46 protein-coding genes and 1 tRNA gene (1 of these 47 only partly in view) are annotated in these 57,671 nt (G+C 43.2%); 19 read left to right on the top strand and 28 right to left on the bottom strand.

From position 1 onward, the window contains the following. The first annotated feature begins 237 nt into the window (after nucleotides 1-237). Nucleotides 238-1,800, top strand: coding sequence for a CYTH and CHAD domain-containing protein (locus tag JMW90_RS03810; RefSeq protein ID WP_201561770.1), 1,563 nt, complete (start codon nucleotides 238-240; stop codon nucleotides 1,798-1,800). Between the two features lie 143 nt (nucleotides 1,801-1,943). Here JMW90_RS03810 and JMW90_RS03815 read toward each other — a convergent pair whose 3' ends face one another. Continuing rightward, the gene (locus JMW90_RS03815; RefSeq protein ID WP_201561771.1) at nucleotides 1,944-2,459 is read right to left on the bottom strand and encodes a L,D-transpeptidase; all 516 of its coding nucleotides are present in this window, start codon (nucleotides 2,457-2,459) and stop codon (nucleotides 1,944-1,946) included. 134 nt (nucleotides 2,460-2,593) lie between these two features. Between JMW90_RS03815 and JMW90_RS03820 the strand changes: the two genes are divergently transcribed. Further along, complete coding sequence (locus JMW90_RS03820; RefSeq protein WP_201561772.1) at nucleotides 2,594-3,853, top strand: hypothetical protein; 1,260 nt, start codon at nucleotides 2,594-2,596, stop codon at nucleotides 3,851-3,853. A gap of 295 nt (nucleotides 3,854-4,148) precedes the next feature. On the opposite strand, the gene JMW90_RS03825 is transcribed toward JMW90_RS03820, so the two are convergent. Continuing rightward, complete coding sequence (locus JMW90_RS03825) at nucleotides 4,149-5,387, bottom strand: argininosuccinate synthase (RefSeq protein WP_201561773.1); 1,239 nt, start codon at nucleotides 5,385-5,387, stop codon at nucleotides 4,149-4,151. Nucleotides 5,388-5,752: 365 nt separating this feature from the next. Here JMW90_RS03825 and pyrC point away from each other — a divergent pair, with 365 nt between their 5' ends. The 3 genes from pyrC to JMW90_RS03840 all read left to right on the top strand — a co-directional run bounded on the left by pyrC (nucleotide 5,753) and on the right by JMW90_RS03840 (nucleotide 8,262). After that, nucleotides 5,753-6,829, top strand: a complete 1,077-nt coding sequence (pyrC, locus tag JMW90_RS03830; RefSeq protein ID WP_201561774.1) for a dihydroorotase — start codon at nucleotides 5,753-5,755, stop codon at nucleotides 6,827-6,829. Nucleotides 6,830-6,993: 164 nt separating this feature from the next. After that, nucleotides 6,994-7,728, top strand: a complete 735-nt coding sequence (rnt, locus tag JMW90_RS03835) for a ribonuclease T (RefSeq protein ID WP_201561775.1) — start codon at nucleotides 6,994-6,996, stop codon at nucleotides 7,726-7,728. A gap of 458 nt (nucleotides 7,729-8,186) precedes the next feature. Further along, nucleotides 8,187-8,262, top strand: a tRNA-Glu gene (locus tag JMW90_RS03840). A 246-nt stretch (nucleotides 8,263-8,508) separates the two neighbouring features. Here the strand turns inward: JMW90_RS03840 and JMW90_RS03845 are convergent. From JMW90_RS03845 to JMW90_RS03895, 11 genes are all read right to left on the bottom strand, one after another. Continuing rightward, a complete protein-coding gene (locus tag JMW90_RS03845; RefSeq protein ID WP_227691849.1) occupies nucleotides 8,509-9,147 on the bottom strand; it encodes a BLUF domain-containing protein in 639 nt (212 codons plus the stop codon). Between the two features lie 331 nt (nucleotides 9,148-9,478). Beyond that, nucleotides 9,479-10,309: an IspD/TarI family cytidylyltransferase gene (locus tag JMW90_RS03850; RefSeq protein WP_201561777.1), complete on the bottom strand. Its 831-nt coding sequence runs from the start codon at nucleotides 10,307-10,309 to the stop codon at nucleotides 9,479-9,481. Nucleotides 10,310-10,420: 111 nt separating this feature from the next. Beyond that, entirely contained in the window at nucleotides 10,421-10,729 is a 309-nt protein-coding gene (locus tag JMW90_RS03855) for an FtsB family cell division protein (RefSeq protein ID WP_201561778.1), read from the bottom strand. Nucleotides 10,730-10,820: 91 nt separating this feature from the next. Then, nucleotides 10,821-12,137, bottom strand: a complete 1,317-nt coding sequence (gene eno, locus JMW90_RS03860; RefSeq protein WP_201561779.1) for a phosphopyruvate hydratase — start codon at nucleotides 12,135-12,137, stop codon at nucleotides 10,821-10,823. Between the two features lie 373 nt (nucleotides 12,138-12,510). Next, nucleotides 12,511-14,871 (bottom strand): heavy metal translocating P-type ATPase, encoded by a 2,361-nt coding sequence (locus JMW90_RS03865; RefSeq protein WP_201561780.1) that lies wholly within the window; start codon nucleotides 14,869-14,871, stop codon nucleotides 12,511-12,513. A 341-nt stretch (nucleotides 14,872-15,212) separates the two neighbouring features. Continuing rightward, a complete protein-coding gene (locus tag JMW90_RS03870) occupies nucleotides 15,213-15,437 on the bottom strand; it encodes a heavy-metal-associated domain-containing protein (RefSeq protein WP_011280902.1) in 225 nt (74 codons plus the stop codon). A 135-nt stretch (nucleotides 15,438-15,572) separates the two neighbouring features. Beyond that, on the bottom strand, nucleotides 15,573-15,827 hold the full coding sequence (locus tag JMW90_RS03875) for a cation transporter (protein WP_201561781.1): 255 nt from the start codon (nucleotides 15,825-15,827) through the stop codon (nucleotides 15,573-15,575). Between the two features lie 27 nt (nucleotides 15,828-15,854). Continuing rightward, nucleotides 15,855-16,730: a 3-deoxy-8-phosphooctulonate synthase gene (gene kdsA / locus JMW90_RS03880; protein WP_201561782.1), complete on the bottom strand. Its 876-nt coding sequence runs from the start codon at nucleotides 16,728-16,730 to the stop codon at nucleotides 15,855-15,857. Between the two features lie 147 nt (nucleotides 16,731-16,877). Further along, the gene (locus tag JMW90_RS03885) at nucleotides 16,878-18,512 is read right to left on the bottom strand and encodes a CTP synthase (protein ID WP_201561783.1); all 1,635 of its coding nucleotides are present in this window, start codon (nucleotides 18,510-18,512) and stop codon (nucleotides 16,878-16,880) included. Nucleotides 18,513-18,718: 206 nt separating this feature from the next. Continuing rightward, on the bottom strand, nucleotides 18,719-19,762 hold the full coding sequence (locus JMW90_RS03890) for a porin (protein ID WP_201561784.1): 1,044 nt from the start codon (nucleotides 19,760-19,762) through the stop codon (nucleotides 18,719-18,721). A gap of 556 nt (nucleotides 19,763-20,318) precedes the next feature. Further along, the gene (locus tag JMW90_RS03895) at nucleotides 20,319-22,523 is read right to left on the bottom strand and encodes a malate synthase G (RefSeq protein WP_201561785.1); all 2,205 of its coding nucleotides are present in this window, start codon (nucleotides 22,521-22,523) and stop codon (nucleotides 20,319-20,321) included. A 789-nt stretch (nucleotides 22,524-23,312) separates the two neighbouring features. Here JMW90_RS03895 and JMW90_RS03900 point away from each other — a divergent pair. Beyond that, on the top strand, nucleotides 23,313-23,933 hold the full coding sequence (locus JMW90_RS03900) for a MiaE family protein (RefSeq protein ID WP_227691854.1): 621 nt from the start codon (nucleotides 23,313-23,315) through the stop codon (nucleotides 23,931-23,933). A 117-nt stretch (nucleotides 23,934-24,050) separates the two neighbouring features. Here the strand turns inward: JMW90_RS03900 and JMW90_RS03905 are convergent, their stop codons facing one another. The 5 genes from JMW90_RS03905 to mtgA all read right to left on the bottom strand — a co-directional run bounded on the left by JMW90_RS03905 (nucleotide 24,051) and on the right by mtgA (nucleotide 29,009). Then, a complete protein-coding gene (locus JMW90_RS03905; RefSeq protein WP_201561787.1) occupies nucleotides 24,051-24,557 on the bottom strand; it encodes a hypothetical protein in 507 nt (168 codons plus the stop codon). 147 nt (nucleotides 24,558-24,704) lie between these two features. Beyond that, nucleotides 24,705-24,986 (bottom strand): hypothetical protein, encoded by a 282-nt coding sequence (locus JMW90_RS03910; RefSeq protein WP_201561788.1) that lies wholly within the window; start codon nucleotides 24,984-24,986, stop codon nucleotides 24,705-24,707. Nucleotides 24,987-25,219: 233 nt separating this feature from the next. Then, nucleotides 25,220-25,390, bottom strand: coding sequence for a hypothetical protein (locus JMW90_RS03915; RefSeq protein WP_201561789.1), 171 nt, complete (start codon nucleotides 25,388-25,390; stop codon nucleotides 25,220-25,222). Nucleotides 25,391-25,696: 306 nt separating this feature from the next. Further along, nucleotides 25,697-27,973, bottom strand: coding sequence for a polyphosphate kinase 1 (ppk1, locus tag JMW90_RS03920; RefSeq protein WP_379607623.1), 2,277 nt, complete (start codon nucleotides 27,971-27,973; stop codon nucleotides 25,697-25,699). A gap of 349 nt (nucleotides 27,974-28,322) precedes the next feature. Next, entirely contained in the window at nucleotides 28,323-29,009 is a 687-nt protein-coding gene (gene mtgA / locus JMW90_RS03925; protein ID WP_201561790.1) for a monofunctional biosynthetic peptidoglycan transglycosylase, read from the bottom strand. A gap of 235 nt (nucleotides 29,010-29,244) precedes the next feature. On the opposite strand from mtgA, the gene JMW90_RS03930 reads away from it, so the two are divergent. The 4 genes from JMW90_RS03930 to JMW90_RS03945 all read left to right on the top strand — a co-directional run bounded on the left by JMW90_RS03930 (nucleotide 29,245) and on the right by JMW90_RS03945 (nucleotide 33,175). Beyond that, complete coding sequence (locus JMW90_RS03930) at nucleotides 29,245-29,550, top strand: glutaredoxin family protein (RefSeq protein WP_201561791.1); 306 nt, start codon at nucleotides 29,245-29,247, stop codon at nucleotides 29,548-29,550. Between the two features lie 222 nt (nucleotides 29,551-29,772). Further along, nucleotides 29,773-30,981, top strand: a complete 1,209-nt coding sequence (locus JMW90_RS03935) for an alpha-hydroxy acid oxidase (protein ID WP_201561792.1) — start codon at nucleotides 29,773-29,775, stop codon at nucleotides 30,979-30,981. A gap of 98 nt (nucleotides 30,982-31,079) precedes the next feature. Then, the gene (locus JMW90_RS03940; protein ID WP_201561793.1) at nucleotides 31,080-32,117 is read left to right on the top strand and encodes a rhomboid family intramembrane serine protease; all 1,038 of its coding nucleotides are present in this window, start codon (nucleotides 31,080-31,082) and stop codon (nucleotides 32,115-32,117) included. Between the two features lie 245 nt (nucleotides 32,118-32,362). Further along, a complete protein-coding gene (locus tag JMW90_RS03945; RefSeq protein ID WP_201561794.1) occupies nucleotides 32,363-33,175 on the top strand; it encodes a MipA/OmpV family protein in 813 nt (270 codons plus the stop codon). Between the two features lie 84 nt (nucleotides 33,176-33,259). Here the strand turns inward: JMW90_RS03945 and fumC are convergent, their stop codons facing one another. Then, a complete protein-coding gene (gene fumC / locus JMW90_RS03950) occupies nucleotides 33,260-34,663 on the bottom strand; it encodes a class II fumarate hydratase (protein ID WP_201561795.1) in 1,404 nt (467 codons plus the stop codon). A gap of 143 nt (nucleotides 34,664-34,806) precedes the next feature. Between fumC and JMW90_RS03955 the strand changes: the two genes are divergently transcribed. Together JMW90_RS03955 and JMW90_RS03960 are read left to right on the top strand one after the other, a co-directional pair. Then, nucleotides 34,807-35,526: a 5-formyltetrahydrofolate cyclo-ligase gene (locus tag JMW90_RS03955; protein WP_201561796.1), complete on the top strand. Its 720-nt coding sequence runs from the start codon at nucleotides 34,807-34,809 to the stop codon at nucleotides 35,524-35,526. Beyond that, complete coding sequence (locus tag JMW90_RS03960; RefSeq protein ID WP_201561797.1) at nucleotides 35,526-35,759, top strand: hypothetical protein; 234 nt, start codon at nucleotides 35,526-35,528, stop codon at nucleotides 35,757-35,759. The genes JMW90_RS03955 and JMW90_RS03960 overlap by 1 nt, the downstream gene beginning before the upstream one ends. Nucleotides 35,760-35,998: 239 nt before the next feature. Here JMW90_RS03960 and JMW90_RS03965 read toward each other — a convergent pair whose 3' ends face one another. Further along, nucleotides 35,999-37,360, bottom strand: a complete 1,362-nt coding sequence (locus tag JMW90_RS03965) for a Na+/H+ antiporter family protein (RefSeq protein ID WP_201561798.1) — start codon at nucleotides 37,358-37,360, stop codon at nucleotides 35,999-36,001. A 318-nt stretch (nucleotides 37,361-37,678) separates the two neighbouring features. On the opposite strand from JMW90_RS03965, the gene lon reads away from it, so the two are divergent. From lon to JMW90_RS03980, 3 genes are all read left to right on the top strand, one after another. Further along, complete coding sequence (lon, locus tag JMW90_RS03970) at nucleotides 37,679-40,291, top strand: endopeptidase La (RefSeq protein WP_227691851.1); 2,613 nt, start codon at nucleotides 37,679-37,681, stop codon at nucleotides 40,289-40,291. A 152-nt stretch (nucleotides 40,292-40,443) separates the two neighbouring features. After that, entirely contained in the window at nucleotides 40,444-41,556 is a 1,113-nt protein-coding gene (locus JMW90_RS03975; RefSeq protein WP_201561799.1) for an META domain-containing protein, read from the top strand. Nucleotides 41,557-41,727: 171 nt separating this feature from the next. Next, nucleotides 41,728-42,291, top strand: a complete 564-nt coding sequence (locus JMW90_RS03980) for a superoxide dismutase family protein (protein WP_201561800.1) — start codon at nucleotides 41,728-41,730, stop codon at nucleotides 42,289-42,291. Between the two features lie 118 nt (nucleotides 42,292-42,409). Here the strand turns inward: JMW90_RS03980 and topA are convergent, their stop codons facing one another. Together topA and JMW90_RS03990 are read right to left on the bottom strand one after the other, a co-directional pair. Continuing rightward, nucleotides 42,410-45,100 (bottom strand): type I DNA topoisomerase, encoded by a 2,691-nt coding sequence (gene topA, locus JMW90_RS03985; RefSeq protein ID WP_227691852.1) that lies wholly within the window; start codon nucleotides 45,098-45,100, stop codon nucleotides 42,410-42,412. 279 nt (nucleotides 45,101-45,379) lie between these two features. Beyond that, nucleotides 45,380-45,976, bottom strand: a complete 597-nt coding sequence (locus tag JMW90_RS03990; protein ID WP_201561801.1) for a hypothetical protein — start codon at nucleotides 45,974-45,976, stop codon at nucleotides 45,380-45,382. Between the two features lie 446 nt (nucleotides 45,977-46,422). Between JMW90_RS03990 and JMW90_RS03995 the strand changes: the two genes are divergently transcribed. Further along, nucleotides 46,423-46,968, top strand: coding sequence for a DUF2799 domain-containing protein (locus tag JMW90_RS03995; RefSeq protein WP_227691853.1), 546 nt, complete (start codon nucleotides 46,423-46,425; stop codon nucleotides 46,966-46,968). A 330-nt stretch (nucleotides 46,969-47,298) separates the two neighbouring features. Here JMW90_RS03995 and JMW90_RS04000 read toward each other — a convergent pair whose 3' ends face one another. From JMW90_RS04000 to JMW90_RS04020, 5 genes are all read right to left on the bottom strand, one after another. Further along, on the bottom strand, nucleotides 47,299-47,700 hold the full coding sequence (locus JMW90_RS04000) for an ExbD/TolR family protein (protein WP_201561802.1): 402 nt from the start codon (nucleotides 47,698-47,700) through the stop codon (nucleotides 47,299-47,301). A 101-nt stretch (nucleotides 47,701-47,801) separates the two neighbouring features. Then, the gene (locus tag JMW90_RS04005) at nucleotides 47,802-48,491 is read right to left on the bottom strand and encodes a MotA/TolQ/ExbB proton channel family protein (RefSeq protein WP_201561803.1); all 690 of its coding nucleotides are present in this window, start codon (nucleotides 48,489-48,491) and stop codon (nucleotides 47,802-47,804) included. Nucleotides 48,492-48,599: 108 nt separating this feature from the next. Next, complete coding sequence (locus JMW90_RS04010) at nucleotides 48,600-49,619, bottom strand: energy transducer TonB (RefSeq protein WP_201561804.1); 1,020 nt, start codon at nucleotides 49,617-49,619, stop codon at nucleotides 48,600-48,602. Nucleotides 49,620-49,918: 299 nt separating this feature from the next. After that, complete coding sequence (locus JMW90_RS04015; protein ID WP_201561805.1) at nucleotides 49,919-51,211, bottom strand: PepSY-associated TM helix domain-containing protein; 1,293 nt, start codon at nucleotides 51,209-51,211, stop codon at nucleotides 49,919-49,921. Between the two features lie 158 nt (nucleotides 51,212-51,369). Continuing rightward, nucleotides 51,370-53,481 (bottom strand): TonB-dependent receptor domain-containing protein, encoded by a 2,112-nt coding sequence (locus tag JMW90_RS04020; protein ID WP_201561806.1) that lies wholly within the window; start codon nucleotides 53,479-53,481, stop codon nucleotides 51,370-51,372. Between the two features lie 650 nt (nucleotides 53,482-54,131). On the opposite strand from JMW90_RS04020, the gene JMW90_RS04025 reads away from it, so the two are divergent. Continuing rightward, nucleotides 54,132-55,538, top strand: a complete 1,407-nt coding sequence (locus JMW90_RS04025) for a uracil-xanthine permease family protein (protein WP_201561807.1) — start codon at nucleotides 54,132-54,134, stop codon at nucleotides 55,536-55,538. Nucleotides 55,539-55,828: 290 nt separating this feature from the next. Here JMW90_RS04025 and JMW90_RS04030 read toward each other — a convergent pair whose 3' ends face one another. Continuing rightward, on the bottom strand, nucleotides 55,829-56,494 hold the full coding sequence (locus JMW90_RS04030; protein WP_201561808.1) for a TetR/AcrR family transcriptional regulator: 666 nt from the start codon (nucleotides 56,492-56,494) through the stop codon (nucleotides 55,829-55,831). A 337-nt stretch (nucleotides 56,495-56,831) separates the two neighbouring features. On the opposite strand from JMW90_RS04030, the gene uraD reads away from it, so the two are divergent. Together uraD and uraH are read left to right on the top strand one after the other, a co-directional pair. Next, nucleotides 56,832-57,353 carry a 2-oxo-4-hydroxy-4-carboxy-5-ureidoimidazoline decarboxylase gene (uraD, locus tag JMW90_RS04035; RefSeq protein ID WP_201561809.1) on the top strand — a complete coding sequence of 174 codons (522 nt, stop codon included), beginning with the start codon at nucleotides 56,832-56,834 and terminating at the stop codon, nucleotides 57,351-57,353. Nucleotides 57,354-57,391: 38 nt separating this feature from the next. After that, nucleotides 57,392-57,671, top strand: the 5' portion of a protein-coding gene (gene uraH, locus JMW90_RS04040; RefSeq protein WP_201561810.1) for a hydroxyisourate hydrolase. Its footprint extends 89 nt past the window's final position; only the first 280 of its 369 coding nucleotides appear in the window; it begins with the start codon at nucleotides 57,392-57,394; the stop codon falls past the right edge of the window.

The following is a 57,671-nucleotide window of genomic DNA, read 5'->3' on the forward strand; positions in this document are numbered from 1 at the left end:
CGTCCTACATCATGTAGGGCGGTTTTTTTATGCGCTATAAACCTTAGTCGCTGTAAATAACAATATCTACCCAAATTACAGAGCTATTTAATCACTGTTTTAATTAACCGAAGTTCATTTTCTCAGTACTTATTTGGCTCGATTTAGTTAACCAAAACGAAAGTTTTACTTGTTATTCACTGATAGCTTTCATACGATGGTAATAATATAAATTTGTTAAAACAATCAGGAGCCATCATGTACGAGATAGAGCTGAAGTTTTTAGTACCTGAATCGCGATTAAAAGGACTTATGCGCCAAGCGAAAGTCAAATCATCACAGGTAACGCAAATGGCGGCGCACTATTATGATACAACTGATCAGCAGCTTGCACAGGCTGGTATTGGCTTACGTATTCGTCAAGAAGGTGATGCTTGGGTGCAGACTATCAAAGCGGGGGGAGATGGTATAGCAGCGCGTTTAGAGCACAATTGGATATTAGATAATGAACAAGTAATAGCCATGCTCGACCATAACGAGCTCATGCCTGATTTAAGCATTTATAAAGATACGGTTATTGCGCCAGCATTGGCAGATTTTAAGCTCAAAAAACTGGCGAAAAACCTGACTCGACTTTATGTCACCGATGTACAGCGCACCACACGATTACTCACAGAAGATGGCAGTAATGAGGATGTGAGTGATAATAGTATTGAGATAGCATATGATTATGGTGAAATCATTCATGGTACCGATGACACTCAAAGAGATGTCATTCAAGAGATTGAGTTTGAGCTCATATCTGGTGAGTTAGATTTTTTATTTTCGACCACCAAAACTTGGTGTCAGCGTTATAAATTGTGCCTCTCTACCGTGACCAAAGCCGAGCGTGGCGGCTTGCTTATCAAAGGACAAAGTCATAGCCCAGCCACTGCTGCTGACTTGAGCGCGCTTGATATCGATAAAAAAATCAGTATGCCTGCTTTTTCACGCGCTGTCGTACATAACTGTCTATTGCAAATACTGCCGAACAGTAGCGCTGTCATCGCAGGCAGTGCAGACAATGATCACCTTTTACAGCTATCTATCGGTATAAAGCGCTTGCACACTGTACTACAAGCATTTGATGGCTTCTCTGATGAAATCAATCCGGATTGGTCAGCCATACTGCAAAAAACTGCTACTTTACTCGCTGAATATCGTAAACTTGCTTATCTTAATACTCATATTGAACCAATGTTACAAAGGTACGGCGCACCCATCGTTAATTGGACAGCGGATATTGACGCTATAAAAATCACACCAATGGCTGTCATCAGTGCCAACGACTTTCAAATCATGTTGCTTGAGCTGATTGCTTTTACCATGAGTGACACAAGCCTTGAAAATCAAGCAGATAAGCCGGCTACCAATAATTTGGAAAAGGTACTTACTAAATACCATGACACATTACTGAGGGCTGAGCAATATTTAGAGGAGATGTATGGCGAGTCAGACCATAAGCTCGAGAACGAATCCATCATAAAAGCGCAGCACAAGCTGCACGGGCATCTACAAGATTTGCGTTATATTAGTGAATTAGTAGCGCCTTTATATGGCAAAAAGAGAAGCAGGCGCTGGCTAAAACGTGTTATAAAAGCACAAAAAGCACTAGGACAGCAGTCAGATATGACTGACTATCAGCAATACTATCAAAACAAAGCCCTCTCTGACTCTACTGCTTTATATGGTGCAGGATGGTTAAATGCCGCTTTAGTGACTAGAGAAAAAGCCACAGAGAAACATTTGAATAAGTTTTATGCTTGCTCAGTATTTTGGTAATTGAGTATTTTGGTAATTGAGTATAGTGTCATTTTATGGTTATCAATATTAGAGAAAAAGACAGCTCACTGAATAAGGGTTGTCTTTTTTATAGCGTGGATTCAACTTAGAACCATACATTGCTATGGCTACTCAAGAACACTTTATTGAGCAATAATATTTACGGGTGTCCCTTCTTCAACCTGTTCAAACAACTCAATAATATCTTGATTGCGCATACGTACGCAGCCATGAGAGAATGGCAAACCTATGGCTTCGCTGTCTGGCGTGCCATGTATATAGATATAACGCCGATAAGTATCGCAGCCTCCTTGGCTATTGCTGCCTTTATTCACGCCCTCTTCAAGACCACTAAGCCATAGAATACGGCTCAATATCCAATCACGTTCAGGATGTGATGCACCAAGCTCAGCATCATAGATTTCACCCGTCGCCACACGCCCAATAAATACCGCATGACTTGGCGCATTGCCGCCGATTTTTTCTGCAATGATATGCTGACCAAGTGGTGTACAGCCACTATCTTGCTGACTGCCGATCCCATTTTTAGCGGTTGATACAGGATATTGAGCAATAACTTTTTGTAGCTTATAAATCGTCAAAGTTTGCTGAGCAATGCTAATCACTATCTGGCTCATAAGATTTTCATTATCTGTCATAGTGGTTTTCCGGCGGTTATATCGATGATTGCTGTTAGCAGTATAAAAATGGGTGAAACTTTCTATTATTAAGGGATTGTATCAAGACATTTGGCACCGTAGTATAGAGGCATACTTTTTGATGCTAGCAGATTATGACGACTATTTCACCGACACGGGTGTCGATGTATGATTTTCTATATCAAGATACCAAGCCACTGGTGTCATTATTAGCAGATGCTGCAATGCTGTCATTGCCGCAAGCGCGTCTGGCAATGGATGGTAGCTTGCAAGCGATTATCAGCGCCCTTCTTGCTTATCAGCAGCGTCATCAAGGACAAGCACTGAGCAAAAAGCTATTCGGACGTAGCGCGGTCAAAGAGCTGCGCCAGTACAATTCCATGAACTTCGCTACCCTTAATGCAACGCTATATCATCGTCATGATGCCGCCGATGCGATATTCCATGATAATACACGCGTGAGCAAAGCCAGTGAGTATATTGCGGCACAGATTGACGCGACAGCGCCACAAGTGCAAATTTTACTTACTACCCTATGCGTCATTGTGCTACGTGAGCTTGCTATCTTGGTTGAGTATAGCCAACTTGATCATGATGAGCTAAATAAATGGTTCGCCTTACAGCCACAGTTTTTGTCCAAAGCGCGTTTTATAGAATTTGACACAAAGTTAGCCTTCAACGAATCAGTAGACGGTAGCGATGAAACGCAAACCACCTTATCAGCAGAAGATAGCATAGAAAAAGAGTCAATAAGCAGCACTGAGACTCATCTGTTAAGTACTGAGCAATTAACAGATACCCCGCCCGCCTTTGATTCTTACTGGTATGAATTCGCAGCATTTAAACCTGAACAAATTGATCCAGTACAAGATGTGCAGCTGGCAACAGGTAACTACTTAAAAGCCATTGGACGCTCAGCTGAAAATACCCAAAAAGGCAAGCACAATGACTTATTGATGTTTGCACCGATGACAGCTATTGGCTTACCACACCAAAGCTGGCTACTACAACTGGCTAAAATATCAGAGATATATTTGCAGCGCAATCGACTACGCATTACCTCTGAACCTATCAATGCACCAAAGCCGCCTTTGGTCAGTTTGGGACTGATCGGTAGTCATAGTGGCAATCATGACAATACCCCAACTACCCTTAGCGAAAAGCCCATTGAATACGAAGCATCAGTACCCCTGTGGAAGAATCCCGTCATTCTACTTATTATTCTCGTGATTGGTGTGCTTGGGATATTAGCAACCATCAAATATCAAACGCAAAAGTCTAAAGGTGCCATACTTGTTACAGAGGACGTGTTAGAAGAGCGACAGCAGCAAGATGTGGCTATCGTCATGGTAGATGAGGATACCGCTGCTGATAAAAAATCAAAAGCTGAATAACAAAGCCGCACCTTAAAACATCGTCTGTTCTACATAATCGTCTGTTCTACATAAAAGAAATACAATATTATAACGCGTTACTGGGATTCATTTTTTTGCTTGCTGTGCCTACGTAGACAGAGGCTACGAACAATGAATCCCAGTAACGCTGTATTCTTTTAAAAGTGGCTCAACGATAGTATCGCAGAAATCTATCAGCAATAAAAAAACAGAGGCGCCACTTATATAGCGCCTCTGTTTTATCAGTCGTTTAACAAAACGATTATTTTAAAAAATAATCTTTAGTCAAAAATACTTATTTTGATAAATCGCGACCACGGCTGGCTTCAATGGCCAAACGTAGACCATTTAGACGAATGAAACCTTCTGCGTCTTTTTGATCATAGGCACCGGCATCATCTTCAAAAGTAGCAATTTTTTCATCAAATAATGAATCATCTGACTTACGACCAACGACGCTTACCGCACCTTTGTATAATTTTAAGCGTACTGTACCATTAACATACTCTTGTGACTTATCAATCAACGCCTGTAACATCATACGTTCAGGGCTGAACCAATAGCCGTTGTAGATAGTCTTAGCATAACGTGGCATCAGCTCATCTTTTAGATGCGCCGCTTCACGGTCAAGTGTCAATGACTCAATACCGCGATGCGCTTTTAGCATAATGGTGCCCGCTGGCGTCTCGTAACAACCGCGCGACTTCATACCGACGTAACGGTTTTCAACGATATCTAAACGTCCGATACCATGCTTACCGCCCATCTCATTAAGCTTAATCATGACTTCATACGGTTTAAGCGCTTCACCATCGATAGCAACGATGTCGCCCTTCTCATACTCTAGTTCTAGATACTGGGCTTCATCAGGTGCTGCTTCTGGGCTCACTGACCAGCGCCACATATCATCTTCTGCTTCAGCATACGGATCTTCTAAGATGCCGCCTTCATACGAGATATGTAGCAAATTGGCGTCCATTGAGTACGGAGATTTTTTCTTATTACCGGCGTAATCGATGGCAATATTATGCTCTTTGGCATATTCCATCAAGCTTTCACGGCTAGATAAATCCCACTCACGCCAAGGCGCGATGGTGACAACATCAGGAGATAATGCGACGGCACCAAGCTCAAAGCGTACTTGGTCATTACCTTTACCAGTTGCGCCATGGCTGATCGCATCAGCGTTATGTTCTTTAGCGATTTCGACCAAACGCTTGGCGATTAATGGACGGGCAATAGAAGTACCAAGCAAATACTCGCCTTCATAGATGGCATTGGCACGGAACATTGGGAACACGTAATCGCGAGCAAACTCTTCACGCAAGTCTTCGATATGGATGTGTTTGATACCCATGGCTTCAGCTTTGGCACGCGCAGGCTCAACTTCTTCACCTTGACCGATGTCAGCGGTGAAAGTGATCACTTCGGCATCATAGGTTTCTTGTAGCCATCGAGCGATGATTGAGGTATCAAGACCCCCTGAATATGCCAATACGATTTTATTAATAGTTTTTGGATCAAGCTGAGCCATGAAACACTCCTAGTATGAGGAATTTAATGATAGGTAAATCAACTATATCATAAGGAAGATAGATTGCTCGCTCAGTGTACATCATATTTACCATTGGCAAAAGCGGCACTGCCATCAGCTATGAGGTTTTTACTGTAGTGGCATCATAAATTTGGCCGCCACTAAAGCAATAATTTTCTTGCCAATAATACAGTGAACATGGCATCTTATTTCTACAGATGGATAAACTGTCTACCATTTATGTAAAGATATTATGTAGAGATATCCAGCCACATATTTAGTCAGGTAAGCAAACCTGTTATGATAGCAGCACAGCAAGACTCCTTTTTACTCCCAGATATGACGATATAGAGCGCGACGATACTATGACTGATTCAATTAGAGAATTGACCATCCTACAACCCGATGATTGGCACATTCATTTGCGTGACGATAAGGCACTAGCGACCACGGTTCCTCATGCAGCAGGGAGCTTTAATCGAGTTATCTGTATGCCGAATCTGGTACCTCCCGTCAAAAACGTTGAAGATGCGCAAGCATATCGCGCGCGTATCATGCAGCATTTAGAAGCCAGCAATGTGAGCGCTGAACGTAAAGCGGCATTCGACCCGCGTATGACCTTGTATCTCACCGACCATACTACCGCACAAGATATTGAGCTGGCAGCAAAGTCAGGTATCGTGCAAGCGGTCAAGCTTTATCCTGCTGGTGCTACCACCAACTCTGCGGATGGTGTCACCAATATCAATGCCTGTGTCGATGTATTTGAGGCGCTTGAAAAATATAATCTACCCCTACTGCTACATGGCGAAGTCACTCACGACCACGTCGATATTTTTGATCGTGAAAAGCGCTTTTTAGATGAAGTGATGGTACAAATCATCGCAAAGTTCCCAACCATGAAAATTGTGATGGAGCACATCACCACCAGTGATGCCGCTGACTTTGTCTTATCACAAGGCAATCAAATTGCCGCGACTATTACGCCGCAGCATTTGATGTTTAACCGCAATCACTTGTTGCTTGGTGGTATCAAACCGCACTTTTATTGCTTGCCTATCTTAAAGCGTGAAAGCCATCAAAAAGTCTTGCTTGATGTCGCCACCAGCGGCAATCCAAAATTCTTTTTGGGTACGGACTCCGCGCCCCATGCAACCGATAAAAAAGAAGCGGCTTGTGGCTGTGCTGGCTGCTATAGCGCTGCCACAGCACTGCCGTTGTATGCCACAGCATTTGATAGCGTTGGTAAAATTGATAGATTAGAAGGGTTTACCAGCCGTTTTGGTGCACAATTTTACGGTTTACCCGTTAACGAGAGCACTATTACGATGATCAAGACGCCGATGCAAATCCCAGCATCTTATCCTTACTTTGATGGCAGCTCTCTAACACCGCTCATGGCAGGTGAGAGCTTACCCTGGTCGATTAAAGGGTCACTTTAATCCATCATAATTGACGCCCTATCTATTTCTATAGAGTAGAGCCTGCTTTATTTTATCCTATGATAGCAATGCCATCTTTCCATTGAGAAGAGATATAGGCGTCCTAGGATGTTTGTTTTTTATTCAATATAATAGCCTGACTGATAAAAGCGATTTAACCTGATATGACCATTCAAAACGATGCTGCTCTGCCCAAAGTTGATGTAGCCACCACTCCAGATGCGACCACAGAAACGTTAGCACCAATGAGATTAAAAGAGCGTTTTCGGAAATTCCTACCGGTGGTGGTCGATGTCGAAACGGCAGGATTCAACGCGCAAACCGATGCCTTATTAGAGATTGCCTGTATTCCTGTACTCATGAATGAGCAGGGTATGTTTTATCCGGGTGAGGCATTTAATGCTCATATCGAACCTTTCGAAGGCGCAAATCTTGAGCCAAGCGCCCTTGCCTTTACCGGCATTGACCCGAATAATCCGCTGCGCAAAGCCATTGCTGAAGACGAAAAAACGGCGCTACGTCGTATTTTTAAAGGCTTAAAAGAAGTGCGCCGTACCGAAGACTGCCGTCAATGTGTGTTAATCGGACACAATGCACACTTTGATTTGGCATTTTTAAATGCAGCGGTATTACGCACCAATAATAAAAGCTACAATCCTTTTCATAACTTCTCAGTTTTTGATACGGTGACCTTATCAGCGCTTGCCTTTGGTCAAACGGTGCTGGCACGTGCTTGTAAAGCTGCAGGGCTTGATTTTGATGGTAATGACGCTCATTCCGCATTGTATGACACACAAAAGACTGCTGAGCTGTTTTGTTATATTTTAAACAATTATCCTATGCTTGCTAATGCCATGCATAGCGAGCCTGAAACTACAGCAGCTGCTGATGATAAATAAACCCCTGATTACAGAGTATGTGTTGCTCGCCACTCATAATAGTGCTATTTGTAAGGTCTGCTAACTTTAACCTTGTGATTTATAAATATGATTTAAGCATTTGCCTATGCCGCATGTAAAGAATGGTTAGATCTACAGATGGTTTAAGTTACCTACTGCGCTTTAAAGGTCTGTTATAGGCGATTAAGGCTTACCAAAAGGGACTTTATTATGGAACCACAATTCAAATTATGGGCAACCATCATCGGTTATATTCTGCTTGCATTAACCATCAGTACTTGTACCTCATTGTGGATTCGATACCATTTAAAGCGTAATAGCCTGCATCCACGTCGCGCGCTTAAAAAAAGATATTTAATTTTAAAAAGACGTAAAAAAAGGCTTGACAGTAAGCGTAGACCCCATTAAAATACGCACCACTTCAGCATAAAGGTGAAAGCAGCTGGAGCTTTGTACTAGTCCCCATCGTCTAGAGGCCTAGGACACTGCCCTTTCACGGCGGTAACGGGGGTTCGAATCCCCCTGGGGACGCCACCATTTGGCGTCACTTATTAGCAGATATACGACTAAGTATTAGATAAGACTGATAAGCGCACCATCAAAAAGCCCAATCACAGCATATTGTGATCGGGCTTTTTTTATGTGTATCAGTTTTTACTTGTTAGCATGAATGATATCAAGCATACATCATTCATAGGAACCAATAACCATTAAATATCCGCTTATAAAAACAAAAAAGCCAGTAATTTATGCTGACTTTATGAATACGTTTTTAAATATTTAGAAAATTTTATCTGATAGTATCAACCAAAGCAGTGCTAATACAATTAGCCCACCCAGTATGGTCTGAATTAAGAAAAAGGCCTGGTGCTGCCCCACTACTTTTCCTAATGTCAAACCTAACGTACTGTACTTTATAGGCTGAGTATCAATATCGGCGTTTTCTTGCTGCTCTTCATAGTGCTCTTGCAGAATATCTAAAAACTGCTGCCATTCATTTGGCTCCCAGCTATCAGGTCTAAAAGGCATAAAAGTTTTTAGTCTAGGCTCATTGACCATCCAGCGCTCAAGCGTAATAGAGCGTAATGACCATCCTTCAAAGCGACGTTCATCAATCGCCGAAAAATCAAATATTTTTAAATCCTTGTGACGATCATCTACCAACAAGCGATTTTTGAGATTGGTCAATGCTTGCTCAGTACCTTCGACACATTGAAAAAAGTAACCATTGCCGTAGCAAAGAATACCTGTGATATCATCAATTTTATTCAGCTTATTTGCAACTTCTGCGATATCGTTAAGCGTACTAGAGTTAGATAGACCAGTTGCAGTAATGTGGCTCAAATATATAAGCTGACAGAGATCTGACGTTACTGGATTTGTCGAATCATTGACTGTTGACAATCCGCTTCTCCCCATTATTAAGTAATTATAGCTAAGACAATCATACTCATTTTAGAAAAAACATAGAGATTAGACATTTAAAAACAACAATTCGGTTTTTATAGTATTGATTTTATAAATGTTTATTTTAATTGTATTAAGTTGGTTACATCATAGGTTAGTTTGGTCATTAAAGCAATATATCTTCATCTTAGGTAACAACTTATTAATTTATAACAATATTATAGAAATATTCTTATAGATATTTTAAAGGTATTTTTAGGGATAATATAGAATAAAGAAACAAGGCTCTATCGTAGGAAACAGCTATTTTGGATATAATCCTGAGATATTGGAGTGACTATAGTCATGATTGAGCAGCAAGAATCGCTGCGAGCACGATCGCATCGTCAGGATATGTCAGTTTGATGTTTTGGCGACTGCCTGTGACCAATCGAATCGGCAGTTCTAAATACTCAAAAGCACTCGCTTCATCGGTAATAGCGAGATTATGCTCAGCGACATAGCTCAGAACTTGTTGTAATTGTTCGAGCCGAAAGACTTGCGGAGTTTGAGCCTGCCATATATGGCTGCGATCAATGGTTTTTTGAGCATAAGCATGAAGCGTGTTGTGACCGCTTTTACTATTAGTAAGCTTCGGCTGAGCATTAAGTGGCTTGTGAGGTGATGCAGCCTCATATTCTAGATTACACAGCATATTAGCCGCTAGATAAGACTGTTTTAGTGTATCAGCGACTGGTGTCGCTAAGATAGCGCCATAAGGCTCTCGCATCGCCGCCTGAATAACAGCGTCAATATCATGAGTTGGCACTGCAGGACGCGCGGCATCATGGATAACGACCAAATCTTCCTTATTTGCGCCTGCATTGAGCATTGCCTCAACCCCAGATTGTACCGATTGCCAACGCTCAGCACCGCCGACAGCATAATAGATGGGCTGTGCAAAGCTGAGTGTCTGGGCAGTACTATCATCTGCAGCCACAACCAACAAACACTTATCAATATAAGCACTCTCAGCCAGACGCGCCACACTGTGCTGTAATAAGGTTTGACCTTGCAGTAAGGTGTATTGCTTGGGAATAGACGCGCCAAAGCGACTGCCGCGACCAGCAGCGACAATCATAGCGTGTATCTTAGGAGTGGTATTCATGATGCAGTACTCATGGTCTGATTCCATGAAAATAGGATAAGAGAGATGGGTATTAAGAGGTATAAAAATAAAAAACTATTATTATCCATAATAGTTTATTGCAATGCCCTTAGAATCAATAGCGACTGTGCGTCAAAGTCAATAACGGCTATGAGTGGTTGGTGCCGTTGATACTTGTACAAAAGTCTCATTTGGCTTGATCAAGCCCAAGTCTAAACGAGCATGCTCCTCTACCGCTTCAAGACCAGTCTTTAGATCATTAACATCGGTACGCAGTAAATTATTTGCTGAGACTTGATTGTCATTTAAGCGCTGCTGCTCGTCAATTTGAGTCAAAAGCTTATGGTGCTCAACGCGACCGTTTTCACCCAGCCAATACTGGTATTGCAGTCCTGACAGCACAGCAACAGCTAACGCAAGTAGTATAAATTGGCTAAAGTATTTCATAATATAATAACGCCAAACAACATAGGAAGAATATAAATTTGCTGAGCGATATATTTATATACCGCCCAGCATAAGCCACAACTTTGGCTGACTAACCACGTAGACCGATAAACTCTTCGCGACCACGATAGCTTGCGCGTACTTGCTGCTCAATACGAAGCAATTGGTTATACTTTGCAACGCGATCTGAGCGGCATAATGAACCGGTCTTTATTTGACCCGCAGCAGTACCAACTGCTAAATCAGCAATAGTACTGTCTTCGGTTTCACCTGAACGATGAGAGATAATCGTTGCATAGCCGTTTTTCTTCGCCAGATAAATCGCATCTAGCGTTTCTGACAAGGTACCAATCTGATTGAATTTGATCAAAATCGCATTGGCAATATGCTTATCAATCCCTTCTTGCAAAATAGCAGGATTGGTCACAAATAAATCATCACCGACTAGCTGGACTTTATCACCAATCTGCTCGGTCAAATATTTCCAGCCATCCCAATCTGACTCATCAAGACCATCTTCGATAGAGATAATAGGATATTGACGTGCCAACCCTACTAGATAATCTGAGAACCCTTGGCTATCAAAAGCTTTATTACCTTCGCCTGCCAATATATATTTACCATCTTTGTAAAACTCAGTAGCAGCGCAATCTAAGGCTAGGTGAATGTCTTCACCTGCTTTGTAACCGACTTGCTCAATCGCTTGCATGATCACTGTGATAGCTTCTTCATTGCTACGTAAGTTAGGAGCGAAGCCACCTTCGTCACCCACTGAGGTACTTAAACCTTGCGATTTCAACACCGACTTTAAGCTGTGGAAAATCTCAGTACCTGCGCGTAACGCTTCTGAAAAGCTATTGAAACCAACTGGCTCAATCATAAACTCTTGAATATCGACCGTGTTGTCCGCGTGCTCGCCACCATTTAAGATGTTCATCATTGGCACAGGCATCGTCAGCGAGGTCTGGTTGCGCAAATTGGCAATATACTGATGCAGTGGTAAGTTTTGCGACTGCGCGGCAGCTTTTGCGGCAGCAAGTGAAACGGCAAGTATAGCATTGGCACCAAGGTTGTCTTTGTTGTCCGTACCATCAAGCGCAATCATAGTGTCATCGATGTTCTGCTGCTCGCTAACATTCTTATCCATTAAAGCGCTACGGATTTGACTATTGACATTGGCAACCGCTTTTCTGACGCCTTTACCCATATAGCGATCTTTATCACCATCACGTATCTCAACGGCTTCACGTGAGCCAGTTGATGCGCCACTTGGTACTGCGGCGCGTCCGATAGTGCCATCTGCTAAGATAACATCGGCTTCAATCGTTGGGTTACCGCGCGAGTCTAAAATCTCACGAGCGCGAATGTCTTTAATTGCGGTGACGTTGTTGGTTTCTTCAGCGTACATAATGTCTGTTAATTCCTTTGGTCATGCCAAGTTTATGGGATAAATAACGGCAGCTAGAATACAAAAAAGATAATACAAAATATCATATAACACGTGCGCCCAAAGCCGTTTTGTATATTGATATAACAGCTTGATTTTGAGCACTCATAAGGGCTTACTTAGCACCTTAACAGCGCGCTATAGTGCTTGGCATCATAGCATATATTTTGCCAAACTGCCCTTATCTTACACCAACTTGCGCTCATAAAATCAAACATAAATAGCAAGGTTGGTGATTGTCGATTTGCTCAAGTAAAAGCGATATCGCAAAAACTAGACTCTTATGGTTATCAAAAAAGTGGTTATCAAAAAATTAGTTATCAAGTAACCATCTTTACACTTTCACTGGACGCTTTTTGTCCGTATTAGAGGTAGATACCGTATTATCCAGCTCTACCTTTGTTTTAAATCGGGCTAAACGTAACGCATTCATCAATACCGAAATGGAGCTGAGCGCCATAGCAGCGGCGGCAATCATAGGGTTCAAAAAGCCAAAAGCGGCGAGCGGAATACCAAGGCAATTATAAATAAAAGCAAAAAATAGATTTTGCTTGATATTGCGCACCGTTGCATTGGCAATTTTTTGCGCCGCATCGATATGCATCAGCGACTCACCCATCAAGCGTGCAGAGGCGCTATGTTGGGCGACATCAGTACCTTCGAACATGGCAAAGCTGGCATCGGCGGTTGCCATTGCTGGTGCATCATTGACACCATCGCCTGCCATGGCGACTTTATGACCAGCTGTTTGCAATAAAGCAATTTGGCTTGCCTTGTCACGCGGACTCATCTTGCCGTACGCTTGCTCGATACCCAGCTGCCCTGCTACATGATCGACGACAGATTGTTTGTCACCGCTCATCAAAATCACATTAATACCCGCATCTTGTAATGCCGTAATTGCCTGCGGCGTATCTGCTTTTAAATCATCCGCTAAGGCAAAAGCGCCTAATGCTTCATCGTTAATACTAATGGCAACGGTACTGGCGATTTGCCATACTTTTGGCATCAGCTTAGGCAGGGTTAGATTTGCAAACTCTGCGGTACCAACCTTTATTAGCCCAAGTCCTTCTATCGTTGCTTGTATGCCAGCGCCTTTGACGACGCTAATATCAAACACATTAAATAAGGGTAAACCGCGCACGGTAGCAGCATTGACCAAAGCCGTTGCGAGCGGATGACTGGCATGTGCTTCAACGCTCGCAGCAATCTGCAATACATCATCAATCGCTATTGATTTATCAACCATGACTTCATCGACGATGGTCGGTTTACCCATGGTTAAGGTACCCGTCTTATCAAGCACCACCGTGTCAATATTACCTGCGGCTTCTAGGCTTTGCGCATCTTTAAACCAAACGCCGTGACGCGCGGCAACGCCCATACCTGCCATAATAGCGGCTGGCGTCGCCAAACCAAGCGCACAGGGACAAGCAATGACCAAAACGGATACCGCATGCATCAAAGCAGTATCGAGCATACCGGTCAGCCACCACGTCACAGCAAAGGTCGCCAATGCAATCACCACCACCACAGGCACAAAGATTGCCGTTACTCTATCGGCAAGACGCGCTAAATTGGCTTTTGAGCCTTGGGCGTCGCTCAGTGCTTGTACCATGTCACCCAGCTTAGTATCGCTACCCTTAGCATTGACGCGATATAACAAGCTACCGTTTTCAACCAACGCACCGGCTAATAATCCATCACCTACTTCTTTTTTGAGCGGTACTGACTCTCCCGTTAAATGACTCTCGACACACCAACCGCTACCCTCGATGACGATACCATCGGTTGCGACGCGGCTACCTTGCTTAGCACGCAAAATATCACCCACTTGTACGTCTTTTAGAGCAACACTATGAAAATCACCATTTGGCTGCTGCTGCTCAACTTCGTCTGGTGTGAGCGACAATAGTAAATCGATACTATTGAGGCTGTGCTTTTTGGTGCGCTCTTCAAGATATTTACCCGTACGCACAAAAGCAATGACCATCACGCCTGCTTCAAAATATACCGCAGGACTGCCACTCGCACCATGACCGCCAGTATGCCCACTTTGCAATAAGCTATTTAACGTGCCATCGCCATGGGTCAGCCACAGGTAAGTCGAATATGCCCAAATAGTCACCGTACCGATGACGACTAGCACATCCATATTGGCAAGACCGCCTCTAATAGACGCCCATGCACTCTTATAAAATGGCAATGCAAATCCAAACTGTACAACCGTCGCTAAGATAAACTGCATCCAAACCGGTGGCATCCACGCCATACTCTGCCCGACAAGCATGCCTGCCATACCAACCAAAAATGGCAGCAAACAAATCCACAATCCAATCAAGCGCCATGGATACTGAGTGCTCGTATCCTCATCATTCTGAGCAAATAAACTATCAGCCGCCTGCAAATTGGCGACAAAGCCTGTCTTGTTAACCCATTCCGTCACCTGCTCTGCCGTCGTCTGTGTCGGATCATAATCCACATTGGCAGTCTCGCCAGCAAAGTTCACACTGACCTCATAAACTGATGGCTTTTTATTCAACACCTTTTCAATTCGTGACGCACAAGCTTGACACGTCATGCCCTCTATCGCCAGTTGTAAATGCGCACGCTGCGGCGTCAGTGGCGTATTGGACTGAATATCAGTCTCGACATCGTAAGAGTTATGGGTATTGGCGCGGGTAGAATCATTCATAAATAAAACTCGTCATTGCGTTATAGCGTTTATAAATTTGTATGAGCTATAAAAATCTGTCAGTGAAGGAATAAAATCTAAACCAAACAAGCCGTACATTCTAAAGATTAATATCATATTGTTTTTCAGAACATTTAAATAGTAGCTATCTTAGTGTATCAACCTATATACTAAATGGTCATCATTAACACCCCTTCAGCTATTTTAGCCGAACAACTATCTCAGATTAAAATGACACGTTGCAAATATCAGAGGGCTGATAACACTACTCTGATAGTCATAGTTTTTAGCCATTAAAAAACCAGCCATGATAGCTGGTTCTTTTATTACAACAAATAAAATTAAGCGTTGGCAACAGTGGCATCAAAGCCTGCGTCATCAATGGCAGCAGCAATCGTCTCTACACTGGTTTTGCTATCATCAAAAGTAACGGTTGCTTGATTATCAGCAAGCTCGATACTGATATCGTCTAAACCATCAATATCTGCGGTAGCGTTATGGACACTTGCCACACAACCGCCACAAGTCATGCCGTCAATTTTAATAATACGTGTCTGATTTGCCATGTTAGGCTCCTTATTTTTATCTGTGAATACATTATTTATAAAATTTAATGGTATAAGGCTTTAAGAAAAGGCCCAAGACCAGCATAAGAGCTATTGGCGTTGACCACAAGTCAGTTTGGTTATACTTTTATAAATTTAATCATGATAACGTGGATTTTGCGGCGCATCGATAGGAAATGGCTGAGTGACATAATCAACCATACTAATCGCGGCAGTAAAGGCATGGATACTGGTTTGGGTATCATCATAATGCACCAATGCCGTATGACGTTCGGTATCTAACTCAATCGCCGTGACGCCTGTGATATTCTTCAAAGCGGTCATGACGCTCTCTAAACCTTCGACATCATTGATATTTTCAATGCTTACTTGTGCTATTTCAATCGCCATTGTCTTATCCTCACATTACTTATGATATTAATGAGTATCCAAGGTTTCAAAGCCTTTGACCAAGTCATCAAGCTGCTTAAGCTGGCGTAAAAACGGCTCTAACTGGCTCATGCGTAGCGCACAAGGACCATCACATTTTGCCGTTTCTGGGCTTGGATGCGCTTCCAAAAACAATCCTGCCAATCCAGTTGCCATACCCGCACGGGCAAGCGTTGTGATCTGCTCACGGCGTCCTCCAGCGCTATCACTACGCGCCCCTGGCTGCTGCAAGCTGTGCGTCACATCAAAGAACACCGGTATCTCCATCTGCTTCATGGTATCAAAACCCAGCATATCGACCACCAAGTTATTATAACCAAAGGCACTACCACGCTCACAAAGAATAAGCTTATCATTACCGCCCTCAAGACACTTATTGACGATATGGCGCATCTCATGCGGCGCTAAAAACTGGGCTTTTTTGATATTAATAATCGCATCCGTCTTTGCCATCGCATGTACCAAATCTGTTTGACGCGATAAAAACGCAGGCAGCTGGATAATATCAGCGACTTCGGCAACGGGTGCCGCTTGATGAGGTTCGTGGACATCCGTAATAATCGGTACTTGGAATTTTTCTTTGATTTGCCCAAGCCAATCGATACCTTTCTCTAGCCCTGGACCACGATACGAGGTCAGACTTGAGCGATTGGCTTTATCAAAACTGGCTTTAAACACATAGCCAATCTGCAGGCGCTGACAGATATCGACATACTGCTCGGCGATCTCAAATGCCATCTCTTTGGACTCTAAGACATTCATACCACCAAATAAGACAAATGGCTGATCATTACCGATATTGATGCTTTTATTATTAGGTATATTAAGCTGAATATTCGACTGCGCGGTTAGTAGATTTTCCATTGAGTGGGTATCCTCTTTATTGTTATCTCTTATTGTAACCGATAGACTGATTAAAAAAAGAGCATAAGCGTAATAATAAATCAGCCATAAAAAAAGACCCATCCGAAGATCAGTCTTTTTGTGTCAAAAACAATTATAAATTAACGATTATTTCGCTTCACTGTAATTCTTCGCCGCTTTAACAAAGCTATTGAACAATGGGTGACCGCCGCGTGGCGAGCTGGTAAATTCAGGATGGAACTGTACCGCAACAAACCATGGATGATCGGCAATTTCAACCGACTCAACCAAATGCTGCTTAGCAGAATAGCCTGATACCAACATACCTGCCTGCTCTAGTGGCTCAATATAGCGGTTATTCATCTCATAACGATGGCGATGGCGCTCAGTGATATTAGTAGCACCGTAGATTTGTGCAAGCTTACTGCCAGCGACCAGCTCAGCTTGCTGCGCGCCTAGACGCATGGTACCGCCAAGGTCTGAATCATCACTACGAATCTGCAATTCACCGCGCTCATCTAACCATTCGGTAATTAAGCCAATGATAGGCTCAGCTGTTTTGCGATCAAACTCAGAAGAGTTGGCATTGATATGTAGCACGTTACGCGCGTATTCAATCACTGCCAGCTGCATACCCAAGCAGATGCCTAAATACGGCACGTTGTTCTCGCGAGCATAGGTAATGGCTTTGATTTTACCCATCGTGCCACGCTCACCAAAGCCGCCTGGCACCAAGATGGCATCAGCATTATGTATCTGCGCCAACAAGCTGTCATCTTCTTCTAAACGTTCGGCATCGACATAATCAATTTTAACATCGGCTTTATGTGTGATACCGGCATGTAACAAGGCTTCATTGATTGATTTATAAGCATCTGGTAATTCGACATATTTACCAACCATGGCTACTGTTACCGTCGACTCAGGATTCAGCTGCGCTTCAACGACTTTGTCCCAGTCGCTCAAATCTGCTTCTGGTAAATCAAGACCAAAACGCTCACAGATTAAATCATCAAGATCTTGCTCATGTAAGGTACGCGGAATCTGGTAAATACTTTGCGCATCTTCACACATAATGACCGCACGCTCTTCAACGTTGGTAAACAGTGCAATCTTGCGGCGATTGTCTTGTGAGATATGATGATCAGAGCGGCAAATCAAGATATCAGGCTGCAAACCGATAGAACGCAGCTCTTTGACTGAATGCTGAGTGGGCTTGGTTTTGGTTTCGCCTGCACTAGCGATATAAGGCACCAATGTCAGATGCATCAGCATGGCGCGATTGCGTCCTAGCTCGACTTGCATTTGACGTACTGCTTCCATAAAGGGTAGCGACTCGATATCACCCACTGTCCCGCCAATCTCGATGATAGCAACATCATAACCTTCGCCACTGGCAAGAATTTTACTCTTAATCTCATCAGTGATATGCGGAATCACCTGCACCGTACCACCGAGATATTCACCACGGCGCTCTTTATTTAAGACGTTTTGATAGATGCGACCGCTGGTAAAGTTGTTGCTTTTGCTCATCTTTGAATGGCGTAAAAAACGCTCATAATAGCCCAAGTCCAAATCCGTCTCGGCGCCATCTTCGGTCACGAACACTTCACCATGCTGGAACGGGCTCATCGTGCCTGGATCGACATTGATATACGGATCCATCTTGGTCATGGTCACGTTTACGCCCCGTGCTTCTAAGACGGCAGCAAGGGAAGCTGCGGTAATACCTTTTCCTAGTGAGGACACTACCCCACCGGTCACAAATATAAACTTGGTCATAGTACTCTGTCGGTAATTGGTAAAGAAGGATTTTACTAAAAATACGCCATAAAATATAGCGCAAAAGCACAAACTATTTGAAACTCTTCATTTTTGACACATATCTATTATAAACTACTCACTCATTAAAAAGGCTATAACAAAAAAACTCACCCCGAAGGATGAGTTTTTTTATGCAGATTCTAATGATTAGATTAGAATTAGAATTAGAATTTGTATTCTAGACCAGTACCAACTACGAATACTTCAGCGTCGCCTCTTGGCGCAACTGAAAGATTGGTTGGGTTATATGGTACATTGTCAGCATTGTTCATACCAGCATAGGCATGAGCAATGATGTTCTTTTTATACATATATTTGCCACCAACAACGATTTGATCTGAATCAGCGTCATCCAAACCATCTAGGTTAGAGGTATTGTTGTACTGTGCATAGACAGACGCTGGACGAGCAAAGTTAGTTAGAGGCATCTCACCACTAATGACAAAACCTTTTTCTTTAGAAGAACCATAATCATAATCAGCTACTTGATATAGTGCACCCAATCTTACTGGAGCTGCCATGAATTTAGCTAGATCTACAGTAGCAGTACCACGGATGATATCACCTTCGATGTTTTGGTCTTTGTCATAAGCTAGACCAGCAGTAAAGCCAGTACCTTGGTCAAATAGTGCTGCAACACCGAAACCTGAGTTATCATTACCATTAGCATCATCAGAGCTATACATTGCAGAGATTTCTAGTGGTAGACCATCATATTTTGGTGCAGTCCAAATGATTGAACTTGGGATGCGGTTACTATCCACCATGTTTAACGCTTCGACAACTTCATTATGTTTCGTAGCATTTAATCTATCAAAGTAACCTTGGTTTACATCAACGTTATTGATACGATCTAATGATGATTGGTTTTTACCAACACGGAACTCACCAAATTGCTTATTAACAACACCAAGGAATGTATCGCGGTTTTTAAAGCCATTGCTATCACCATCAATGCTTGTGCCATACTCTAGCTGATAGATAACATCAGTGTTAGCCGTCATGGCTTCAGAGCCTTTAAAACCGATACGTGAAGAATGAGAATTGATTTCTATTGTGTCTTCATCATACATGTTACCAGCAGGACCATCAAATTCAGCATTAACATAGTCAGCCGCTAAGAATGCTTTACCATAAACAGTTGGGGCGGCGTTGGCTGCAGATACAGATAGGGCGGCGATTGCTGTCGCTAAAAGTAGTTTCTTCATGGGGTATCTCCACTTTACAATTTTAGTAATGAGCGAGCTATTATTAGCCGGTGCCCAAAATGGTATCGTCACAAATCCTCAAAGATATAATGTGTAACTGGCTACCGAGATTAGTCAGAAACAAGTATGGCGAAGTTTTATTACCGTAAGATGAAAAAACCATCAGTTACATAACTGGGATTAATAACGTAACTGCTATGTAAAATTTGGTCTTTATCGCTCTGTTGCGTAACATCCGTTACCAAACTCATACTTCAGATACAAGCATAACAACTTTGACATAATTTGCAACATATTTTTGATGCCTTATTTGGGGAAGTCTTTAAAATCCACTCTAGATATAAGGTTTTAGCTTAAAAAAATACGGATAAAAAAATACCCCTATTCGTCCAAAACGAATAAGGGTAAATATTAGAAACGTAAACAATAATAATCGGTAGTAAACTTACGTAAAACTGGACAGCCACAGATTAACTGAATAATTCATCAATCATGCCGTGACTGTCATCACTCCCTATAAAAGCTCAATTATTACCGATGACGGACTGTTTTAGCTTTAGCAAGTCATACTGGCTTTTAGGTCGAGACGTGCTTGATGCAGTAACGGCTCAGTATAGCCACTTGGCTGCTCGCGACCTTTAAAGACCAAATCACAAGCGGCTTTGAAAGCATAAGAGTTGTCAAAATCAGTCGCCATTGGTTGATAATCGGCATCACCAGCGTTTTGCTCATCGACGATTTTAGCCATACGTTTCATAGCGTCCATCACTTGCTGCTCGCTGACCACATTATGGTGTAACCAATTGGCGATATGCTGACTTGAGATACGCAACGTCGCACGATCTTCCATCAAGCCCACGTCATTGATATCAGGTACTTTAGAACAACCCACGCCTTGGTTTACCCAGCGTACGACATAGCCTAGGATACCTTGAGCATTATTATCAATCTCTTGCTGCTTCTCTTCCTCTGTCCAATTGGTGTTTTTTGCCAATGGAATGGTCAAGATATCATCCAAGCTTGCGCGCTCACGTGATTTTAAGCTGTCTTGAATCTCAGCGACATTGACTTGATGATAGTGCATGCTGTGCAAGGTAGCACCTGTTGGAGACGGCACCCATGCAGTGTTGGCACCTGCCTGCGGATGGGCGATTTTGGTGTCCATCATCTCTTGCATCTCATCAGGTTTTGCCCACATGCCTTTACCAATCTGTGCATGACCTTGTAGACCTGTTTCAAGACCAATATCTACGTTCCACTGCTCATAGGCGGGTTGCCACGTTTGCGACTTCATCTCGCCTTTACGCACAAAGGGACCTGCATTCATACTGGTATGCATCTCATCACCTGTACGATCTAAGAAACCGGTGTTGATGAAAATAACACGCTCTTTCGCTTGGCGGATGGCTTCTTTTAAGTTGACCGTCATACGGCGCTCTTCATCCATAATGCCAATTTTTATCGTATAACGCTCTAAGCCTAGTAAGTCTTCTGAGGCGTTAAATAAGTCATTCGCCATTTTGACTTCTTCAGGACCATGCATTTTTGGTTTAACGATATACATCGAGCCTTTACGCGAGTTTGATAGCTCGGTTTTACCATTCAAATCATTTAATGATAATAAAGGCGTAATGAGACCATCCATTAAACCTTCGAAAATCTCTTCTTGACCATTGCCCAAATCTACCAAAATCGATGGATTTTGCATGAGATGACCGACATTACGCAGCAATAAGAGCGAACGACCTGGCAAGGTAAGCCTATCACCCTCTGGCGTGGTGTATTCGCGATCAGGATTTTGTTTACGCGTGCGGGTTTTACCGCCTTTCTCAAAGGTTTCTTGCAAATCGCCATTCATTAAGCCAAACCAATTGCGATACGCTTCAACCTTTTCTTCGGCATCGACAGCAGCGATTGAATCTTCACAATCTTGAATCGCGGTCAGCGCTGACTCTAATAAGACGTCTTTGATATGTGCAGGATCATCTTTACCAATAGGATGATTGCCATCGATTTGAATCTCAGCATGCAAGTTATTGTTCTTTAATAACACAGCACTAGGATTGCCAACTTCGCCCACAAAACCGACAAACTGGGCGGTATTTTTTAGCTGCGTACTGCTATCACCTTGAGCAATTTCAAGCTTGCCATCGATCACTTTAAAACCTGTTACATCACTATATAATCCTGATGCCAAGGCAAAATTTTCATCCAAGAAATTTTTGGCATAAGCGACGACTGCGGCGCCACGTGTTGGATTATAGCCACCTTTTGCTTCTTGACCGTTTTCATCACTGATGACGTTGGTACCATATAAAGCATCATATAAGCTGCCCCAACGCGCATTATTGGCGTTCAACGCATAGCGAGCATTACGTACTGGCACCACCAGCTGCGGTCCTGCAATGAGGGCAATCTCATCATCGACGTTTTCTGTGCTGACGCTGAACGCTTCGCCTTCTGGTAGTAGGTAGCCAATTTCTTGTAAAAATGCTTTATACACTGGATAATCAATATCGCCATTTTTGGCAGGGTGTTGCAGGTGCCATTGGTCAATCTGTCCCTGAATCTTGGCACGGGTTGCAAGCAGCGCTTTATTACGTGGCGTAAACTCTTTAATGACTTTTTCAAAACCTGACCAGTAACCGTCTGAATCAATACCGACTTTCGGCAGCACTTCATTTTCAATAAAATCGAACAGCTGCTGATCGATGGCAAGAATGCCTTTTTGAACGCGCTTGGCATTAGAAGACTGGCTCATACTGTTATCCTTATCTATTTGTTAAATTTGTTGATACTGAGCTGCTAAAACATACCTCATCCATGTACACAGTCATGCAAAAGGGCGCATAAAGCAGGTATATAAAGTAATAAATATTCGACCATAATCGACAAGACAAGTAAATTTACTGCTGCATTACATCGGCTGTCATTGTTTGAGCAGTGTTTAACGTTTTGTTATCAGATATTATCTAGATAGGTCTTACGTAAAGATGGGCTAAAAACCTTAGATTTTGAGACGCGATTGATAGTTGATATACTATTGACTACCTGCTATCAGCTGACAATCAATAGTAAGACAAAATACGCTAAAAGCAAAATATTATCCTACTATCAAACAAGGCAATAAACAAGGAAACCCCATTTAGTAACTAAATGCTTATGCTGTAGATAAATGATAGCATATAAGCCACATGCGCTAGCAGCGATTATCTTGTTATTTGGTCATACCAACTTCGACCTAAGTATAAACTGTAAGTAATCATTACGGTATTAGTTTATGCATAATGGTTATCTGTCATCTCAAAGTAATTGAGAGAATTTAAATACATCAAGCGTAGATATAGCCATTTTTTTCATTATTTTATCCATCCACTCGTTGATAAAGCCCAAGCAAACTATGACCATAAACCACGAAAACCCGTCAATATCTAAAACCAATGCTAATTTGCTGTCTGAGTCGCCCACTACTACAAAAGAAGCATTTGTAATGGGCGCAGACAGTGACAGTGAGCGTAATGAAAACAGTGTTGATATTACCCAACTCAGCATGGCGTCCAAGGTAGACTTATCGCCTATTTATGAATTCTTGGGCGCACGAACCTCACAAGCTTGGGTGAATGCTGCCATTGATAACTTACCGCTGATTATTCAAGACCATGCCAATTGTGAAAAAAAGGCAGCCGGTACCGCGATGAACCTCATATTTCGCTATGAGTTCTCATATGATTTACAGCGTAAATTGGCACAATTGATACGTGAAGAGATGCTGCACTATGAGCAAGTGCTCGGTATTATGAATGAGCGCGAGCAAGCGTGGAAATACCTGAGTGCAGGACGCTATGCCAAAGGGATGCTCAAACACAAGCGCACTTATGAGCCTGCTGCGATGGTAGATGTGTTGATAATAGGCGCGTTTATTGAGGCGCGTTCTTGTGAGCGTTTTGCGGCACTTGCTGAGGTGATCAATGATGAGCGTTTGGCAAAATACTATCGTTATTTATTAAAATCAGAAAGCCGCCATTTTGAGGATTATTTGGCATTAGCGCAATCCTTGTCTGATGACAGTATTGATGAGCGTGTGGCGTTCTTTAAAGAAGTAGAAGCAAAGCTGATATCAACTCCAGATACTGAGCTGCGCTTTCATAGTGGTAATCCTGCTGCTATCTAACTAATTAGATCTATAGTCAGTGAATCAAAAAAGGTGCTGCAAGCGACGTATTCTACGTCATTGCTTGCAGCACCTTTTTTGATTTATTTGAATTTTCTAAGTCTCTTAAAGAGTCTACTAAAAATCTTTTTCATCAGGATTTAATACGCGGGTTTGGGCATTATCAATATTTGCATAACGATTTAAATCATTGATCCCTTCGCTTTTAGCCCCTTGACCAATAGTGGTATGTTCGTTGATACCATCATCAAAAGCATTGCCCTCTTGATCTCGGCGGTCTGGCTGACGGGCAGCATTATCGCCATCATTGACATGCTCAGATCCTACAACACTCTCTTGAAACGTATCAGTCCCTTTATTAGTGGTGGTATGATTTTCAATACTATCATCGGTAGACATCACGTTATGACTATTATGATGAATGTCTTCATGTTTATGGTTACCGTGCTCAACATCATCGCTCGCATATCTGGTACCAATGACTGTCTCTTGAAACGTCTCTGTGCTTTTTTCCGTATTATCATGAGCTGCGATATTGTCGACAGTGCGTTCATGGTTGTTGTCGATATGACCATCATGACTGTTGATAGGCGTTTTGGTTAATGCAGGATCTTTCGTTTCCATTATAATATCCTTATATTTTTAATTTACTTTTCTTGTTATTTTTTCACTATCAGACGTCTGATAATGGCTATCTATACTATCTATACTATCTATACTATCTATAAGATATAAAACTACGTTAGATAAAGCACTCACAATGATCAAAAGCTATTCATTGCCTTTTTGCGACAAATCATACGCATTTAGGTCGCCAATATTTTTGCCACCTGGAGGAAGATTTTCTTCTTTGCGTGGATCAGCATATATCTCATCAGTCTCCTGCGACTTCTGCTGAGGTCCATCAATTTCAGGCTCATGTTTACGACCTTCATAGCTGTCAGGTGGATTATCTGGATGCAGCTTTGCCGGATCATCGATTAAGACAGACTCTTCATTATTTGGGTGCATGTTGTTAGGTTTTATACTGTCTGATTGACTATCATGTGACATAGCGTTTCCCTCGCGTTTATTAATATGATATGAAATTAAGGCGTGTCCTCAATCTGAACGAAAGCGATTAAATGGGCTAAAAATGGCTAAATCTTGCCAAACTGCGTCAAATAGCTGGTCAATATCCTGATATTACCTGCGCTATTTTCCTTATTTGGCTGCAATTTATCTAATTTTTATCACCATTTTCAAAATGAGGACACGCCCTAGTATGCTGTTAAACAAAATTCTAGTTATTTATCTGTACGTAAGTCATCATTGATAAAAGATGTTTTTTCTTCTTCCGTTAAAGACTCTGCTACATCGACTGGCTTGCCGCCTTCCAAATTTTTCTTAATCTGCTGACTGTCTGCTTGATCAGCGGCTTTCTTAATGTCCGAGCTATCGTTATTGGTATCACTCATGATGAAATCCTGTTTTTTTATTGATATGTCTTTATAGTGATATATCTTTATAAAGGTGAATTCTTGTACCTATCAGTCTAATTATAAGAATAAATTTGACACGCTCACCAGTGTCCTGCCGTATCAATATGTGAATAAGTGTGAGCTTACAAGACAGTTTGTAACTCATAAGGGATTTGATAGGCACAAAAAAACCAAGCACAGATCATTCTCTATGCTTGGTATATCTGATTATTAAAGATGTGGATAGCCTTAAATAGTAGATGAAACTAATCAGCTCAATGACACCTATTAAACTATATCTAACTATACCGACTCGCCAACACGATTAATCACCTTTAATAAATACTCTTGAGCAATATGAGGCGCTTCACTTACCGCTAGCTTGGTTTGTTGCCAGTGGCCGTCACCGCTGAGTATCCATGCTTGTTTATTGTCTTGGAGGTAGTTTAACAGTCCATCTTGATAAATCTGCTTAAACAATCTTTTGTCTTCAATCGGAAACGCCACCTCTACACGGTGGAATAAGTTACGATCCATCCAATCGGCGCTGCCACAGTACAGGCGCTCATCACCATCATTATAGAAGTAATAAATGCGAGTATGCTCCAAAAAGCGACCAACAATAGAACGTACGGTGATATTTTCAGACAGACCTTTTACTTGCGGACGCAGACAGCACATAGAGCGCAAAATCAGCTCGATTTTGACCCCTGCTTGTGAGGCATCATATAGTTTATCAATCAAACGACGTTCGGTTAAAGCATTTACTTTGACAATAATATGAGCGCGCTTGCCCGCCTTTGCATGAGCAATTTCATCATCGATAAAGCTCATCAATTTATCGTGCAAGGTAAACGGCGCATGTAACAGCTTTTTGAGGTTGGCGGGTTTGCCCATGCCTGTTAGTTCCTGAAATATCTTATGGACGTCTTCTGAGATATCAGGGTCCGCGCTAAATAAGCCATAGTCGGTATAGACCTTTGCATTTGCTGCGTGATAGTTGCCCGTGCCTAAATGCACATAACGACGAATCTTGTCGTCTTCGCGGCGCACGATGAGCATGAGCTTGGCGTGGGTTTTATAGCCGACAATACCGTAGACAACCACTGCACCCGCTTCTTGTAGATAATTGGCAACGGCAATATTAGAGGCTTCGTCAAAACGTGCCCGTAACTCAATGACTGCTGTCACCTCTTTGCCATTACGAGCTGCTGCTGCTAAGGCTTTGACGATTTCGGAATTGGTACCTGAACGATAGAGCGTTTGCTTAATCGCTAATACTTTTGGATCACTGGCAGCTTGCCACAGCAAATTAATAATCGGCGAAAACGCATGGAATGGATGATGCGCCAATACATCGCCTTTACGCATGGCAGCAAACATACTGGTCGCTTTATCAAGCTTGTCGACTTCGCGGCGAAACGGTTTGGGCACCACATGGGTAAAGGGCTGATAACGCAAGGCTGGAATATTAAAATCGAAGAGCAGCCGCGTTAAATTGACCGGTCCATTGACGCGGTATAGTTGATTGTCATGCAGCTCAAACTCATTGAGCAAATAATCACTGATTGGGGTTGGACACTCTGTAGTGACTTCGAGCCGTACTTTATCACCAAAGCGGCGATTTTCAAGCTCACCCTCTAAGGCTTTGGCAATGTCATCAACATCATCTGCCAAGTCCAAATCCGCATTACGCGTCAGCCTAAACTGATGACAGCCGGTGACATTCATACCAGGGAATAGCTCACCGATATGCTCATGGATAATCGCTGATAGCATCACATGATACTCTTTACCACCAGTCAGCTCATCAGGCAGACGAATCACGCGCGGCAAGCTGCGCGGCGCGGGTACGATAGCCAAATTGATATCGCGACCAAAGGCATCTTTGCCCTCTAACGTCGCAATAAAGTTCAAGCTTTTATTGACCAAGCGCGGGAATGGATGTGCAGGATCAATGCTAATGGGCGTCAATACCGGTGATACCTGCTCAGTAAAATAGCGCTTCATCCATGCGGATTGCTCGCTATTCAACTCATCGCGCTTTAGGTATCGAATATCCTCAAGTGCCAGTGCCGGCAAGATATCTTCATTTAAAATACGGTATTGCTCAGCGATAGCATCATGGGTCACCGCTGATATTTCATTAAGAATTTCACTAGGGCGCATACCATGAATACTGGTCGATACATCACCCAGATTGAGCTTTTGCATGATACCGGCAACGCGAATCTCAAAAAACTCATCGATATTGGATGAAAAAATCATTAAAAAGAAGAGACGCTCAAGCAAAGGATGATGGGGATCTGCCGCTTGTGCTAAGACCCGCAGATGAAACTGTAATAAAGACAAGTCACGATTGATATAGCTGCTGGGTGAATAATTCCCATCTTCTGAGCGTTGCCAATCAATCTCGGTTAAACCCTCTCTGTCATTTAAATGGTTCAGGCTGATATTAGTAGCAAGATTACTGAATTGAACGGCATCATCTGCTTCGCTATTGGTGTTAACCTCATCATTTGCTTCGATATGCGACTCAATAATGTCAGTGACCTCATTATTATTCTGGGTATTATCCATCTCTGACACGTTACTACTCCTTTACCGTTATAAACCTAGCATTATTTTTATATCAATCTCATTCTGTCATTACTTTTATACCATACTTTTATTACTGTTATTTTAAAAACGATGCTGTGTCGTGTTTATGCTGTCATGTATTAAATATATCAGCATTAAATAACGCGGTAGCCGATACCGAACAAAATAGATAGGTTATTTTATGACGCAAGACAGGGATGAGTTGTTGTAGCTTGCTGTGCCTATACCTGTGCCTGTGCCTGTGCCTGTGCCTGTGCCTGTGCCGACAGAGGCTGCGTAAAATTCATACCAATAGCGCTATAACACTTTTGTAGTAAACTCACTATAACTAAGCAGATTGTGGCAATACCGCATTTTTCAAACGTTTTTTGATAATACGTTGTTTATTACGCAGGCGTTTATCGCTTTGATGGCTTTCATAGTATTTTGGATTGGTTAGCATCGCAATCAATAAGGCTGACTGGTCACGATTGAGATTAGCAGCTGATTTATCAAAATAATACTGAGCGGCTGCCTCGACACCATAAACACCATTACCAAACTCTGCCACATTCAAATACGCGGTCAAAATTCGCCGCTTATCCCATAAGGTTTCAATCATTATGGTGAGAACAGCTTCTTCAGCTTTACGAGTATAAGAGCGATGCGAGGTTAAAAATAAGTTTTTAGCCAATTGCTGGGTAATGGTTGAGCCGCCCGCCGACATCTTGCCACTCGCTTCGTTTTTTTTCTGTGCCGCCTTAATACCTTTTATATCAAAGCCATTATGCTGGCTAAATGTCGAATCCTCACTGACAATCGCGGCTTGTTTGGCAGACTTGGCGATGGCGTCATAATCAACCCACGTTTGGCTAACATCACCGCCCATAATGCGATGGGTGAGCATAAACATGCTGTTATTAATCGGCTGCGTTTTCCAAATTAATAGCAGTCCTGCGACCAGCACATGGAAGGCGATGACCAACACCATCAATGCCAATAAGAGTCGTTTGATAAATTTGCCAAAACTTGTCATGCGTGTTGTCCAAGTGATTGAAAAGATAAGAAGAGAAAATAAGAAGCGCGCAGCCAATCAGGGTGACTCTAAAGGAAAGAAGCATAAATAGCAGCTCATCTTACCTAATCTCACAATCGCTGTCATTATTTACCCCACTTCTTTATCATGTCATATGAGTACACGTAAAAAACTCAGCAAAAATGAACATTGAATTTGTAAGCTTTGCATTTAGGATTAACATAAGAGAATAGCTATGTATGAGAATAACAATATAAACGCATTGCGCGCCCGTATGATTGAAGAAAAACCTGAGCTTGGATCTCCTGAAAATATGACCAAATGGTGGCTACTCGGTACCTCAGGCTGTCATTTATGTGATATTGCTGAACAGCTGATAACCCAATTGCAAGCGGTACAGCGCATTACTTACGAGCCTGTCGATATTGCCGATTTCTCTGAGCCGCTTATGATGGAATTTGCGACGACTATTCCAGTCATCTTGACACCAACAAAGCGCTTAAATTATCCATTTTCTGTGCTCGATTTACAGCAATTGTGAATCACTTCATAGCGAGTATATATAGTCAGTGAAAAATAATATCGATAGCGTATGTACTGCTGGTATCAATTTTTGCAGCCTCTGTCGGCATAGGCACAGCAAGCAAGAAAAATTAATACCAGCAGTACCGTGGCGTTTTTAGGGTGCCTTAATCATCCCTCTGATAGTAATAACCACTACCTAGCCTTGTCTGAATCATATAACGTGAGTAGCGAGAAACTTATGAAAAATTTGAGTAAAATGACTGAAATTGAAGACTTGCGGCGGGTCGCTGAGCGCAAAGTGCCACGTATGTTTTATGATTATGTCGATTCAGGCTCATGGACTGAGACCACCTATCGTAATAATGAAACTGACTTTGACCGTATCAAATTGCGACAGCGGATATTGGTCAATATGGAAGGACGCTCGCTTGCCACCGAAATGCTGGGCACGCCAGTAAAAATGCCGGTTGCGATTGCGCCAACAGGCTTTACTGGCATGATGTGGGCAGATGGAGAAATCCTCGCGGCACAGGCAGCAGAAAAGTTTGGCGTACCGTTTTCACTATCGACCATGAGTATTTGCTCTATCGAAGATGTCGCCACCCATACCAGCCAGCCGTTTTGGTTTCAGCTATATATGATGCGCGATATGGACTTTATCGCCAATTTGATTCGCCGCGCCAAAGAAGCCAATTGCTCAGCGCTTATCCTGACCGCCGACTTACAAGTACTCGGTCAACGTCATAAAGACATCAAAAACGGTCTCTCTGCGCCGCCAAAACCAACGCTTGTCAATATCTTAAATCTGATGACCAAGCCAGAATGGTGCATGAATATGCTGGGTACCCGTCGGCGCACCTTTGGTAATATCGTCGGTCACGCCAAAAACGTCGAGGATATCTCCTCTCTATCCGCATGGACAGCTGAGCAGTTCGACCCTGCGCTTAGCTGGGACGATGTCGCTCGTATCAAAGACATGTGGGGTGGCAAGCTGATTATCAAAGGCATCATGGAGCCAGAAGACGCTGTACTAGCAGCTCGTAGCGGTGCCGATGCGCTAGTGGTCTCCAATCACGGTGGACGCCAATTGGATGGTGCGCCCTCTTCCATCTCATCTCTAGCCGATATCGTACAAGCCGTGCGTGCTGAAGACAGTCAGATTGAAGTTTGGCTCGATAGTGGTATTCGTTCCGGGCAAGATGTACTCAAAGCGATGGCATTAGGAGCCAATGGCACGATGATTGGTCGCGCTTTTCTTTATGGTCTTGGCGCGTATGGCGAAGATGGTGTCCGCCGCGCGCTTGAGCTGATTTATAACGAATGTGATATCAGCATGGCGTTTTGTGGTCATACCGATATCAATGAAGTGCGCGATGATATCTTAGTCAAAGGCACCTACGAGCATCTAAAAACTGCCTTACCTTACGTAGCGCCAATGCGCTGGTAAGTGTAGACGATATAGCTGCTTAGACTGGTTGATAGCTTTCTTTATACTATGCATACCCTTTATACTGTACTGATAATTTTTATTGATAATTAGATGTTATGACCATTCAACAATTATTAAAGACAGCGCCTGTCACCACCTTGTTATTAGTCAGTTTTATCGGGCTATTTATCATGCAGGTATTAACGGGTGTCGATGCCAATAATCCCTCAACTGAAGCGCTGATAAAATGGGGTGCCAATGCCTTGCCTTTTACCATGGATAGCGAGCCGTGGCGCTTGGTGAGCAGTGCGTTTTTGCATATTGGGCTGATGCATTTATTGTTTAATGGTTTTGCCATGTATTTTTTTGGTCAAATTGCCGAGCCGATGTTTGGCTCCGCGAATTTTTTGGCGTTATTTTTACTCGCAGCAATTGGTGGCAACTTACTGAACAATTACGTCACATGGCAAGGTATTGTGGACGGGACAGGACAAGCCGGATTATCTGCAGGTGCATCAGGCGGTATCATGGGTATTGGCGCCGCGTTATTAATCGCCGCGCTGTTTAAGATATCAGTCAATGGTATGGTGCTGAATCTTAAAAGCCTGATATTTATTATGGGCATCAACTTAGTCTATGGTTTTGCGGTGCCGGGTATCGATAATGCTGGTCATATTGGCGGCGCGATTACGGGTCTTGTCATTGCACTGGCTTTTGCGATTGCTTACCGTCAACGCATGGCAGCGGTCATACAGAATATTGCCACTTACGAGAGTGATTATTTACCCCATTATCAAAGTGAGCAACAAAACGAATATCATACCACTTATATTAATACGCCAGTGAATAGCGACACTGACTTTGATAATGATGCACACTTAAATAACACTCATTTAAATCATGACAGTTTGCATAATGAGAGTCATGTGGATAATAATAGTGGTGTAAACTCAAACGTAACTGTTAATCCTATTCGCCCTACTCTTAACGAAACCCCGAATGAGAAAAGCACAGCCATTAAACCTGCGCTTATTTGGCAACTATTACCGTGGGCTGTAATGCTATTTATTGGTATTGGCTTTATGTGGTGGTGGCAAGATATTCATCAGCAATTAGTAGAAGTGCTCAGTGCCATTGAACAAAGCACTGTTTAGCCTATATCTCTTTTATATTTAACGGATTCTATAGTCAGTTCAAAATAAAAGCGATACGATTGTAATAACGTGCTATTGGCTATAATTTTTTCTTGCTTGCTGTTCGCAGGCGTGACAGAGGCTGCAAAAAATTTATAGCCAACAGCACTATATCGTTTTTAAAATGAATCGACTCTAACGTACAAAAACCCTTACGTGTTTTACTGTTTTTATCCCTTTATTTTACCCACTTATGAGAGCAAATTATGTCTACATCATCAGCGCTATCACCGACTTTTACACGCGTTTTGCTTAGCACGTTGACGGCGACTGCTATGCTTGGCGCAGCTAGCCTATCCAGTGCAGCACTCTTCAACAAAAATTTACCGACTGATCCTGATGCCGAGCTAAGCGTTGGCGTCAACGTCATGGCGGTCAACTCTGCTTATGATTTGGAAGACAGCACCGAGATAAAGGTATTGCCAGGGGTGTTTTATGACAACAATAGAGTCTATGCACGCGGTGCCCAAGCGGGCGCTTATCTGATTAATGATGGTGCTAATCAGCTGTCTGTTTATGCGCAGCTTGCTGGTAATTCATTTGAGCCTGATGACGCCACTGGCGCACTAAAAGGACTTGATGAGCGTAAAGCCTCTGCTGCTGCAGGCTTAAGCTATACGCGTATTACACCAGTTGGTGGCTTTCGTGCCCAATATGCGACCGATGTTTTAGATCGTAGCGGCGGTAACATTGCTCGCTTGAGCTACCTTGGTAAAATCAGCAAAAACAAGCTCACCGTCTATCCAAGCGTGGGCTTTGAGTATAGTGATGCTGACTACAATCAATACTACTACGGTGTGAGCGATACAGAATCAGTGAAGACGGGCATTGCTGCTTATACTGCCAACTCAAGCTTGAACCCCTATATCAATGTTAGTGCCAACTATGATTTTAATGAGCGCTTTGCAGGCTTTGCCAACCAGAGCGTAAGCTATCTAGCCAATGAGCAATATGACAGTCCAATGGTTGACTCACGTACTGAGGCAACGACGACGCTTGGGTTGTTGTATAAGTTTTAATTAGGTTTAAATTATTATAAAAAAAGACCTTGTCACATGAAATGACAAGGTCTTTTTTATTATTCTAAGAAAGTATTAAATAGCTTACTTAGGATTTACCATATCAGCAGGAATAACCCACTCATCGAACTGAGCTTCAGTTAACAGCTCCAATTCAACGGCAACTTGCTTCAAGGTTTTGTTTTCTTTATAAGCCGTCTTAGCGATTTTGGCAGCGTTTTCATAACCAACATGACGGTTCAATGCCGTTACTAGCATTAATGAGTTGTGCAAAAAGTCATCGATTTTGTCTTTTACTGGCTCGATGCCAACGGCACAGTTTTCGTTAAAGCTATTACACGCATCGCCAAGTAGCTTGATAGATTGCAATAAGTTAAAGGCGATTACTGGCTTGTAGACGTTTAGCTCAAAGTTACCTGACGCGCCAGCCATGCTGATAGTAACATCGTTACCCATGACTTGCGCCACAACCATCGTCATTGCTTCTGACTGGGTTGGGTTCACTTTACCCGGCATGATAGAAGAGCCTGGCTCGTTCTCTGGAATCGTCAATTCGCCCAAACCACAACGAGGACCTGATGCCAACCAACGTACGTCGTTAGCGATTTTATTCAAGCTCGCTGCTAGCGTTTTTAGTGCGCCTGAGGCAAATACTTCGGCATCACGAGCCGCTAGTGCTTCAAATTTATTCGGTGACGTCACAAATGGCAGACCAGATAATGTCGCCAATTGCTCAGCTGATTTTACCGCATAATCAGGATGGGCGTTTAGACCCGTACCAACTGCCGTACCGCCTAGTGGCAATTCATATAAGCCTTGTAGCGCATTATCAATACGTACCAGTGAATGATCAAGTTGGCTAACATAACCGCTAAACTCTTGGCCTAATGTCAAAGGCGTGGCGTCTTGCAAATGCGTACGACCGATTTTAACAATGCTATCGAATTCTTTCGCTTTCGCATCTAGCGTATCACGTAGCGCTTTTACCGCTGGAATCAATAAACCATTGATTTCACGCGCTGCTGCCACACGAATCGCGGTTGGGAAGCTGTCATTGGTAGACTGAGCATGGTTGACATGGTCATTTGGGTGAATTGGCATATAGCTGCCGCGCGCGTTCCCTGCGATTTCATTGGCACGATTGGCAAGCACTTCGTTCATATTCATATTTGACTGGGTGCCAGAACCTGTCTGCCAAACGACCAATGGGAACTGATCGGTTAAACCACCATTGATGACTTCATCAGCTGCTTGGACGATTAAATCACGCTTATCATCTTCAATACGCTCAAGGCTGGCATTGGTAATCGCAGCGGCTTTTTTGACCAGTGCCATTGCTTCAATCATTGGACGAGGCAAGGTCTCGCCACCGATTTTAAAGTTTTCGCGGCTACGCTGGGTTTGCGCGCCCCAATAAGCGTCAGCTGGGACTTCTACATTGCCCATGGTGTCTTTTTCGGTACGAGTTGCCTGATTCTGTGTTGACATAACTACCCTCTTTGATGGTTTGGTAATGAATGGTTTGTCATAAAAAGTGCAACAGCTGCTGCACACAAAGAAAAATACGCTGTAAAGTGGCGTTATGATAGCATGACTTATCACAAATTTCTCCACGTCCGTGAGGGTAACTGATGTCTAAGAGCACCAGCCAACAACAATCTGCTACTTCATTATCTGATTCGCTACCTGAGTTATCTACCGTGAGCAGTCGAGCTACTAATAACATGCAAATAGCTGATACCATTAGCAATCCGCCCAGACGCCATTTCACTCGCCAGCGTCGTCAGTTAAATGAAAGCAAACGTAGGCAGCTTGCCAATTACGCAAGCTTACATTTAACCAAGCTACGGCAGCTTTTACCATCGCGAGCACGCATCGGCTTATATTATGATGGCTTTGGCGAGCTGCCTACTCAGCCACTATTAGAGTGGTGTCAACGGCTGAATTATCAGCCGTATTTGCCGGTGGTCGGCTCATTCGATCGTACTAGGAATGGCTTTGAAGATAAACGATTGCGCTTTGTGCCTATTTATCATGGTAAATTATTAAATGTACCGACACGCATTCATAGCTTAGGCATGAAGCAAAACCATCATCGCAGATTGCTATGGGCACGCGAGCTAGACGTCATTATCTGTCCATTGGTCGCGGTCGATTTGAACGGCAATCGTATGGGCATGGGTGGCGGCTTTTATGATACGACGCTTGGCAAAAATTATCGGGCAGGCGTAAAAAAACCGTTAAAAATTGGCTGGTGCTATGACTTTCAAGTGGTAGACCAGCTAGCGCGGCAACCGTGGGATGTGCCGCTTGATGGTTTGATTACGCCAAGTGGCTTGAGGTGGTTTTGATGAAAAGTGATAAAAAATCTATCGGCGCTAACTCTAGCGCAGAGCATGTCGAACAGCATTTGCACGAGTTAGAAAAAGCGGATTACGAGATATTGTATTATAGTCAAGAGCAGACTTTTAGCGCTGTAGAGTTGGCAAGAGTTATTAATGAGTCGCGCTTAAATGAGCTGCTGGCGCAAAGTGATGAGTTTTTGGATGGTTTGAGTGGTGAGATTGAGGATTTTGATGAGTAGTACTAAGGAAAGCATAAATTACATCCTCATATAGTTAAAATATCTCAAAAACGCTATAGTGCTGCTGGTATAAATTTTTTTAGCCTCTGTCTGCGTAGGCACAGCAAGCAAGAAAAATTAATATCAGCAGTAGCTGATGTATTGATACTGCTTTTCCCTGACTATAAAAAATCAAAAAGGCGAATGATTATGAAATCACTCGCCTTTTTTATATCGATATTAAAAGTTTATATTGTTAATTAAAGCACCATCGCCGATATCCAACCAAACACCAATAACGGAATATTGTAATGGATAAAGGTTGGCACCACGCTGTCTTTGATATGGTCATGCTGCCCGTCAACGTTAAGACCAGAAGTAGGTCCAAGGGTTGAATCTGACGCTGGAGAACCGGCATCACCAAGCGCGCCTGCTGTACCGATAATAGCCACTGTCGCGAGGGGCGAAAAGCCTAGCGAAATACACAGCGGCACATAAATCGCCGCCAAAATAGGAATGGTCGAGAATGACGAACCAATACCCATGGTCACGATTAAACCCATCAATAACATAATAAATGCTGCCATTGCTTTATTACCGCCAAATAAAGCGGCTGCCCCATCAACCAATGGCTGAATCTGCTCAGTCGCTTTCATGACTTCAGCAAACCCTTGCGCGGTAATCATAATAAAGCCAATCATCGCCATCAGCTTGATACCGTCATTAAAGACCGTATCCGCTTCACGCCACTTAACGACGCCTGTCGCCATAAAGATGCCAAAGCCAAACATCGAGCCAAGCAACAGTGAGTCGGTATAAAGCTGCACCACAAAGGCGGTGACAATCGCCGCAATCGCAACCAGCGTCTTCATCTTACTTTGTGTCTGCGCAGTAGCTGCAGTTTTGCTTAGCGCGTCACCTTCTAACACTTCATCATGCGCAGCTTTATCAATGGCTAATTGGGCATAATGACGCGGTTTACGATAACTGATAAATACCGCTGTCAATAGACCAACGAGCATCCCCAAGGCTGGAATTGCCATGGCTTTGGTGACTGAGATGTTACTGATATCAATACCGGCTTCACCAACGTTTTTAAGCATGATTTGATTGAGATAAATATCGCCAAACCCATAAGGAATAAACATATAAGTCGTGACAAGTCCAAAGGTAATCAAACAAGCAATCAGGCGTCTATCAATATGCATGCGGTTAAATGCTAATAATAGCGGCGGTACAAGCAGTGGAATAAAGGCAATATGAATCGGGATTAAGTTTTGGCTAAAGCAGCTCATAGCGACCAAGCCTGCAAACAGCATGTATTTAATCATGCCACTAGTACCACCGGCATCAATACGTTTGATGACCGCACCTGCTAAGGATTGTGGCAATCCAGAATGGGCGATTGCCACTGCAAACGCACCCAGCAATGCATAAGACAACGCAATTTGCGCGCCGTTTCGGATACCTTCTTGAAAGGCTTCTAACGTATCGGTGACACCCAGTCCTGCGATCAATCCACCTGCCATCGCACCGATCAATAGGCTTAGCACCACGTGTACTCGCGCCAAAGACAATCCTAGCATGATGACTACCGCCAGTAGCACCGCATTGATGGTCATATTTTCGCCCCTTGCCCTATGTTCTTTAACTGGTTATCGACCCATTTTGACGTGCTGCCAATTTACTTATATCGCACAAGTCTTTTAATCCACACAGCCATTATTTAGACCGAGCAGTTAAGACGCGCGCCATTTTACCTGATTTTACCCATAAAACCCACGCGCAGAGCTTAACAGACATAAGAGAAAAGACAAATAAAGGCGCAATATTCTCTCTACTGTTAATGATAGAGCCTTGCAATTTTATATAGCAGCACCATTTATCTAAACATGAACCACTAACTTGACTTTACAAGTCTGGTGAACGAGGAAGAATATATGAGTGTACATAAAATTGATAAAGACAATATCGACATCGATGTCGACGTATCACCTAACGTTGCTGATGCCAATGAGCAACAGAGTGAGCTAGAAAACGAGCTAAAAACCTCGTCTGACAATTCGGTAGAAAACGAGTCAGCGTCTGATAATGCTCAAGAAGATGGCTCCGCTAAAGATAGTCAAGAAGATGCTGTTGAAGACTATCTGCCGTTATTGGCACTGCGCGATGTTGTCGTCTATCCACATATGCAGATTGCCTTGTTTGTCGGTCGCGCGCCATCGGTCAAAGCAGTTGAATTGGCGCAAGCTGAGTACGGCAATAAAGTTTTGGTTGTGGCGCAAAAAGACTCGCTCACCGAAGACATTGATCACGATAACTTATATCAATATGGTACGGTGTGCCGCATCGTCAGCACCATGCCACATGATAGTGATGAAAACTGCATCAAAGTATTAATCGAAGGTCAATATCGCGCTCGTGTTGATTCGATAGAGAGTCATGATGACTTATTGATGGCAAGCTTTGAGCGTGCAGACCTTGATGTCAGCATGGATGAGAGCCAACAGAAAAACACCATACAAGCTTTGACCACGCTGTTTGAAAGCTATGCCGATGCACGTCTGCGCAATGCGCGTGAGCTAACGCGCGTGGCAAAGCGTATCGACGATTTGCTTGAGCTGGTCTACTTTATCTCAACTCGTGTGTCGATGGATCTTGATATCAAACAGTCATTTTTAGAGCAAAATGATATCAAAACCCATATCAACACTTTGACTGAATATCTCGTTAAGCAAAGTGCTGAGCAAAACATCGAACAAGATATCCAAGAAGCTGTCCGTCAGCAAATGGAAGACAATCAGCGCGAATACTTCTTAAACGAGAAGATGAAAGCCATTAAGAATGAGCTGTCAGATATGAATGACGGTGCGTTCGATGGTGAAGACGACGTGGCTGAGCTTGAACAACGTCTTGATGAAGCCGATTTGCCAGAAGATGTGCGCAAAAAAGCTGAGCAAGAGATGAAAAAGCTCAAAATGATGCCGCCCGCATCGAGTGAATCTTCAGTCGTTCGCAACTATATTGAATGGATTTTGGACACGCCGTGGAATGCGACGACCAAAGTTTCTATCAATTTAGACAAAGCTAAAACCGTCTTAGACGAAGACCATTATGGCTTGCAAGATGTAAAAGACCGCATCTTAGAATACCTCGCCGTGCAGTCTCGCGTGAAAAAACTTCGTGGTCCTATTCTTTGCTTAGTTGGTCCTCCGGGTGTTGGTAAAACCTCATTGGGTGAGTCAATCGCTCGTGCAACGGGTCGCAAGTTTGTACGTATGGCGCTTGGCGGCGTACGTGATGAAGCGGAGATTCGGGGTCATCGCCGTACGTATATCGGCGCGATGCCAGGTAAAATCGTTCAGTCACTAGCCAAAGTTGAAGTCAAAAACCCGCTATTCTTATTGGATGAAATCGATAAGATGGCACAAGATTTCCGCGGTGATCCAGCGTCAGCGTTACTTGAAGTATTAGATCCCTCACAGAACGATACTTTTAATGACCATTATTTAGATATGGACTTGGACTTATCGCAAGTGATGTTTATCTGTACGGCCAACAGTATGGATATTCCAGCTGCGCTACTTGACCGCATGGAAGTGATTCGTCTACCGGGTTATACCGAAGCAGAAAAAGTGAATATCGCGCAGAAGTACCTCGTGCCAAAAGCCATTAAAAATAACGGTCTTAAAGAAGGCGAGATTGAAATTGTTGAAGCGGCATTGCATAGCATCGTGCGTAGCTATACGCGTGAAGCCGGTGTGCGTAATCTTGAGCGTGAAGTGAATAAAATTTGCCGCAAAGTCGTTCGCGGTTCGGTCGAAACGCATGGTGCCCGCGCTCCGAAAAAAGCAGAGCGTCAACTGGTCGTGGTCGATGACAAAAACATCGATGACTATCTAGGTGTCCATCAATATGATTATGGTCTGGCTGAAGAAGAGCCTGAGATTGGTCGTATTACTGGTCTTGCTTGGACACAAGTCGGTGGCGAGCTACTCACTATCGAAGCCGTCGCCATGAAAGGCAAAGGCGAGCTTATCTTTACCGGCTCACTCGGCGATGTGATGAAAGAGTCGATTCGTGCAGCGATGAGTGTGGTACGTGCTCGCGGTGACAGCTTAGGGATTGACTACGAAACCTTTAAAACGACTGACGTCCACGTCCATATGCCAGAAGGCGCGACACCAAAAGATGGCCCATCTGCTGGTGGTGCACTGACCACAGCGCTGGTATCTGCCTTAACTGGTATCGCCATTCGTCCAGATATTGCCATGACAGGTGAGATTACCCTGCGTGGTAAAATCCTACGTATCGGTGGTCTTAAAGAGAAGCTACTCGCAGCGCATCGCGGTGGTATCAAGTATGTCTTGATTCCAGATACCAACGAGCGTGACTTGGCGGATATCCCTGATAACGTCAAAGAAGGCTTAACCATTCAGCCAGTGGCTACGATTGACGAGATATTAAAAGTGGCCTTGGTCAGTATGCCAACACCGATTAAACCTGCAAAGGTAACGGTCGATAAAACCAAAGGCAAAGCACTGCATAATTAATTGAACCTTCAGTAATTTAGTCTTGTTAATTTAACCCTAGCAATTAAAAAGCCGCTTACAGTAATGTAGGCGGCTTTTTTTGGTAATAATAAACAACAATCTTCTTAAAATCCCATGCTATATTTTAGACAAATGTTTATTTGGTAACAATCATGACTTTAAACCGCCTGATTTTAAACCGCTTAACTTTATCCTTATTGTTCGCTATCTCGTTTCCCTTAGTAGGCTGTCAGTCTACTTCTGCTTTAAATCCGCAGCAGATCAATACTATCAGCACCCCTACTATTGATGATAAATCGAAACCTATTGATAAGCTGCTAATACCAGAATCACAAGTTATGCAATGGTCAGCTCATTATGACTGGCAATTAGCACAAGTGATCAATCAAAACGGTAATATCGTCGATATCGCAAACTTTACGCCTATTACCTTACAAGTAGCACCCAGTTCCATCAGCTTTTATCAAGGCTGTGAGCATTATAGGATGGATTTTCATTCGATGTCAGCCCCACCTTATCCCTATTATTCTCACTTTGCCAAAGTTCCATCTACTTGTAACGATGAGCCTGATAATGATACTGAGATTAAAGAGGATAAAAGCATTCAATCGTTATTTCCCAAGCACATCGCTGTCAAACTTAATTTTGAGTTATTACCAACTTCAAATCCAACATCAGAGACAGTATCAATGGATACACAATCTCCCCCTAAACGCTTGGCGCTTAATATCGAAAATGGCAATCGCTTCATTTTTACCGGTTTAACCAAGCCACTAGTCGCTCCCACTGGATTGCCCATTACTAACAATTTATTGGAACAATACGATTGGCAACTGGTCAGCGCCGTCAGTAATACTCGTCATGAAAAAGGTCAATTCACTAGAAAATCTTTAGGCAACTTTTATCATCCTGACCATCCTATTTCAGCGAGCTTTGAGAGTTGGTCTGACAATCAGTACGCCTCCTTTAGCTCAGGCTGTAATAGCTCGCGCGCGCCTTATTTTTTACTCAATGATAATATCTTAAACGTTGGTGTCATAATCAGTACAGTAATGGGCTGCGGCGAAACAGGCAATCGCATTGAGACGGCTCTATTTAAGTTAATGCAAGATAGCAGCAGTAAGCTAACTCTAAGCTTGCAACCTCCAGAACAAGTATCGACCTCATCAAAAAACCAAACTGATTTCCCAAGCTACAACCTATTGCAAACGATGGCATCAGGCGAGACTTTAGTGTGGCAAAACGAAGCCAAGAAAACACCGTAAATAAATTTCGACGCCATCAGTAACTTACATTTATTAACCGATTGTTGCGCATTTGATGAATAGTTATATCAAATCCTTGGCTATACTGATTACGGTATTAAGTAATATTTGAATATTTTAACTAAAATTATAGAAATTTATCATAACGATTAAATATAAATGGAGATAATAATGAATAAGACAATGCTTGTAAGTGCACTGGTATGTGGTTCTGCTTTAGCAATGACGGGCTGCCAAACGCAAACGGTAGAAGGTCAGATGCAAACAGGGAATCCTTTAAACCAACCTGTTTTGAAGTCGACCATTCATGCTGTTACTGGTGATAAAAACGAAGTCGGTCAAATGTTTTTGCGTCCCGTTGATGGCGGTGTACAAGTATACGGTAAGCTGATGAACTTGCAGCCGGGTCAGACCGTGTCGCTACACATCCATGAAACAGGCAGCTGTGGCAATATGGGTAAAGCAGCCGGTGGACATTTTAATCCAGATAACAAACCACACTCTAATCCTGACGATATGAATGGTCATGCAGGCGATTTACCTAATCTGACGGCTAATGCGGATGGCATCGCCACTATAAACTATGTCAATAAGAAAATCTCTGCCGCTGATGCCGGTAAATACAGCGTCAATCGTCTAGCCTTTATCGTGCATAACGGTGTTGATGATTACACCAGTCAGCCAGCGGGTAACGCAGGTGATCGCGTCGCTTGTGGTATCATCGAAAAAAGATAATCCATAATCCATAATCCATAATTACAGCTTCGATTTTAAGCCATAAAAAAACCTCCTAGATAATCTGGGAGGTTTTTTATTGACTTAATACTATTTACGGCTTAAAGGTAAAAGAGACTTACTCCTCTACCCATTCGCCTTTACGCCAGTAAACGCCCCAACGTGTGGCCTTGCCGTTTTTCTCAGAGCCAATATACTGCTCTTTTTTCTTACGTGACCAGCGCAGAATCGTCGGATTACCATCTGGATCCTCATCTGGTCCTTCAAACAGATACTGGAACTTGTCTTCCATCTTATCTTTAATCTCTCGCAGCTCAGCAAGTTTTGGTGGACGTGTTTCGCGCACTTTTGGAAACTTGGATGCTGCTAAGAACATACCAGCTGCCCCTTCACGTAAGATAAAATAATCCTCATGCTTAACAGATTTTAGCTCCGGCAGATGAATAGGATCCATACGCGGCGGTGCTGCTTCGCCCGTTTTGAGCACTTTACGCGTGTTATCGCATTGCTGACAAGCAAAGTAAGGACCAAAGCGTCCGGTCTTTAGCTCCATCTGCCCATCGCACTTATTACAATCAATGGTTGGCGAATCAGAACCAGGTACTTCGAACTTACCCTCTTCTAAAATATAACCATCACAATCAGGATTGTTACCACACACATGCAGCTTCAGACCGCCATCGACGATATAACCATTCATTGCCGTGCCGCATTTCGGACAACGCTTTTTCTCCATCAAATCTCGGACTTCTGCCGCTTCATCAGCGGCATCGCTTTCATCAAGATTGGCAAAAGCTTCGACTGGCATTAAGTTCTTGGTGCCTTTACAGCGCTCTTTCGGCGGTAAGTTGTAGCCTGTACAACCTAAGAAGACACCCGTTGAGCCAGTACGCAGCTGCATTGGACGACCACAAATATCACAATGGACATCTGGTACATCGGTCGGATCATTCGGACGCATGCCATCTTTTTCTTTAGCACGATCAAGGGTCGTCTTAAAATCCCCATAGAAATTATCGAGGACATCTTTCCAGTCGGTATCGCCTTCTGCCACATGGTCAAGCTTGTCCTCTAACGCGGCAGTAAAGGTATAATCCATTAAATCCGGGAAACTTGCCGTCAATCTGTCGGTGACGATATCACCCATTTTCTCAGCAAATAAACGTTTGTTTTCAAGCTTCACATAACCACGATCTTGAATGGTCGAGATGATAGAAGCATAGGTAGACGGACGACCGATGCCTTTTTTCTCAAGCTCTTTGACCAAGCTTGCCTCAGTAAAACGCGGTGGTGGCTTAGTAAAATGCTGACTGGGATCAAGCTTATCTACTACTAATTTATCGCCTTTTTTGACATCCGGTAATAAGGTATCGTCGGTCTTGGCGGGTGGCATGACTTTGGTATAGCCATCAAATACTAGCGTACGACCACGGGCTTTTAGCTCGACATCATCTGCAGCCACGAATAAATTTACTGACAAATATTTTGCTGGTAGCATCTGACAGGCGACAAACTGACGCCAAATCAGCTCATACAGACGTATCGCATCACGCTCAACAGCTTTAAGCTGAGTTGATTTCATATTGACGTTAGACGGACGAATAGCTTCATGCGCCTCTTGTGCGCCTTGTTTATTACCATAAAAAGTTGGCTTTTCTGGTACGTACTTCGCACCATAGCTGTCTTCGATATAGCCACGTACAGCAGCGAGCGCGTCGCCTGATAAAAAGGTCGAGTCGGTACGCATATACGTGATATGACCCGCTTCATAAAGACGCTGCGCCAAAATCATGGTTTTTTTAACTGAAAATCCCAATCGAGTGCTTGCCGCTTGTTGCAAGGTCGAGGTAATAAATGGCGCGCTTGGACGTGACTGTGTTGGCTTTTCTTCGCGTTCTTTAACAATAAAGTCGTTTGAATTAAGAACTTCTAGAACTTTATCCGTCTGCTCTTTATTAACTAGCTTTAGCGTTTTTCCGCCTTGTTTGGTGGCTTCTAAACGAATCGCCATTTGCTCAGCGTCTACCGCTTTTTTGGCTTCGCTATCAGCAATATGGGTATCGGCATGAATCTGCCAGTATTCTTCTGGAATAAAGGCGCGAATTTCATGTTCACGCTCAACGACTAAACGCATGGCAACTGACTGCACACGTCCAGCCGATAGTCCGCGAGCCACTTTTTGCCAAAGCAGCGGCGACACCATAAAGCCAACCACACGGTCTAAAAAGCGCCTTGCTTGCTGGGCATTAACGCGATCGATATCGAGTTTTGAGGGTTGTTTAAAGGCACTTTGAATGGCGGACTTAGTAATCTCGTTAAAGACCACACGCTCATACTTGCTGTCAGCGCCGCCGATCACTTCTTTGAGATGCCAAGCAATCGCTTCCCCTTCTCTATCCATATCCGTTGCGAGATAGATTTTGTCAGCGTCTTTGGCTAAGGCTTTTAGCTCTTTGATAACCTTGGTTTTATTGGGCAAGACTTCATAAACTGCCGCCCAATCATGCTCAGGATCAACACCCATGCGCCGTACCAATGCTTGCTGGGTCTTTTCTTCTTTGGTCAGGCTATCATCTTTTTTGGTCGTTGCTGGTTTCTTTGCGCTTTTGCTTGCACCAACTGGCAAGTCTCGGATATGACCGATACTTGAGCGCACGATAAAATCATCACCCAAGTATTTGTTGATGGTTTTTGCTTTAGCAGGTGATTCTACAATCACCAAAGATTTGCCCTTTGGACTGGCTTTTGGGCTGCCTTTGGGTTTGTCAGCAGCGGGGGCTGCGCTTTTTTTAGTTGTGGGTTTTGTCATAGGTGACGACACCATAATAAGTAAATTAAAATAAAAATCGTCTAGCAGCGTGCCCTTTATAGGTTTGATTATAAGAGCGTGGCAAATTATTGTAGTAATAGCTGCTAGTAAAATTGGTTATAAAACAAACGATAACCATAACGAAAGGTTTCAGTTATAAAGACGTTACACTGCTAAGGCTTAAACTGTCAACTGAAAATGACTAAGCGTCTGTCAAAAGCACTTGCATATCATCCGTTTATGGAGACGAAAAAACAATTTGCTACCTTGCACCGATTTTTATAGGGTCTTTTGCATCTGTAGCGCCCACTCTTCAAGCTTTTCTTTAAGTACCAGCAAATCGCTCTCAATCAATTTTTGCTGATAGGTAGGATTGGTCGCAGGGCGCACATAGGCGATATCTTCCCAATAAATCACAATGCTATTCGCCTTCGTCAATAAGCCCTTTACATGGGGCTCGATACTGACTGGCAAATCTAGTGCTACCTTATCCAAACTAAAATCGGTCTTCTTAACCGTCGTATGAGCATGGCTTTGACTAGGCCGAATGGCCGTTGGCACGATAAGCTTATTATCATCTGTAGTGATATCGACAAAATTGCTATCTGGGCGCCATTGTCCATCAATCACTTGATAGCGTGTATATGGCAGCTGCGTATCATCTAGCACTAAGCAATATTGTCCCATCATGCCGCGACCATATTCGTTGTCTTTACCCTTTATCCAGTCAGGGCAACCAATGAGCTTTGGATTGAGCTGTAAGCGGCGCGCAGTCATGCGCAGCTTATCCAAACGCTGATCAATACCGTTAGGTTTGAGCGCCATCATACTCCCTAATACGAATAGTACAATGGCGATCGCAATCCACATTCCCATGACAATCTGACCTTTTTGCTAAAATAAAACGGTGCCAGGCGTACATAAAAGCCGCTATTTTTTATAGGATCGACCTTTATATGAGTGCTTAACGTTATGAGTACTTAGTATTATGATTACTTAGTATTATGAGTACTTAATATACAGCTACTTATAATGCGCACGAACTACCAAAAATCAAGCTTAGCCAATTAATTAATCAGGTATTGGTAGCTTATTGAACTTTCATCAATCGTTTATGAATAATTTGCTAAGCATTTATTAATAGCTACTTTATTGATAAATGCTTGATGAACAATCGCATCTTCTGTAAAAGAAACTACTATTTATAATGCTATATCAAATACTTAATAGCATAAACAAGTGATGCGATAACAAGATACAAAAAGTCGAGCCTATAAGAGGTGCTATGATAAACCATAATTTTAAACGCGCGCAGGTTTATTATGAATAATCTTATTGAGCGAAACTCATCGAGTGCTAATTTTATTCAAAAATCGGGCACTCCAATCATGAGTAAGTCTAGCGTTGTCACCCTGATGGGCATCGCCTTACTTACCTTGGCGGGCTGTGCCACCACCCAAAGCCTAACGCCGCAGCAGTGTCAAAGCAGCAACTGGCAAGAAGTGGGCTATGCTGACGGCATCAATGGACGCTCAGGGGATTATTTTGGCCATTATACCAACCGCTGTGCAAGCGTTGACGGTACTATGCCAAACCGTATCCAGTGGGAGCAAGGTCGCCAGCTGGGGCTTAAAAACTACTGTACCGAGCTGAATGCTTATAAGCGTGGGCGCGAGGGTTATGACTGGCAGCCCGTCTGTCCACTTGAGGGTATCGAAAAGTTAGAGGAAGCTTATGCACAAGGAAGCTACTACTATATCCGCCAGCGCGACCTTGATTACTTGCGTTCGCCCTATCCATTTGGTTATGGTCCTAGACGCTTCGGCTATGGTGGCTTCGGCTACCGTCCATTTGGCTATGGATGGTAGAGATTCTATATAAAGCCCTGCTTGGGTTAATTTTTATTGCTTGCTGTAGCTAGCCGACAGAGGCTGCGAATAATTAACCCCAGCAGGGCTGTGCTCTTTTGAAAGCGGATCAACCATCGATATACAGTGTATCAACCATGTATATCGATGGCTTTATTTTAAAAGAGCATAATAGAATAAAGGAAGCCTCACAAAGTTACCCATGCGAGGCCGGAGAGAAAATTTATTATTTCATTTATTTTTCTTATTGTCTTGGCAATATTTTTGCTGATAGCGGCGTTAATTTATATAGGTAGCTTGCTACTATAGTTGGCTTATTCGTATGAGAGTTTATTCATTCACAAAAGCTATTTTAGTCAATCCTGCTTGACTGGCGGCCGCCAACACTTGCGCAACCGTATCATATTTACTGTCTTTATCCGCACGTAGCTGGACGGAAGGGTCTTTGCCAGAGGCGCTTTGCTGCTGCAAGCGCACTTCTAACTCTTCCATACTAACGGGGTCACTGTCCCAAAATATACCGGCATCTTTATCAATACTGATCTGAATCGCCTCTGGCGGAATTTCATTTAGCGTCGCACTGGTCTTTGGCAAATCCAATGGCACCGCTGGATTCAGTACGCTCGCCGTCAACAAAAATATAATCATCAATACCAGCATGATATCGATCAGCGGAATGAGGTTCATCTCATTCATGCTCTGACTATCATCGTCACCCAATTGAAACGCCATAATGTTCTCAATATATTTTTTATAATCATTGCAGCTATTGCTTTCTAGCTTATCTGTCGCTCTACTTTCTCTTAACTGACAAACCTATCAATAAATAGCAGTTAAGGCTGTGATGACGCTGATTTATGATAAGGTTCTGTTTGTTGAGTGACTTGTGTCTCTGCGTGAATGGCTTTTATCAACTGAGTTTGAGTCACGGTAGATTCATTACTTATTGATGGCTGCTGTATGGCTGCTGGCTTAGCAGATTGCGCCAGTAAATCATGGGCGCGATCGTTGGCATGGTACATGACGCTACGATTAATACGTACGGCAAGATTATAGAACACCACCGCTGGAATCGCCACGGCTATCCCTAAACCGGTCATGATAAGCGCCTCACCTACCGGTCCTGCTACCTGCCCAAGTCCCGCTTGTCCGCTCATACCAATATTCCGTAGGGCATGAAAAATCCCCCATACCGTCCCAAACAGACCAATAAAGGGCGCAATCGCGGCCGTCGTACCAAGGATAGGTAAGCCACGCTCGCTAGCAAAACGGTAACGACCAATGTGCTTTAGCAAGGTTTGCTCAGTAATCAAACGCCGCGTCGCCGCATCTGCCACGCTTAAATCCGAGCGCTTTTCCTGTATCTGCTGGCTCAAATCATCGGCAACAGTCGTCACCAATTTTCGGCTTTGTAGCACACGAATGATGCCCGTGACCCAAGAGACGATAGACAAAAAGAGCAGTAAAAAAAACAAGGCTCTGGTCACTGTATCGCTATATTGCCAGTAAGTTGTAAAGTCCATGTCAGACTCCTTATGTTATTGCATGACGTGCCAATTTGTTAGGTATGTCGATCGTAGTCTTGATATGAGGGTAAAGCTGATATCTTGCAGCGTATAGTAGCAGCTTCTTTATGGCACGATATAAGTAACAGGTAACGTGACATTACCAATAACTGGAACACCGTTTTTTATAAAGGGTTTAAATTTACCAGAACGGACTTGTCGAGTCGCGTCTTTATCTAAGGCCGCATTTCCAGAAGATTGAGCGATACGCACGCTATCAATGCCCCCCTGTTTGTTAACTCTCAGTACCAACACTACGTTGAGCGTATCACCTGAATTCGCTTGTCGTGCGACACGCTCAGGGAAACTGAAATTCGGAGCTGATACCCAGTTTGCCGAGCTGGCGGTAAAGTTGACAGGCTCATTACTTGCAGCAGCGGCTGCTTGGATGGGCTTTTCTGCTTGCTGAGCCGCTCTTACTGCTGCTTTTTGAGCTGCGTCATTTGCCGCTTCGGCATTCGCTTTAGCTTGTGCATCTCGAGCGGCTTTGGCATTTGCTACTCTTTGTGCCTCTTGAGCCTGCGCCTGTTGCATCTGTGCTTCTTGCGCCGCTTTTTCCGCTTGCGCTGCTACGAGTCGACGTAGTTCAGCTTGCTGATTATTAACTTTTTGGTTATTAACACGCGGCTCAGATAGGGCTTTATCAATAGTGGGATGCGGCTCTTCTTGCTGAATCTGTTTTTTTGGCGGCTTTTGTTGAGTAATAGATGGTGTCTTTTCTTTTTTAACTATCGGTTCAATATCAAGCTTCTTATCCGGTACCACTGGTTGTTTTGCGGTCTCTGCGAACGGTTTTGGTTTTGCTATAGTTTGAGGTTTTGGCACTGATGCCTTTTTCTCTATCACAATTTCAGTGGCTTCTTTTTCAACAGCTTTGGCAACCTTAACGTTCTCTTTAGGTAACGCAGTAGCTAATGACACCATCTCTATCTTTATAGGTGGCGTCTGTTTTGGCGGCGCGACTTTGGGTGTAGACGGTTTCATTGCCACCAGTGCCACTGCCGTGAGTATATGAATGCCTATCACTACTAATATAGCTATCAGTATTGATGTAAGTGGTGGCGCATCTAAATCCGTTGAACTCATAATACTCTAACATTTAACCGTCATAGAATAGTGGTGATAATAATGCAAACGATAACTATTATCAATAGTAAATGTCTAATATTTCGGTAGTATTCGTTAATTTTTTAATTTAGATCTAGGTCATTATATGGGTTTATTATAACCCAGTTTATTTCAAAAACGATACAGTGCTATTGGCTACAAATTTTTTGCAGCCTCTGTTACGTCTGCGAACAGCAAGCAAGAAAAATTGATACCCGCAGTACATAATGTGTCGATATTACTTTTCACTGACTATAGATGACGTTCTACTCTCAATATTATCTCAGCTTTTGCAAAGACTTTAAGCGTTGCTGCCGACCTTTCCACCATAAATACACCCCAGTACCAGACAAGACGGCAACGGCTACTCCAATCAATGCCAAGAATATTTGATATGCCAGATGACCTGCGCCATGGCTGATATGTCCCATATGTAAGGTGGATAACCACTGATCAACCTTATGACCAAATGAGGCGTTTTGATAAGCAAAATTCACTTTCTCAACGCTGCCATCTCTTGCATTGACTGTAATTGAAGACGCGCCACTTTTTTTGCCGATGTCTTGATTGGTTTTAAAGCGCATCTGCCATTGCTGATCGTCTTCAACCCAGCGCATACCTAATAATTGCTGTATGGTTAAGCCATTTTTTTGCGCGGCAATATTCGCTTGCTTGCTTAAATAATCGATACTATTGGCTTTATTAACAGCATTAGCAGTTGCATTCCTAACTGGCTTAACCTGCTCGCTAGGTTTATCTGCTTTATTTGATTTACCTTCTTTCCCTTTGTTGCCGTCAAGTCCGACCACCGCTTGCATCACAGGCCTATACACTTGCTGCAAATTAAAACCGACACTCGACCAAGCAATCACAAACAGCATCAGCCACAACCATAAACCAAACGCATGATGCACGTCATAATTCAGCTTAAAGGCATTAGTATCGCGGCGAATTTTCCACGCCGGTAGCCAGCGTTTTAATAGAGAAGCACGTTTTTTAGCAAGGTCTTGGCGCGGCGTATGATTCTTTTTGACGGCACGTGGCAAGGTCAGATAAAAGCCAATAAAACAATTAATCGTCCAGACCAACGCAATAATACCCAATACCAACTTGCCAATATCGCCCAATAACAGCTCACGATGCAGCCAGAACACCTTCCACATGGTATTGCGCCATGCCCACTCGTCTTTATCACGCACTCCAATGATATCCGCAGTATAGGGATTGATATAAACCTCTTGGAATAAGGGCTCAGGTTCTACCTTTATATCGCCTTTATATTTATCGACAGCAAAGACGACAGCACGGTTAGGCTCGCTTGCCACAGGCATGGTTGAAAAGCCATATTCTAGATAGCGGCTACTCACTTTTTCATGAAGGGTAGCGATAGACAATGGCGGGGTCTGCGCTTGCTCAACAACCACCAAACGCTGATTAAATAATGCGTCCAGCTCATCGTGAAATGCCAATAGCGCGCCAGTCATGCCAGCCATAAATAAAAAAGCGGCCATCACAAGCCCAGTATAACGGTGAATCCATAAGCAAGTTTGGCGCGGGTTGAATGAGGTCATTGGTTATTATTCTTTATTAATATAGATAAATAGTTGTAATAAAAATTAGGCACGATTGAGAATAACTTGTGAAGCCTGTGCCATAAAAAGCCAGCTCTCATCTACAGATAGCTGGCTTTTTTTATTCATCAACCTGTTACTCGTCAATCAGTAGGGATTTAGAATTGATAGCTTAAAGAGGCTTTGATATTGCGACCGGGTTCAAAGTCGGTGCGCAAGCCCCCATCCGGACGCGCATCAAGTGAGCGTGACGCATGGCTGGCATAGGTTTCATCAAGGATATTGTAAACACCTACCGTGGCTTTTAGACCATCGACTTGTTTTGGCATATAGCTCATAAAAATATCATGGACGTCATAGTTGGACTTTTCAGGCTGGGCAGATTCGGTTTTGGGCGTGATGGCTGCAACATAAGTACTACGCCAGCCAAGCTCAGTAGTATCTGTCGGCTCGTATGCCAAATTCACCATATATTTATCGCCTGAGTCGGCGCTGCCACCCGTTATCGATGGGATACTATAGCCCGTTTTATCGCCTTTACTACGTGCATGGGCATAGCTTAGACCCATGCTAAAATTTTCCATTTTATAGTCAGCAGCGAGCTCAACCCCCTTAATTTTATAATCTTCCTCTTTATTGACCGCGCCTTGGCAAGGCTTTGGTGAACTTGTTGTTCCTTGCTGTCCAGTAGTACAGTCTAAACCTGGTCTTTTATCACCAGAACGGACAAATTCAATAAAGTTTTCGATATCAGTTTCAAAATATTTGCCACTCAGTTGTAGCGCATCGCCCGCTACCGTCAAGTCGCGCAATGTTTTTACGATACCAATCTCGGCATTTGATCCTTCTTCTGCTTTTAAGTCACTATTGACGTAGGTTTTGTCGCCGTCTGAGTTAAAAATCGCTTGGCTCAAATCAGGGCCATTAAATAATTGCGTATAGCTAGCAAAAACTTGGGTCATTGGGGCAATTTCATAACTGCCAGCAAGGGCACCGACCACATTGTCATAAGTTTTGCCACCAGCAACAAATTCAGGCGACTCATAACGGTCGTAGCGTACGCCCGGCGTTAAGGTTAATTTGCCATTTTTCCACTGATCTTCTAGATAAATAGAGGTATTCTTGGCTTCATCGGTGCCTTTTTTAACAAAGTCACGCTCTAGCTCAGATTCTTTTTTGTAATGCTCAACACCAGCGATTAGTTTATGGGTGCCAACATTGGTATCAATAACACTGGTATTTTGAATTTTTGCGCCAGTGGTTTTTACGCCCGCTTCCCAGTTATAACCCGGATTTGTTGTATAGTCGGTATCGCGTGAAATCTGCGTTTCGGTTTGATAAACATTAGTATCGACATTGACCAAGTTACCAACTGGATTGTAAGTGTAGTCCAGACCATAAGTATCACGTTTGACCCTTTGCGGTAAGATTTCATTCCAACTACCAACGCCTGGGCTTGCGGGGAAATCTGGACGTAATGGGAAACGACCTTCGTTTTCAGTACGGCTGAAGCTGGCACCAAGGTGATGGTCAGTGGCAATATACGCGCCTGCCTTTAATAAGATATTCTCGCCCTTGCTGTCTTCAGTTTGAATCGAGCGACCTTCGCCATCTTCACCAGCATCGGCATTACGCTGACCATAATAAGCCAGTAAATCGGTGTTTGCGGTTGGTGCGGCAAATACAGTTGCTGACGTTAATAACTCATCATTATTACTGGCATAGCCTGCGTGCAATTTGGCACCGATTTTTTGACCCGGCTTCAGCAAATCTGCGGCATCAACGGTTTTAAAAGCTACTGCACCACCTAGCGCATCATTGCCTAGCGTGACAGAATTGTTGCCCACCGAAACTTCAGCTTGTTTTAATAAATCAGAATCAATGGTCACATCGCCCATATGATAAAACAACGTGCCTTCTTGACGAGCGCCATCAATGGTGACTTTTAGATTGGTATCATCGAGTCCGCGCACACGTATGCGCTGATTGACCGCTGACGTACCGCCTACGGTAACGCCCGGTACCACATTTAAAAAATCACTTAAGTGGCTTGCCTGCGCAGCTGGGGTATAGCCTTCTACATCAACGCCGCCCTCTTGCACGCTTTCACGTACTGAGCTGTTGGCCGTCACGGTGATCGTTTGTAAGGTGCTGCTCGGCATGTCTGTCACTGTAGCGGCACTCGCTGCTTGCGCACCTAATACCGCTGCTACGCCCATAGACAGTACGGTTAATCGACCAGAGAATCTTGATACTTTTACTTCGCGCATAGCACCCTCATTTTATCTACTATTAGAATTTTAAAACTCGTTTAAGAACCTATTAATCAGCAATCTTTGCCCAAAACCACTTTCTAAAAAGCGTGATGTCTTAATAATTATTAAGCTTCATATACGAATGACAATGTTAATGATAATTATTATCGTTTAAATATCGACAGGCATAATAACGAAGTATTAACAATTTGGCAATAATTAATCTGAGAATTTTTCTCTTAATACTTTTACCTTTACATACTGGTGTCGGCATCTGTACATCTGATGAATATACTTCATGTACTACCCCTTAGATGATTTCCGCCTATAAGTAGGAAGCGATTATCAGCGACTAAACAATCATTTATAAGCGCTTAATATCGAAAAAAAGTATTGCAATATACTGCCAATTACATATACCCTAATACAGTTGACTAATTAGTCAGGTTTTGAGATATGACTAGCAGTCAGACTGAGAAAGACTTGTTATTTGCTTGCGTTTATTTGCATAAGGATTGTGCGACTCTATGTTAGATATTGTGTAGACAGTTAGCTGAGATAAAGGCTTATAGAGACAGTCATATGTCTCCCATTTATCAATGTAATGCCGTATCTAAATATTTTTATAGAGCTTGGATTAAAAGTCACTTTAGGAGAAAGCCAAAATGAGTGAGCATACTCAAGGAAATCCCGATTTATTGTATGGACTGCATGACCGTCCTGCTCCTGCGAAAGCATTCTTAGGTGCAGTACAGCATGTACTCGCCGCTTTCGTTGGTGTTATTACCCCCTCATTGATTATCGGCGGTGCTTTGGGTCTAGGTGAGCATATCCCCTACCTTATCAGCATGGCGCTAATGGTATCTGGGGTTTCAACCTTTATTCAAACCCGTAAATTTGGTCCTGTCGGTTCAGGGCTAATGGCTTTGCAAGGCACCAGTTTTGGTTTTTTAGCGGCAGTGTTAGCAGCAGGTTTTGTAGTAAAAAACCGCGGTGGTAGTCCTGAAGAAATCCTCTCTGTTATCTTTGGCGTCACATTTTTAGCAGCCTTTGTTGAGATATTTTTGAGTCAGTTCATCACTAAACTTAAATCCTTGATGAGCCCTATCGTCACTGGCTGTGTCATTGTCACCATCGGTTTGTCACTAACTAAAGTTGGTCTGACTGATCTAGCAGGCGGTGTTGGTGCTGAAGATTTTGGTAGTATCGAGAATTTACTACTAGGCGGCGGGGTATTAATTGGTGTCGTACTTATTAGTATCGTACCCAATAAAGTTATTCGTTCAAGCGCTATTTTTATTGGTCTAATATTAGGCTTAGTTGTCGCCGCCTTCATGGGTCGCATTGACTTCTCATTGGTCTCGCAAGCGCCGCTACTAACGGTACCTGTGCCATTTAAGTTTGGTTTTGGTTTTGACTGGCAAGCATTTATACCGATTGCCTTTATGTATATTATTACCAGTATCGAGACTGCCGGTGACTTGACCGCAACTTCAATGATCTCAGGCGAGCCTATCAAAGGTCCATTATATGAGAAACGTATTAAAGGTGGGGTATTAGCTGATGGTGTCAATTCTGCCATTGCTGGTATATTTAACAGCTTCCCAGTCACTACTTTTAGCCAGAATAACGGCGTTATTCAGATGACGGGTATCGCTAGTCGCTATGTTGGCTTCTATGTCGGTGGTATTTTGTTCTTTATGGGTTTATTCCCTATATTAGGTGCTATCTTTACTCAGCTGCCAAAACCGGTGGTTGGTGGCGTGACATTGCTGATGTTTGCTACCGTAGCGACCGCTGGTATTCGTATTTTATCAACGGTTAATTTTACTCATCGTAATATATTAATTATTGCTACTTCATTAGGTCTTGGCTTAGGCGTTGCTTTTGTTCCTGACGTGTTCGCCCAAATGCCACAGATGTTCCGTAATATCTTTGGCTCAGCAATTACGATGTCAGGTATCATCGCGATTACGCTCGATACGATTTTGCCGAAGAATTATGGTATCGAGTATGATACGGCTGACCAACATACTGAAGATGACGTAAAGCCTGCTCGTGAAGCCGCTTAACAGTGAATGATTGTCTCAGAAAATATAAAAGACTTTGCTGAGTGACAAAAGAAAAGGATTGCCTTAATGATAAAGCGCCGATTGGTAAGCGCTCTCATTAAAGCAATCCTTTATGCGTCAAGCAATTGAGTGATATAGCCAGTGAAAAGCAATATCGACACATGATGTACTGCTGGTATCAATTTTTCTTGCTTGCTGAGCCCATGCAGACAGAGGCTGCAAAAAATTGTACCCGCAGTACCGTAGCGTTTTTAGAGTATTTTGACTATAGCAGTGATTCAAATCCACCACTACTCGAGTCCGCAACCCCTTAGTATAAAAGGTATCAAGAAGTCAGCGGCACGTGCCTCGTCCGTCTCATCGTACGCGCTCTTTTGCATCAAACCGACGATTTCTGTTTCAAACTCTGCATAGCGCTGCGTGGTTGCCCATATCAAAATCAATAACTGTAAGGGGTCAGCAATGGCGATTTTGCCTTGCTCATGCCATGTCTTCATAACCTGTGTTTTATCCAGTGCCCAGTCTTTCATCGCCGTCGACATAAAATCATGCAAATGCGGCGCACCGCCGATGACCTCTAACGCAAATAGCTTATGGCGGTTTGGGTTAGCAAACGCTTGATGCAGTTTGGTACGGACGAACTTTTCGATGACGATTTTAGGGTCACTATCTACTGTCATCGTCACCAAGCCCTCATTCCACTCTTGAATGATGGCGCGCAAAACCATTTTGTACAGATTTTTCTTATTCTTAAAGTAGTAATGTACATTGGCTTTTGGTAGCCCTGCCCGATCGGCGATACCCTGCATCGTGGCACCGCGATAGCTTTGTAGCACAAACTCTTCTTCAGCGGCGGTCAAAATCACCGCTTGGTTTTGGGCACGAATATCCTGCTGATTGCGATGAACCACACCATCAGAGGCGGATGGGGTAATTGTTTTAGCACTTTGAGTCATAGTTGTACCGTTAGACGTTCATGTCAATAAATAACCATATTCTAGCGTGACTTTGAGACAAACTGTCAATGAATACGCTAAATTTTATGATAAATTATAAAAAATAAAAATATTTTGCATAAAGTAGTTGACCATTTGGTCAGGTTTAAGCAGAATGGATAATATTAAACCAATTACGACTCAACCGATACTACTTTCACCTGAGTTTTTCCCTGAGTTATGTAATCAAGAGACCACTATCAGCAAACGATAATGTCTATTCTTTATAAATTCATATCACTCAAATGATACATTTGTATCCATCAAAATTTTTGTGTCAACAGATAAGGATATCACTGTGAGCTTATCACTATCGCAACTGAATGCTCTCTCGCAAGCCGCTGCAACCTCAGAATTATTGACCTGCTGCACCAGTAGCCAATGGGCGCAAACTTTGGCAGACGCCCGTCCGTTTGCAGATATAGAGGCGCTACTGAGCGCAAGCGACGCGGCATGGCAACAAGCCCAAACTGACGAAGCCAATTTATTAGAAGCCTTTGATGGTCATCCACAGATTGGCAATGTCGACTCATTAAAAGAGAAATATCGCAATACGCAAGACAGTGCCGCTCATGAACAATCAGGCGCCAATGATGCCGAAGACGCTGTCCTTGAAGCATTAGCACAAGGCAATCAAGATTATCTCGATAAATTCGGTTTTATCTTTATTGTCTTTGCGACGGGTAAGAGCGCGCAGCAAATGCTGGATTTACTGCAAGCACGTCTGCCAAATGATCGCAAGACTGAATTGGTCAATGCGGCTACTGAACAAAATAAAATCACGCGTTTGCGTTTACAAAAACTGTTAGGCGACGCTTAAACTTTGCTTTGTCTGTCTCATATATAAAAGGAATTATTATGTCAGGTACTCTCTCATCACATATTTTAGATACCCATCTTGGCAAGCCTGCCGCTGATATCGCAGTAACGCTACATCGCGTGAGCGCCAGTGGCGAGCCGTCATTATTGGCCAATGGTGTTACCAACGCTGATGGTCGCGTGACGCCAGATAGCTGGGCGTTTAACCCAGAAATTGATATTGCCGAGTATCATTTAGATGTTGGGCGTTATACGCTGACCTTTGATACCCAAGCGTATTTTGATGCACAAAACCTCACGGTATTTTATCCGCAAGTGG

This window comes from Psychrobacter glacincola (genome assembly GCF_904846215.1).
Lineage (GTDB): Bacteria > Pseudomonadota > Gammaproteobacteria > Pseudomonadales > Moraxellaceae > Psychrobacter > Psychrobacter glacincola.

What these genes read in the sequence shown, in the direction of transcription:
- JMW90_RS04020 (WP_201561806.1), bottom strand. Translation starts at nt 53,481, where the DNA reads ATGCGCGAAGTAAAAGTATCAAGATTCTCTGGTCGATTAACCGTACTG.
- JMW90_RS03990 (WP_201561801.1), bottom strand. Translation starts at nt 45,976, where the DNA reads ATGGGAATGTGGATTGCGATCGCCATTGTACTATTCGTATTAGGGAGT.
- JMW90_RS04025 (WP_201561807.1), top strand. Translation starts at nt 54,132, where the DNA reads ATGAGTGAGCATACTCAAGGAAATCCCGATTTATTGTATGGACTGCAT.
- JMW90_RS03855 (WP_201561778.1), bottom strand. Translation starts at nt 10,729, where the DNA reads ATGAAATACTTTAGCCAATTTATACTACTTGCGTTAGCTGTTGCTGTG.
- JMW90_RS03915 (WP_201561789.1), bottom strand. Translation starts at nt 25,390, where the DNA reads ATGAGTGATACCAATAACGATAGCTCGGACATTAAGAAAGCCGCTGAT.
- JMW90_RS03820 (WP_201561772.1), top strand. Translation starts at nt 2,594, where the DNA reads ATGACGACTATTTCACCGACACGGGTGTCGATGTATGATTTTCTATAT.
- JMW90_RS03890 (WP_201561784.1), bottom strand. Translation starts at nt 19,762, where the DNA reads ATGAAGAAACTACTTTTAGCGACAGCAATCGCCGCCCTATCTGTATCT.
- JMW90_RS03935 (WP_201561792.1), top strand. Translation starts at nt 29,773, where the DNA reads ATGAAAAATTTGAGTAAAATGACTGAAATTGAAGACTTGCGGCGGGTC.
- ppk1 (WP_379607623.1), bottom strand. Translation starts at nt 27,973, where the DNA reads ATGGATAATACCCAGAATAATAATGAGGTCACTGACATTATTGAGTCG.
- JMW90_RS03965 (WP_201561798.1), bottom strand. Translation starts at nt 37,360, where the DNA reads ATGACCATCAATGCGGTGCTACTGGCGGTAGTCATCATGCTAGGATTG.
- eno (WP_201561779.1), bottom strand. Translation starts at nt 12,137, where the DNA reads ATGTACGCTGAAGAAACCAACAACGTCACCGCAATTAAAGACATTCGC.
- JMW90_RS03810 (WP_201561770.1), top strand. Translation starts at nt 238, where the DNA reads ATGTACGAGATAGAGCTGAAGTTTTTAGTACCTGAATCGCGATTAAAA.
- JMW90_RS04015 (WP_201561805.1), bottom strand. Translation starts at nt 51,211, where the DNA reads ATGACCTCATTCAACCCGCGCCAAACTTGCTTATGGATTCACCGTTAT.
- JMW90_RS03955 (WP_201561796.1), top strand. Translation starts at nt 34,807, where the DNA reads ATGTCTAAGAGCACCAGCCAACAACAATCTGCTACTTCATTATCTGAT.
- JMW90_RS03895 (WP_201561785.1), bottom strand. Translation starts at nt 22,523, where the DNA reads ATGAGCCAGTCTTCTAATGCCAAGCGCGTTCAAAAAGGCATTCTTGCC.
- JMW90_RS03870 (WP_011280902.1), bottom strand. Translation starts at nt 15,437, where the DNA reads ATGGCAAATCAGACACGTATTATTAAAATTGACGGCATGACTTGTGGC.
- JMW90_RS03875 (WP_201561781.1), bottom strand. Translation starts at nt 15,827, where the DNA reads ATGGCGATTGAAATAGCACAAGTAAGCATTGAAAATATCAATGATGTC.
- JMW90_RS03905 (WP_201561787.1), bottom strand. Translation starts at nt 24,557, where the DNA reads ATGGAAACGAAAGATCCTGCATTAACCAAAACGCCTATCAACAGTCAT.
- JMW90_RS04030 (WP_201561808.1), bottom strand. Translation starts at nt 56,494, where the DNA reads ATGACTCAAAGTGCTAAAACAATTACCCCATCCGCCTCTGATGGTGTG.
- JMW90_RS03945 (WP_201561794.1), top strand. Translation starts at nt 32,363, where the DNA reads ATGTCTACATCATCAGCGCTATCACCGACTTTTACACGCGTTTTGCTT.
- lon (WP_227691851.1), top strand. Translation starts at nt 37,679, where the DNA reads ATGAGTGTACATAAAATTGATAAAGACAATATCGACATCGATGTCGAC.
- JMW90_RS04000 (WP_201561802.1), bottom strand. Translation starts at nt 47,700, where the DNA reads ATGGCGTTTCAATTGGGTGACGATGATAGTCAGAGCATGAATGAGATG.
- JMW90_RS04005 (WP_201561803.1), bottom strand. Translation starts at nt 48,491, where the DNA reads ATGGACTTTACAACTTACTGGCAATATAGCGATACAGTGACCAGAGCC.
- JMW90_RS03975 (WP_201561799.1), top strand. Translation starts at nt 40,444, where the DNA reads ATGACTTTAAACCGCCTGATTTTAAACCGCTTAACTTTATCCTTATTG.
- JMW90_RS03930 (WP_201561791.1), top strand. Translation starts at nt 29,245, where the DNA reads ATGTATGAGAATAACAATATAAACGCATTGCGCGCCCGTATGATTGAA.
- JMW90_RS03865 (WP_201561780.1), bottom strand. Translation starts at nt 14,871, where the DNA reads ATGAATGATTCTACCCGCGCCAATACCCATAACTCTTACGATGTCGAG.
- JMW90_RS03980 (WP_201561800.1), top strand. Translation starts at nt 41,728, where the DNA reads ATGAATAAGACAATGCTTGTAAGTGCACTGGTATGTGGTTCTGCTTTA.
- JMW90_RS04010 (WP_201561804.1), bottom strand. Translation starts at nt 49,619, where the DNA reads ATGAGTTCAACGGATTTAGATGCGCCACCACTTACATCAATACTGATA.
- JMW90_RS03995 (WP_227691853.1), top strand. Translation starts at nt 46,423, where the DNA reads ATGAATAATCTTATTGAGCGAAACTCATCGAGTGCTAATTTTATTCAA.
- fumC (WP_201561795.1), bottom strand. Translation starts at nt 34,663, where the DNA reads ATGTCAACACAGAATCAGGCAACTCGTACCGAAAAAGACACCATGGGC.
- JMW90_RS03900 (WP_227691854.1), top strand. Translation starts at nt 23,313, where the DNA reads ATGGCGTCCAAGGTAGACTTATCGCCTATTTATGAATTCTTGGGCGCA.
- JMW90_RS03815 (WP_201561771.1), bottom strand. Translation starts at nt 2,459, where the DNA reads ATGACAGATAATGAAAATCTTATGAGCCAGATAGTGATTAGCATTGCT.
- topA (WP_227691852.1), bottom strand. Translation starts at nt 45,100, where the DNA reads ATGACAAAACCCACAACTAAAAAAAGCGCAGCCCCCGCTGCTGACAAA.
- rnt (WP_201561775.1), top strand. Translation starts at nt 6,994, where the DNA reads ATGACCATTCAAAACGATGCTGCTCTGCCCAAAGTTGATGTAGCCACC.
- pyrC (WP_201561774.1), top strand. Translation starts at nt 5,753, where the DNA reads ATGACTGATTCAATTAGAGAATTGACCATCCTACAACCCGATGATTGG.
- JMW90_RS03845 (WP_227691849.1), bottom strand. Translation starts at nt 9,147, where the DNA reads ATGGGGAGAAGCGGATTGTCAACAGTCAATGATTCGACAAATCCAGTA.
- JMW90_RS03825 (WP_201561773.1), bottom strand. Translation starts at nt 5,387, where the DNA reads ATGGCTCAGCTTGATCCAAAAACTATTAATAAAATCGTATTGGCATAT.
- JMW90_RS03960 (WP_201561797.1), top strand. Translation starts at nt 35,526, where the DNA reads ATGAAAAGTGATAAAAAATCTATCGGCGCTAACTCTAGCGCAGAGCAT.
- JMW90_RS03940 (WP_201561793.1), top strand. Translation starts at nt 31,080, where the DNA reads ATGACCATTCAACAATTATTAAAGACAGCGCCTGTCACCACCTTGTTA.
- kdsA (WP_201561782.1), bottom strand. Translation starts at nt 16,730, where the DNA reads ATGGAAAATCTACTAACCGCGCAGTCGAATATTCAGCTTAATATACCT.
- JMW90_RS03910 (WP_201561788.1), bottom strand. Translation starts at nt 24,986, where the DNA reads ATGTCACATGATAGTCAATCAGACAGTATAAAACCTAACAACATGCAC.
- JMW90_RS03885 (WP_201561783.1), bottom strand. Translation starts at nt 18,512, where the DNA reads ATGACCAAGTTTATATTTGTGACCGGTGGGGTAGTGTCCTCACTAGGA.
- JMW90_RS03850 (WP_201561777.1), bottom strand. Translation starts at nt 10,309, where the DNA reads ATGGAATCAGACCATGAGTACTGCATCATGAATACCACTCCTAAGATA.
- mtgA (WP_201561790.1), bottom strand. Translation starts at nt 29,009, where the DNA reads ATGACAAGTTTTGGCAAATTTATCAAACGACTCTTATTGGCATTGATG.